Below are 57,671 nucleotides of genomic sequence, written 5' to 3' on the forward strand. Positions count from 1 at the left end.
AGATCAACCGCTTCGGCGGCAACATCAGTCGCACCGCCAGCTTCGTCGGCATGGAACGCTCGGCGCTGCACCGCAAACTGAAGTCGCTCGGCGTCGTCGGCACGTCGCGCGGTGGCAAGGGCTTTGCCGAGTTCGAGGAGTAACTCCCCGGGCTGACCCATCAGGGCTACCGCCCAGCCGATTGACCCACCCGCCCCGATCTGACATTCAGAACCCTCGGGAAGGCAGGGCATTCGATGAAGGTCATCATCTGCGGCGCAGGCCAGGTCGGGTGGCAGATCGCCCGCCATCTCTCGGGCGAAAAGAACGACGTCACGCTGGTCGACATGAACGCGGACCTCGTCCGCCGCGCGACCGACACGCTCGACGTCCAGGGCGTCGTCGGCTGGGCCAGCCATCCGGACGTCCTCGAACGCGCAGGCGCGCGCGATGCCGACATGCTGATCGCCGCAACCCATTCAGACGAGGTGAACATGGTCACCTGCCAGGTGGCCCATTCCGTCTTCAACATCACGAGGAAGATCGCCCGCATCCGGGCGCAGAACTACCTCGCCGCCCTTTACGGTGATCTCACGAACCAGGACCGGCTGGCGATCGACGTCGTGATCAGCCCTGAACGCGAGGTGGCCGAGGCCGCCCTTCAGCGCCTCGCCGCGCCTGCAACCTTCGACACCGAAAGCTTCATGGGGGGCAGGGCGCAGCTACTTGGCATCCAGCTTTCCGAGGATTGCCCGGTCCTGAACACGCCTCTGCGCCAGCTGAACGAGCTTTTCTCGACCCTCCGCGCCATCGTCGTCGGCATCCGCCGCGAGGACCGGCTCTTCGCCCCCGACCCGGGCGACCAGCTTTATGCCGAGGACCAGATCTACGTCTTCACCCATGTCGAGGACGTGAACCGCGCGCTGGAAATCTTCGGCAAGAAGACCAAGAAACAGGAACGCGTGGTGATCGTCGGCGGCGGCAATGTGGGTCTTGCCGTCGCCCGGGCGCTTGAGGCACGGACCGACCGTGTCCGCGCCAAGATCATCGAAAAGGACCGCGCCACCGCCGAAGCCGCCGCCGACGGGCTGGAACGCACCATCGTGCTCAACGGCGACGGAATGGACATCGACATCCTGATGGAAGCCGCGATCGACCGGGCCGACGCGATCCTTGCCGTCACCGATGACGACAAGACCAACCTTCTCGTCTCGGTCCGGGCCAAGCAGGCAGGCTGCCAGATGACCATCGCGCTGGTGAACGATCCGACCCTGGCCCCCCTTATGGCGCCCCTCGACATCGATGCCTACATCAACCCGCGCGCCACCACGGTCTCGTCGATCCTGCGCCATATCCGGCACGGACGGGTGCGGGCGGTCTATTCCATCGGCGATGCCGAGGCCGAGCTGATCGAGGCGCAGGTCCTGTCGACCTCGCCCCTCGCCGGGCGGCTGGTCCGCGACATCGAATTTCCCGAAGGCGTTCTGGTCGGCGCGGTGATGAAGGGCGAGAAGGTCCTCAAACCGACCGGCGACCTCAGGATCGAGACGGGCGATGTTATCGCCCTCTTCGCCATGGCCAGCGATGTCCCGGAAGTGGAGCGCCTCCTGCAGGTCTCCATCGATTTCTTCTGATGCTTGCGCGGCTTGCCGAACTGCCGCTTCTGGTCGTGCTGATCGGCCTTGTGGGCGGCCTTGCGCTTTTTCCCGCACTTTATGCCGTGGGCAGCGACCAGACCGCCCTTGGCCGGGATTTCCTCTGGTCGGCCCTCATCATCCTGATCGGCACCGTGATGCTTGGGGTCGCGACTGCGGCCTACAACCCGCGGAACCTTGCGCGCAGCCATCTTGCGGCGCTGGTCGGCGCCTATGTCGTCCTGCCCCCGGTCATGGCCCTCCCGCTGGTCGAGGCGGTGCCCGACACGACCTTCACCAACGCCTGGTTCGAAATGCTCTCGGCCTTCACCACCACCGGGGCCACGGTCTATGACCCCGACCGCCTGCCGGATGCGGTGCATCTCTGGCGGGCGCTGGTGGGCTGGTTCGGCGGCTTCATCACGCTTCTGGCCGCCTATGCGATCCTGGCCCCCATGAACCTTGGCGGGACCGAGGTCGCCTCGGGCAGGGTACCGGGGCGTGGGGCGCAAGGGGCATCGCAGGTGACAAGGACGGCCGAGCCGACCGAGCGACTGGTCCGCTTTGCCCTGCGGCTTTTCCCGGTATATACCGCCCTGACCCTGATCCTCTGGGTGGCCCTCCTGATCGCGGGCGAGGCCGGGATCAGCGCCTTGATCCTTGCGATGGGCACGCTTTCCACATCCGGCATCACCGGTCAGGCCACAGCCGGCACCAGCGGTTCCGGCGCAATGGGCGAAGTGCTGATCCTTGCCTTCCTGATCTTCGCCATCACCCGCCGCGCGCTTCCCCTGCCGGCCGCCGGGCCCGCGCAGGCCGGGCGCTCGATCTTCGGCGATGTCGAACTGCGCCTCGCCGCCGTCATCATTCTCTCGGTCACGACGATCCTCTTCCTCCGCCACTGGCTTCGCATCGATGCCGGCGTCACCCCTGTCGACGAGGCCGAGGCCCTACCATCGCTTTGGGGCGTGTTCTTCACCGTCACCTCCTTTCTGACCACCACCGGCTACATTTCCGGGGAATGGCAGACCGGCGCCGACTGGTCCGGGATCGGCACGCCGGGCCTGGTGCTGCTTGCTCTTGCAATCATCGGCGGCGGCACGGCGACCACGGCCGGCGGGGTCAAGCTTCTGCGTATCTATGCGCTCCTCCGGCACGGCGAGCGTGAGCTTGAACGGATCATCCACCCCAGCTCCATCGGGCGCGGCGGTGGCGAGGCGCGCCGCCTCCGCCGCGAAGGCGCGCAGCTTGCCTGGGTGTTCTTCATCCTCTTCGCCGCTTCGATCGCCGTCACCACAGCGCTTCTGACGCTGGCCGGTGTCACCTTCGAACCTGCCTTGATCCTTGCCATCGCTGCGCTCACCACGACTGGCCCCCTGGCCGAAGTCGCCCTTGCCGACCCGATCGCCTATGACTCACTGTCGACCGTTGTGAAGGCCATCCTTGGCCTCGCGATGATTGTTGGCAGATTGGAAACGCTGGCCCTCCTTGCGCTGATCCTTCCCGGCCGCAGCCGCAGCTAGTCCCGCCGCTGCAACAGGGCCCGGGCGTCGCTTGCAGACTGTCAACTTTTGCGCTGGAAACTCCTCCCAAGGCGCAGCATACTTTGCACAGGCCGTCTCTGGCGGTGACGATCAGGCTTTCGTCCAGGAAAGCCTCGCGTGACAGTGAAGCGATAGAAAAACAAGGCAAAACAACAATGGCCGCCGACAAGCAAAACCTGCAAGACGCCTTCCTGAACCATGTCCGGAAGGCGAAAGTTCCGGTGACGATCTTTCTTATCAACGGGGTCAAGCTGCAGGGTGTGATCACCTGGTTTGACAATTTCTGTGTCCTTCTGCGCCGCGATGGCCAGTCGCAGCTTGTCTACAAGCACGCGATCTCCACCATCATGCCCGGCGCGCCGATCAGTCTTTACGAAGGGGAAGACTGATCACCCGCGATCCGCAGGGCGATGACGACCTTCTGTCCGACCGGGCAGGGAACCGCTTGCGCGACACCGCCGCGGCGGCAACGCGGACTTATGTGCTCCACCCGGCGCTGAAGTCCGCCTCGGCCCGGCGGCTTCCCGAACACGGGCTGGCCGAGGCCGTGGCGCTGGCCGCCGCCCTTCCGGAACTTGAGGTCCTGGGGTCCGAAGTCGTGCGCCTGTCGCGGACGAGCCCCGCAACGCTCCTCGGTTCGGGCAAGGTCGAAGAGCTGAAGGCGCGCTTCAAGGCTGACGGGATCGAGCTGGTCCTCGTCGACGGCGCGGTCTCTCCGGTGCAGCAGCGCAACCTCGAGAAGGCCTGGGGCGTCAAGCTTCTCGACCGCACCTCGCTCATCCTCGAAATCTTCGCCGACCGCGCCCGCACCCGCGAAGGCGTCCTCCAGGTCGAACTCGCCGCCCTCAGCTACCAGCGCACCCGCCTTGTCCGGGCCTGGACCCACCTTGAACGCCAGCGCGGCGGCTTCGGCTTTGTCGGCGGCCCGGGCGAGACGCAGATCGAAAGCGACCGCCGCGCCATCGACGATCAGGTGGTGCGCCTGAAACGCCAGCTCGACCGGGTGGTCAAGACGCGTGAGCTTCACCGCGCCTCGCGCCGTAAGGTGCCGTTCCCGCTCGTGGCCCTTGTCGGCTATACCAACGCCGGAAAGTCCACGCTCTTCAACCGCATGACCGGGGCCGAGGTGCTTGCCAAGGACATGCTCTTCGCCACGCTCGACCCCACCATGCGCGGGATCGTCCTGCCCTCCGGCCGCAAGATCATCGCCTCCGACACCGTGGGCTTCATCTCGGACCTGCCGACCCAGCTTGTCGCCGCCTTCCGCGCCACGCTGGAAGAGGTGCTCGAGGCTGACCTCATCCTCCACGTCCGCGACATCAGCCACCCCGAGACGGCCGAACAGGCCGCCGACGTGGCCGAGATCCTCGCCTCTCTCGGCGTCAAGGACGACACGCCCCTGATCGAGGTCTGGAACAAGCTGGACCTCGTCACCCCCGACGCCCGAGCCGACCTGGCCCTCAATTCAGCCGGCCGCCCGGACGTCTTCGCCGTCTCGGCCCTGACGGGCGAGGGGATCGCCCCGCTCCTTGCCGCCATCTCCCGCGCCTTTGACGAGGAAAAGACCGAACGCACCCTCACGCTCCCCTTCTCCGAAGGCCGCAAGCGCGCCTGGCTGCACGACCAGGGCGTCGTCACCGCCGAGGAGGCGACGGATCAGGGCCACCGCCTCACCGTCCGCTGGACCGCCCGGCAGGAAAAACGCTACCGCGAGCTTTAGGACGCGCCCTCAGCGGGCCGCCGCAAAGCAAGGTAGACACTGTCGCACCACTCGTCGCGCCACTTCAGCGTGCGCTCCGCCCGCCCGGTCTCGACAAACCCCAGCCGCGCCAGCAAGCCCAGAGAGGCCGCATTGCGCGGATCGACATCGGCCGTCAGTTCGGCAAGGTCCGGATCGGCGGAAAGATGCGCGATCACCGCCGTCATCGCCTCCTTCGCCAGACCCTTGCCCCAGTGGTCGGGATGCAAAAGGAACCCCACCTCCGGCACCCGCCACGCCCCGGCCTTGCCAATCACGCGGCCCTGATGCTCGATCAGAAAGTCCGTCTCCGACGCCCCCTCGATCATGCCTTCCAGCCACTGGCGGCTTTCTTGAAGCGTTTCATGCTCGGGCGTCGCCCAGTAGCGCATCGCCGCCGGTTGGGACAGGATCGCATGCACATCCCCCAGATCCCCGATCCGCGCTGGGCGGAGCAGCAGCCGCTCGGTCCGGATCATTGCCCCTCCGGCGTCAGCACCATCACCCCCGCCGCCGCCGCGCGGGCCAGATCAGGGTCCAGCGACATCGGGATATACTCCCCCCGCCGCCAAAGCTCGCCCAGGTCGTCATAGTGCCGCGACAGGGGATGCCCCGACTGCCCCGTGGCGGTGATGAAGACCGAGCTGTCGGGGTCGGCAAAGTCATAGACCCCCCGGTAGCCCGCCGAGTGCACGTTCTGGAAGGGCTCATCCCCCGTCCCCCGCGTGACACCCCGCATCAGCGTGTCGTCACCCCCACTCGTGGATTGCCGGATGTTCACGAAGTACCGCAGGAACGGCACCTCGCCCAGAACCGGATGGTCATGCACCGCCAGGTGCGCGTCGCCCCAGCGCCAGCTTTCCAGATTGTCCCCGTAACGCTCGGTCAGCCGCAGCAGGGCCTCATCCAGCGCGATCCGCGCGATGTCGGTGCAGGTCTCGGTCGCCGCCGACTGGATCACGTCGCACCAGACCCCCGCGCCCCCCACGTTCCGATAGACCCGCTCCAGGAACACCGGCGAAATATGGGTGAAACTGTCGGCCATTTCGCCCAACTCGTCGCGGATCAGCCGCTCCTGCAAGGCCCTCAGCCAGGCCTCTGCGATCAGCGGCTCGGGCAGATGCTCGTTCATCTCGCCGTTCCATTCGGCCAGAAGGATCAGCGCCCGCTGCCGCAGCCGTTCGGGCGTGCCATCGGGGGCCGCCTCGCCGGTGAACCACAGGTCCGCCCCGATCAAGGGCAGCAAGGCCCGCGCCGTCGGGTTCACCGTATCCAGCTGCGCCTCGATGAAGCTTTCGCGGGTATGCACCTCGCGCGCCTGCATCAGCGTCAGCCAGCGCTGGATGCGCTGCGTGTCGCCCCAGGAGAAGCTCACATGTTCGGGGAAGGGCCGGTCGATCATCTTGTTGTTCGTGTTGCCCAGAAGGCCGCTTGCTGGGTTCACGAAGCGCGGGTTCGTCTCATAGGGCAGGGTGCCCTTGAACCCCGCCGCCGGGTCCGCTCCCAGCACCGGCAGACGGCCCCTCGACGGATGCGCAGGGTCGCGCGCCGGCATCTGGCCCACGACCTGCATCGCGATCCCGTTCAGGTCCGCCAGCATCAGGTTCTGCGCGGGCGCCACGACCAGCCGCCCCGCCTCGATCGCCGAGGCCACATCCCCGGCCTGCATCAGCCGCAGCGCCGCCGTCATCGACGTGTCGGCCCCGTTCAGCGCCGTCCAGCTGACGGCAGCGACATGTCCCGGCGGGGTGATCGAGGCCAGTTGGTAATGCGTGCCGGGCAGGATCGGGCCGTTCCGTGACCAGCGCAGCGTCAGCGTGACGGGGGCTTCATCCTTGACCGTGATGATCGACTGACGGCTTTCGAAGGTCGCCCAGCCTTCCGGCGTGCGGTATTCCTCGGGGTTTTCCGGGTTCAGCTCTTCGATCAGCACGTCCTGATCGTCCAGATAGGCCGTGGTCAGGCCCCAGCCCAGCCGCTCCGACCGGCCGACCAGCACGGCGGGCGTGCCTGGAATGGTGCCGCCGATCACGCCGCCCGATTGCAGCTCCAGCCGCGCCAGATACCAGATCGTCGGCGCCGTCAGGTCAAGGTGGGGGTCGCTTGCCAAGAGGCTCCCGCCCGCCGCCGACCGCGCCGGGGCCGCCGCCCAGGCGTTCGAGGCCCCGCCCATCCCGGGTGCGGCCACCGGCGACATCGGTCCCAGGGCAAAGTCCAGCGGCTCCATCGACGGCAGGACGCCCGGCACCAGCGCGGCAAAGTCCGGCAGCGCCGCCACGCCTTGACCCGGATCGTCGGGCAGGATGTCCGCCAGCCGCTCGGGCGAGAGCAGCAGCGACACCCGCGCCCGCAGGACCTCGTCCTGCAACGATCCCGACAACTGCAGGGCCATCAGCTTCAGGATCGCGATCGAATCCGCCGGGGCCCAGGCGGCGATCTCCGGCTCGAAAAGGAAGAACTCCGGCGCCCCCCGGCCACGTGCGCCCTTGTTGATCTCGCCGATCCAGGCATTCACCCCCGCCGCATAAGCCTCCAGCGCCGCTTTGGTGGCTTCGTCCTGCGCCTCGACCGATTGCAGCGCAAGGCCGTAAAGATCGTAGCGCCGCATCAGCTCGTCCACTTTCACCGTCGGCTGCCCGAATATCTCCGACAACCGCCCCTGCACCGTCCGGCGCAGCATCGTCATCTGCCAGAGCCGGTCCTGCGCATGGGCAAAGCCAAGGGCGAAGAACACGTCCTTGTCCGTCGCCCCGAAGATATGCGGCACGTTGTCGTTGTTCCGCACGATTTCGACCGGGGCGGTGATGCCCTGCACGGTGAAATCCTCGGAATAGTCGACCAGCGACCGCGACAGGATCCAGTAGGCCAGAAGAAGCACGATCAGCCCCAGCACGATCGCGGCGGTCAGAAGCCTGATCAACCAGCGAAAGGCGGTCAGCATGGTTGGTCAGTCATCTTGGGGCGTTGGCTTGACGGGGTCGGCATGTTGGGTTCCTAGTCGATCCGGCCATGAACGGCAATCATCGGAGGGATCAAGATGGCGAAAGTGGCGTTTCTCGGACTTGGGGTGATGGGCTTTCCGATGGCCGGGCACCTTCAGGCCAAGGGCCATGACGTGACCGTCTGGAACCGCACCACCGCCAAGGCCGAGGCCTGGGTCACGCGCCACCAGGGCCGCCGCGCGGGCACCCCCGCCGAGGCCGCGAAGGGGGCCGAGTTCGTTATGGCCTGCGTCGGCAATGACGACGATCTGCGCTCGGTCTGCATTGGTCCGGACGGCGCCTTCGCGGGCATGACGCCGGGCGCGATCTTCGTCGACCACACCACGGTTTCCGCGAACATCACCCGCAAGCTTGCCGCCCAGGGGGCGAAGACCGGCATCGCCTTTGTCGATGCGCCGGTCTCGGGCGGGCAGGCGGGGGCCGAGAACGGCCAGCTGTCCATCATGTGCGGCGGGGACCCCGCCGATTACGCCCGGGCCGAGGGCGTGATGGCAGCTTACGCCCGCATCTGCCGGCTGATCGGTCCCAGCGGGGCAGGGCAGCTTGCCAAGATGATGAACCAGATCTGCATCGCGGGCCTGATGCAGGGCCTGTCCGAGGCGCTCGCCTTCGGCGAAAAGGCCGGGCTTGACGGCGAGAAGGTGGTCGAGGTCATCAGCCAAGGCGCCGCAGGCTCATGGCAGATGGTCAACCGCCACAAGACCATGCTGGAGGGCGAATTCGACTTCGGCTTTGCGGTGGACTGGATGCGCAAGGACCTCGGCATCTGCCTGGATACCGCAGACGAGATCGGTGCGCGCCTTCCCGTGACTGCGCTCGTTGACCAGTTCTACAAGGACGTCCAGCTGATGGGCGGGGGCAGGAATGACACCTCCAGCCTTATCCGCCGCCTCAGGTAGGGTGGGGCTGACCCCACCTTCAACCCTTTCCAAATTGTTAACGTCCACGGCCAAGTGTCTGATAGCGTTCGCAAATCCGAATCTGACCACTGTGGTCAGCCGGACGTGTCAGGGGATGATCCGGGTGTATTTCACCCCGCCCAGCGTCGCCCCCGCGATCAGGCCCTGCTGGCCGAAGATGAGGGCTATGACCGGGTCAAGCTCGGTCGTCTCCTTGCCGATCGAGGCGCCCTGCTCCGGTGTCGCATAGCGGATGTCCGCCGTCGCCGCCCAACCGGGGGACCGGCGGAACTCTTCCAGCGCCGCGGGGGTCATGAAGAACAGGGCATGGGCATATTGCTGCGCCCCGATCTGGAAGCCGACGGTGGCCTTCGTGGCCGAGTAGTAGTCGACGGTCGCTCCCGCGATCCGCAGCGCCCCGCGCCCGTAGGCCCCGCCGAACCCGAAGCCCGCCTCGGTGACGAGCGGCATGTAAAGCACCCCCGCCGCCTGCTGGGCAAGGTCCGCCGTTCCGGGATACCGGCTGAACAGGAACTGCTGCGTCGCATCGACCCGCGCATCGATCTGCGCCGCCCCGTTCGACCCGACGCCGTTGGCACAGCCCGCCAACAGACCCGCACCCAGGCCGATCATGAGCCCGCGCCGCGTGAAACCCTCATCCATCATTGGTCCGCCCTTTTCTGCCTCATGGGGTCTCGTGGCCCCTTGTCTGGTTTTCTAGCGGTTTCCCGCCGACCTGTCATGCCTTTCCCGAAAGACAGGCAACCCGCCGCCTAGCCCTGCAGGGTCTCGTACATCGCATAATCATCCGCCGCCGCCTCCCTTAGAAGGGCCCGCGTCTCCGGTGTCAGTTCGGTCGCCCCGGCAGGCGAGACGTTGAGGCGCGGCAGGATGATCTCGCAGCCCAGCCGGTCTTCCAGGAAGGCGACGAAGGTCTCTATCTCCTCATACCGGAACAGCCGGTCCACCCCGACCCCCTGCCGCGGGCGCAGGAACCGCTCCTGGCTCCCGACATCGGCAAAATCGGGCCGCGGATCGCTGCACCAGGCGCGGACGAAGGCGTCGAAGGTCATGCCGCGCGTCGACTTCGCCGGATCGGTCCCCTCGCGCTGCCGGTAGCGATACCACGACCCCAGCCAGTCCGTCGGCTCGCGCATCAGGGCGACGACGGTGAAGGTGTCCTTCGACGCGGCTTCAAGATAGGGCCCGATGAAACGCCGGTAACGATGCACCGTCGTGTGCTTCAGAAGCGGCGGCCGCTGGATCGATACCGCCGCCAGCGATTCGAGAGCCGCCGCGATCGCAGTCGAGCCGGTCTTCGGCGTCGCCAGAAACGCGAGCCTTTCTTCCCAGAACACCAGCATTTCCGACCCCCGCGTCCCTGAATTCCTGCCTCCCCCCGTCTTCAGGCGGCGGCGTAAACTATCCCTTAACCAAACCCGGCAAAAGCTGCGAGTCGGAAGAATATGGTTGAAATGTTCTCTGTTTGATCCCATAGATGTGAGAACACTTGGGGAACATGGGCAAGGATTGCCGCCTGCGGGTGGCTATGAAATAAGGAGCGTGACATGGCGACGGCAAACCTTCTCGACCTCGGGAGCAAGCGGGAAATGGACAAGTCGAAGGCGCTGGAAAGCGCTCTCCAGCAGATCGAACGGCAGTTCGGCAAGGGTTCGATCATGCGGCTCGGGGCCGACAGCCCGGCGATGGAGATCGAGGCGACCTCCACCGGATCGCTTGGCCTCGACATCGCGCTGGGGATCGGCGGCCTGCCCAAGGGCCGGATCATCGAGATCTACGGGCCGGAATCCTCGGGCAAAACCACGCTGACCCTACATGCGGTGGCCGAGGAACAGAAGAAGGGGGGCGTCTGCGCCTTTGTCGACGCCGAACACGCGCTTGACCCGCAATACGCCAAGAAGCTGGGCGTGAACCTTGACGAGCTTCTGATCAGTCAGCCCGATACCGGCGAGCAGGCGCTGGAGATCGTCGATACGCTGGTCCGCTCGGGGGCCGTCAGCATGGTGGTCGTCGACTCGGTCGCCGCCCTTGTCCCCAAGGCCGAGATCGAGGGTGACATGGGCGACATGCAAATGGGCAGCCAGGCCCGACTGATGTCCCAGGCGATGCGCAAGCTGACCGCCTCGATCGGCCGGTCGAACTGCATGGTGATCTTCATCAACCAGATCCGTATGAAGATCGGCGTCATGTTCGGCAGCCCTGAGACGACCACCGGCGGCAACGCGCTCAAATTCTACGCATCCGTCCGCCTCGACATCCGCCGGATCGGCGCGATCAAGGACCGGGACGAGGTCGTGGGCAACACCACCCGCGTCAAGGTGGTGAAGAACAAGGTAGCCCCGCCCTTCAAGCAGGTGGAATTCGACATCATGTATGGCGAAGGCATCTCCAAGACGGGCGAGCTGGTGGATATCGGCGTCAAGGCCGGCGTGGTCGAGAAGTCGGGTGCCTGGTATTCCTACGGCGACGAACGGATCGGCCAGGGGCGCGAGAACGCAAAGCTCTTCCTCAAGCAGAACCCCTCGGTCGCCATGGCGATCGAGGACAAGATCCGCGCCGCCAACGGGCTGGACTTCACCATGGCCGGCGATGACGGGGACGTGCTGGACGAGTGAACCTGCACCCATCAGCCGATGAGCTTGCAGCCGCGCTGCCCGATGTGCTTAAGGCACCAAAGACGGGCAGCGCGGTTGAATTTCTGTGCCTGCGTCCCGGCTATGGCCAGCGCAACTTCGTCGACAGCATCACGGTCACCCGCGCCCACGGTATCCCCGGCGAACGCTGGGGCACGGCCCCGTGGCTGAAGCTGCCGGATGGGACTGGCCATCCCGGCATCCAGGTCTCTATCCTGCCGCGCCGCGTGCTGGACCTTGTCTGGCGTGACCGGGATGCGCAGCTGCATCCGGGCGATACCTTTGTCGCCGACCTTGACACCAGCGAGGCGAACCTGCCCGAGGGCCAGCTTCTGGCGGTGGGCACGGCGGTCCTGCGGGTGTCGGAGGTTTTCAACGACGGCTGCGCGAAATGGAAGGTCCGCTACGGCGAGGCCGCCTATGACTGGGTCCGCACCCCGGAACACCGCCACCTCCGCCTGCGCGGGGTCCTTTGCAGCGTCGAGACCGACGGCGAGATCCGGCTGGGCGACCGGATCAACGTCCTGCGCGGTTGATGAAGGCCGTCGCTCCAGCGTGTCGATTCGCACCTCTTGGTTAATCGGTCACTGCCTTCCCGTGCGTAGAGACGCAGGGAAGACGCAGGGAAGACGGAAAGAAGACAGTCCCGGCCGACGCCGCAGCAAGTCTTTATGAAGCGTTCTCAAGGAGTTGCTGACGGCCATGGAGTAGGGGTTCGGCAGTCAGGCCGCGCATCCACCCCGCGTTCCTCCGCCCCCATCGGATCACGCCGGACCCGGACCCCTTTCCCATGCCGCAACGCAGTGGACAGCCCCAGCCCATGCCGCTACACCCTTGGCCGAACCCGCGTTTCCGCCTGAAGGACAAGGCCCGACATGGCATCCCTGAACGACATCCGCTCCACCTACCTCGACTTCTTCCGCCGCAACGATCATCGGGTGGTCGAAAGCTCGCCCCTGGTGCCGCGGAATGACCCGACGCTGATGTTCACCAACTCGGGGATGGTGCAGTTCAAGAACCTTTTCACCGGGGTGGAACGGCGCGATTACGTCCGCGCCACCACCGCACAGAAATGCGTCCGTGCAGGCGGCAAGCACAACGACCTCGACAACGTCGGCTATACCGCCCGGCACCATACCTTCTTCGAAATGCTGGGGAATTTCAGCTTCGGCGACTATTTCAAGGACCAGGCCATCGCCTTCGCATGGGAGCTTCTGACCAAGGACTTTGGCCTGGCGAAGGACAAGCTTCTGGTCACCGTCTACCACACCGATGATGAGGCGGCGTCGATCTGGAAGAAGGTCTCGGGCCTGACGGACGACCGCATCATCCGCATCGCCAGTGACGACAACTTCTGGCGGATGGGTCCCACCGGCCCCTGCGGCCCCTGCACCGAGATCTTCTATGACCACGGGCCGCACATCTGGGGCGGCCCTCCGGGTTCCGCGGAAGAGGACGGGGACCGGTTCATCGAGATCTGGAACAACGTCTTCATGCAGAACGAACAGTTCGCTGATGGGCGGCTGGTTCCGCTGGAGATGCAGTCGATCGACACCGGCATGGGGCTGGAGCGGATCGGCGCGCTACTGCAGGGCAAGCACGACAACTACGACACCGACCTCATGCGCAGTCTCATTGAGGCCAGCGCGAACGTCACCTCCCAAGACCCTGACGGTCCTGGGAAAATCCATCACCGGGTTATCGCCGACCACCTGCGGTCGACCTCGTTCCTGATAGCCGACGGCGTCATGCCGTCGAATGAAGGCCGGGGCTATGTTCTCCGTCGGATCATGCGCCGTGCGATGCGGCACGCCCACATGCTGGGCGCACAGGACCCGGTGATGCACCGCCTGGTCCCGGCCCTCGTCCGCCAGATGGGCGGGGCCTATCCCGAGCTTTCCCGCGCCCAGGCGTTGATCGAAGAGACGCTGCGGACCGAAGAGACCAAGTTCAAGCAGACCCTCGACCGCGGCCTGCGCCTTCTGGATGACGAGCTCGCGGGCCTCGCCGAAGGTGCCGCGCTGCCGGGTTCTGCGGCCTTCAAGCTTTACGACACCTACGGTTTTCCGCTGGACCTGACGCAGGACGCGCTGCGCGAAAAGGGGCGTGAGGTCGATGTCCAGGGCTTCGACGCCGCTATGGCCGAGCAGAAGGCCAAGGCCCGCGCGGCCTGGGCCGGTACCGGGGCGGCGGGGGACGCGAAGATCTGGTTCGAGATCGCCGAAGAACAGGGCGTTAGCGAATTCTTGGGCTATGACACCGAAACTGCCGAGGGCGTGGTCACGGCACTTGTCCGCGACGGTGCGCTGGTCGGCCAAGCCGAAGCTGGCCAGACCGTGCAGATCGTGGTCAACCAAACCCCGTTCTACGCGGAAAGCGGCGGGCAGGTGGGCGATTCCGGCCTCATCCGCACCCAGACCGGCACGGCCGAAGTGACCGACGTGAAGAAGGCCGCCGGGGTCTTCATCCACATTGCAAAGGTCACGGAAGGCACTGTGATCAAAGGACAACCTGCGAAGCTGGAGGTTGCGCACGGCCGCCGCTCCGCGATCCGCGCGAACCACTCCGCGACGCACCTCCTGCACGAGGCACTGCGGCGCTGGCTTGGGGATCACGTCGCCCAGCGGGGTTCGTTGAACGCAGCAGACCGTCTCCGGTTCGACTTCAGCCACGGCGAAGCGATCGGGGTGCAGAAGCTGCAGGAGATCGAGTCCGAGGTGAATGCGTTCATTCGCCAGAACTCGCCCGTCGAGACCCGGATCATGACCCCCGACGACGCCCGCGCCATCGGCGCGCAGGCGCTGTTCGGCGAGAAGTATGGCGAAGAAGTCCGCGTCGTCTCGATGGGCCGATGGAAGAACTCTGGGAAGGGCACAGACGGGAACGTCTATTCGTTGGAGCTTTGCGGGGGCACACACGTTGAGCGAACCGGCGACATCGGCGCGATGGTGATCCTCTCGGAAAGCGCCTCCTCTGCCGGGGTCCGCCGGATCGAGGCGCTGACCGGTCAGGCTGCACTCGATCACCTCCGCCAGCAGGACGCGCGGCTGAACGACATCGCGGCGATCATCAAGGCCCCGCCGGCCGAGCTTGCCGACCGCATCCGCGCGCTTTTCGACGAACGGAAAGCGCTGGCGAACGAGGTCGCGCAACTGCGGCGTGAGGTGGCGATGGGTGGCAAGGCCGCCGGGCCGGAAGCCAAGGATATCAACGGGGTGAAGTTCGTTGCTCAGGTTCTTTCCGGCGTCTCGGGCAAGGACCTTCCGGCGCTGATCGACGAGATGAAGGCTCGCCTCGGTTCGGGCGCCGTCCTCCTGATCGCCGACACGGGCGCCAAGCCTGCGGTGGCCGCCGGCGTCACCGCAGACCTGACCGGGAAGCTTTCCGCCGTCACGCTCGTCAAGGCGGCGGCCGAGGCGCTTGGAGGCAAGGGTGGCGGTGGGCGGCCCGATATGGCGCAGGCTGGGGGCGCTGACATCGGCCAGGCCGATGCGGCGATCAAGGCGGCCGAAGCCGCGATCGGGGGCTGAGATGCCCACCGCGCTCTGGATCGCCCATGTCCACGTGACCGACACCGAGGCCTATGGTCGCTATGCCAAGGGCGCGACCGAGGCCATTGCGGCCCACGGTGGCGTCTTCCTCGCCCGCGGCGGGCGCTATGTGCAGCTGGAAGGCAACGACCGGCCGCGCAATGTGGTGGCGCGCTTTCCGAGCCTTGAGAAGGCGGTGGAGTGCTACAACTCGCCCGCCTATCAGGCCGCGCTTGCCCATGCAAAAGGCGCTTCGGTCCGCGATCTGATGGTTGTCGAGGAAATCGAGTAAGGATTTCCGCGATTTGACTGGACTATCTTTCCCGCAAGGGCCGATTCCTGCTATTGTAACGGGAATAAGAAAGCCGGGCAGATGACCGACACCACGAAAAGGGCAGGCTGATGTGCCGCTGGGCCGCCTACACCGGCGCGCCGATCTTCCTTGAGGAGATCGTGAGCCGCCCGGGTCACAGCCTGATCCATCAAAGCCACGGTGCAACGCAAAGCCATACGGCGATCAACGCCGACGGCTTCGGGATCGCTTGGTATGGCGCGAAGGCGGAACCGGGCCTCTTCCGCGACGTCCTGCCCGCCTGGTCCGACCCCAACCTGAAAAGCCTGACGGCCCAGGTCCAGTCGCACCTCTTCCTCGCGCATGTCCGCGCCAGTACCGGCACGGCAACCAGCCGCAACAACTGCCACCCCTTCACGCACGGGCGGTGGAGCTTCATGCACAACGGCCAGGTCGGCGGCTATGATGCCTTCCGCCGCGATGCCGACATGATGATCCCCGAACACCTCTACCCGCACCGCAAAGGTGCCACGGATAGCGAGGCGTTGTTCCTTGTGGCGCTGGCAGAAGGCCTTGATGACGACCCGCGCGGGGCGCTGGAACGGGCTGCGGCACGGTTCATCCGTCTTGCGAGGGCGAAGGGCGATGCCCCGCACCTGCGGATGACGGCGGCCCTCTCCGACGGCCAGCGCCTTTACGCCGTGCGCTACGCGACCGATGATGCCGCGCCATCGCTCTATCACCGCTGGTCGGACAGCAGACAGGGCAGGGCTGTCGTGTCCGAGCCGCTCGAGGCCGAGGAAGGCGGTTGGGAGGAAGTGCCCCCCTACAGCTTCTGCACCTTCGACGCCGAGACCGCGATGGTGGAGGATTTCCTGCCCTGCCGTCTTGCAGCAGCCGCCTGAACTTTTCGCGAGACTCTTGCCACGGTTCTGCCGCGCCACAGCTTTCGGCCCATGCGCGTCCTGACCCTTTGTCTTGCCCTCCTTGCGGCACCCCTGCAGGCCGACCCGATGACCGCCGCCGCAACGCCCGGCGCGGTGCTTCTGATGCGTCACGCCACGGCACCCGGGACCGGCGACCCGCCCGACATGCGCCTTGGTGACTGCGCGACACAGCGCAACCTGTCGGACGAGGGGCGCGCCGAGGCGCGGGCCATCGGCGACCGCTTCCGCGCGGCTGGGATCGCATTCGACCGGATCCTGAGCTCGGAGTGGTGCCGTACGACCGAGACGGCGGAACTGATGGACCTTGGCCCCGTCACGCCCTTCCCGGCGGCGAATTCCTTTTTCTCGGACCGCTCCACAGCCGACCGCCAGACAGCGGAGGTGCTTGCCTACCTCGCCGCGCTGCCCGGGGATGAGCGTGTCCTGATCGTGACCCATCAGGTCAACATCAGCACCCTGACCGGCATCACCCCGCGTTCGGGTGAGATCGTCATCACCCGGCGTTCGGGCGACGGGCTGGAGGTTCTGGATCGCCTGCCGCCTGACTGACGCCCGGGCTCAGGCAAAGGTCCGGCCAAGGGCCGCAGCGATCCGCCGGGCAAGGTCATCCGCCGCTGCGCGGGTGGCAATGCTTTCCGAGACCAGCGGCTTTCCCCCCTTGCGCTCCAGCCGGACGCGCCAGGTCGTCGGGCCGTCGGACCATTCCTGCGCCTCGACCGTCAGCGCGCCAAGGTCGGCTTTACTGACCGGTCCGACGCTGCGGCGGAAAAGGTTCGCCTCTTCCAGCACTGCGCCATCGCCGGCGATTGTCAGGACGGTGGACCGCCCGAACAATGATCCGCCGATCAGCAGAAGGCCAAGGGCTGCCGCCCCGAGGGCGATGATCCAGAAGATCGGGGAAACAAGGGTGAAGGACGCGATCCCGGGCCAGAGGTCCCAGATAGGCCAGACCAGCACAAACAGGCCTAACAGCGCCATGATCAGGCGTTTGGGCCGGGAGTGACGATCGGCGAGTTCTACGCGCGCATCGGACATCCGGGGCAGGATGCCCCGGGAATGTGACGAATTTCCGGCGTCACTCCTTGCGCGAGGCGCGCTTCCGTTCGTTCGGGTCCAGCTCGCGCTTCCGAAGGCGGATGATCTTCGGCGTGACCTCGACGAGTTCGTCGTCGTCGATATAGGCGATGGCCTCTTCCAGGCTCATCCTGATGTGCGGGGTCAGGCGGACCGCCTCATCCGACCCGGAGGCGCGGATGTTGGTCAGCTTCTTGCCCTTCAGCGGGTTCACCTCAAGGTCGTTGTCGCGGCTGTGCTCGCCGATGATCATGCCGACATAGACCTGTTCCTGCGGGCCAATGAACATCCGGCCACGCTCTTCCAGGTTCCAGAGGGCGTAGGCGACCGACACCCCGGCTTCGGTCGAGATCAGCACACCTTGCCGTCGGCCCTGGATCGGGCCCTTGTGCGGGGCGTGGCCATGGAAGATGCGGTTCAGAACGCCCGTGCCGCGGGTATCGGTCAGGAACTGGCCCTGGTAGCCGATGAGGCCACGCGAGGGAACATGGGCGATGATCCGGGTCTTGCCGACGCCGGCGGGCTTCATCTCGACAAGGTCGCCCTTGCGTTCGCCGGTCAGCTTGTCGATGACCGCGCCCGAGTATTCGTCGTCGACGTCGACGATGACCTCTTCGATCGGTTCATGCCGGACACCGTCGATGTCCTGCATGATGACACGGGGGCGCGAGATCGAAAGCTCGAAGCCTTCGCGGCGCATGTTTTCGATCAGGACGCCCATCTGGAGTTCGCCGCGGCCCGAGACTTCGAAAGCCTCGCCGCCGGGGGTGTCGGCGACCTTGATCGCGACGTTGACCTCGGCTTCCTTCATCAGGCGGTCACGGATGACGCGGGACTGGACCTTGTTGCCGTCGCGCCCGGCAAGGGGGCTGTCGTTGATGCCGAAGGTCACGGTGATCGTCGGCGGGTCGATGGGCTGCGAGGGGAGTGCCGTGTCCACCTCCAGCGCGCAGAGGGTGTCGGCCACGGTGGCCTTGGTCATGCCGGCCAGCGTGACGATGTCGCCGGCCACCGCCTCGTCGATCGGGGTCTGGGAGAGGCCGCGGAAGGCGAGGATTTTCGTCACGCGGAACTGTTCCAGCCGTTCGCCGGTGCGGGAGAGCGCCTTCAGGGTCGTCCCGGTGCTGATGCGGCCGGATTCGACGCGGCCCGTCAGGATGCGGCCGAGGTAGGGGTCGGCGGAGAGGGTGGTGGCGAGCATCGAGAAGGGCTCATCCACGCGGGCGAGGACCTTCGGGGCCGGCACGTGGCGGACGATCAGGTCGAAGAGGGCGGAGAGGTCCTTGCGCGGCCCGTCAAGCTCGGCATCCGCCCAGCCGGCGCGGCCGGAGGCGTAGACATGGGGGAAGTCGAGCTGGTCGTCGTCGGCGCCAAGGTTGGCGAAAAGGTCGAAGACCTCGTTCAGCGCGCGGTCGGGTTCGGCGTCGGGCTTGTCGACCTTGTTCAGGACGACGATCGGGCGGAGGCCGAGGGCGAGGGCCTTGGTCAGCACGAACTTCGTCTGCGGCATCGGGCCTTCGGCGGCGTCGACGAGGAGACAGACGCCGTCGACCATGCTCAGGATACGCTCCACCTCGCCGCCGAAATCGGCGTGGCCGGGGGTGTCGACGATGTTGATGCGCGTGCCGTTCCACTCCACGGAGGTGCACTTGGCCAGGATCGTGATGCCCCGCTCGCGTTCGATGTCATTCGAGTCCATCGCCCGTTCGGTGACGGCCTGGTTGTCACGGAAGGCGCCGGACTGCTTCAGAAGCTCGTCCACGAGGGTGGTCTTGCCGTGGTCGACGTGGGCGATGATCGCGATGTTGCGCAGTTCCATGTGGGTCCGGGTCCTGAAAGGGTTGGCGGGGGCCTTACAGGGTTTTCCTGCGGCTGGCCAGAGGGGCTGGGGTGACCACAGTGGTCAAAACTGAGTAATGTATTGGGATCAATGGCTTGGGCGTGGGCGTTTACGATTCTGAAAGGTTTTCAGGTGGCCACGTAGCGGTCGCGGCGGTGGTTGATCGCAATCACGAGGTTCACCACCAGCGCGCCCGCGAAGCTGATCAGGACCAGCCGTGGCTCGATCACGAGGAAGGCGGCGGCAAAGAGCACCGCGTCAAAGCCAAGCTGCACCCAGCCCGCGCGCCAGCCGAGGCGGTCCTGCAGCATCAGGGCGACGATCCCGATCCCGCCGAGGCTTGCCCCGTGGCGGAAGAGGGCGAGAAGGGCAGAGCCGGAGAGAAATCCGAAAAGCACGGCACCCACCAGAGGGTTGAGGGTGGCGAAGCTGACCTGCGTGGGCAGCCAGAGGCTGAGGACTGAAAGAAGGCCCACGGCAACGAAGGTCTTGAGGGTGAACTGCCAGCCCATCCTGAGATAGCCGAGCACATAGAAGGGCAGGTTGATCGCAAAGAACACCGGCCCGAAGGCCCAGCCGGTGGCGTAGGAGATGAGCACGGCCAGCCCCGCCGTCTGCCCGGTGACAAGGCCGAGATGGGTCAGGATCACGATGCCGAAGGCCGCCATGGTGGCGCCATAGGCGAGGCCCTGGGCGTCCTCGATCAGGCTGTGGCGGGCGGGGTCGGTCATGCCGCGCGGCATAGCCCGAGCGCGCGGCAGGGAAAAGGGGGCACGATTTTTCGGCGAAAAATCGGGGGCTTGGGGCAGCGTCTCAGGCAGCGACATAGCGGTCGCGGCGGTGGTTGACGGCGAGGAAGAGCGAAAAGATGGCGGCGCCCAGGAAGCTGTATCCAAGGGTGTCGAAGGGCATGATCAGGGCCGCGAGGCCGAAGATCACCGCGTCGGAGAGAAGCTGCGCGTGGCCGGCGGGAAAGCCGGTGCGGTCCTGAAGCTCGATCCAGAGGACGGAAAGCCCGCCGAAGCTGCCGCCGTGGCGGATGGCGGCCAGCGCCGCGATGCCGAAGAGAAGGCCGAAGAGGACGGCGGCGACGGCGGGCTCGATCCGCCCAAGCTCCACCCAGTTCGGCAGGATGGCCACAAGGGCCGAGAGGGCGGCGGTGGTCACAAGGGTCTTCAGCGCAAAGCGCGCGCCCATCCGTTTCCAGGCGAGGGCAAGGAAGGGCAGGGTGACCGCGAAATAGACCGCCGGGAACGGGAGGCCGGTGGCATGGGCGATCAGCACCGCAAGCCCGGTGGTCTGGCCGGTGACAAAGCCCATGTGGGTCAGGATATGCATCCCGAGAGCCGCCATCGTGACGCCGAAGGCGATGCCCTGCGCATCATCCAGCGCGGAGTGGCGGGGGCCTGCGGTGATCTGGTCGGGACGGTCGGGCATGGGAGACTCTGGGCTTGGCAGATGGGTCATATATGCTGACTTAAATAAAGTCAATAAGCATGACCTATGCACCGCGCTTGTTCCCGTTAGGTTCTTGACGCGCCCTGGTGCCGGGGATAGACAGCACGTCTTTCGCATCAGGCTTTCGGAGGACGACATGACCGGGCATTTGCCAGCGGCTGAGGTATTCATTGCCACCAGTCTTGACGGCTACATCGCGCGGCCCGACGGCGACATCGGCTGGCTGACGGGCCGCCCGGTGCCGGAAGGGGAGGATTTCGGCTATGCGGCGTTCCAGGACGGGATCGGCGCGATGGTGATGGGGCGGGAAAGCATTGAGAAGGTGCTGACCTTCCCGGACTGGCCCTACAAGGTGCCGGTCGTGGTCCTGAGCCGGACGCCGGAGCGGGTGACGGTGCCTTCGGCGCTGGCCGGGAAGGTCCGCGTCAGCGGCAAGGGACCGCGTGCGGTGCTTGAGGAGTTGGCCGCCGAGGGTGTCCTTCGGGTCTACATCGACGGCGGGCAGACCATCCGCAGCTTCCTGGCCGAAGGGCTGGTGCGGCGGGTGATCGTCACGCTGATCCCGGTCCTCCTCGGGCAGGGCCGTCCGCTTTGGGGGCATGGCGCGGGGGATCGGGACCTGACGCTGGTCAGCGCGCGGCACTGGGACAACGGGTTCGTGCAGGTAGAGTATCGGGGGTAAGGAAAAGGGCCGGAGGAGACCTCCGGCCCTTCGAGCAGGGAGGTGGGTTGGCACCCACCCTACGGTGTCAACACGCCGGTTACCCTTTCAGCGCCTTGTTCAGGTATTCGTCGACCTTTTCCAGGTAGCCGATGGTGGTGAGCCACTTCTGGTCCGGCCCGACGAGGAGGGCGAGGTCCTTGGTCATGTGGCCATCTTCGACGGTCTGGACGGTGACCTTCTCCAGCGTGGTGGCAAAGCGCATCAGCGCCTCGTTGTTGTCGAGCGTCGCGCGGTGCTTCAGGCCCCCGGTCCAGGCGTAGATCGAGGCGATGGAGTTCGTCGAGGTCGCCTTGCCCTTCTGGTGCTCGCGGTAGTGGCGGGTCACCGTGCCGTGGGCGGCCTCGGCCTCGACGATCTTGCCATCGGGGGTCATCAGGACCGAGGTCATGAGACCAAGCGAGCCGAAGCCCTGCGCCACGATGTCGGACTGGACGTCACCGTCATAGTTCTTGCAGGCCCAGACATAGCCGCCCGACCATTTCAGCGCCGAGGCCACCATGTCGTCGATCAGCCGGTGTTCGTAGGTAAGGCCGCGCTTCTTGAACTCGTCGGCGAATTCCTCGTCGTAGATCTTCTGGAAGATGTCCTTGAAGCGGCCGTCATAGGCCTTGAGGATGGTGTTCTTGGTGGAGAGATACACCGGGACGTTCCGCACGAGGCCGTAGTTCAGCGAGGCGCGGGCGAAGTCGGTGATCGAGTCATCGAGGTTGTACATGCCCATGTAGACGCCGGCCGAGGGGGCGGAGTAGACGTCCTTCTCGATCACCGTGCCGTCGTCGCCGACGAACTTCATGGTGAGCTTGCCCTTGCCCGGGAACTTGAAGTCGGTCGCGCGGTACTGGTCGCCAAAGGCGTGGCGGCCAACGACGATCGGTTTCGTCCAGTGCGGGACGAGGCGGGGGACGTTCCGGCAGATGATCGGCTCGCGGAAGATCACGCCGCCGAGGATGTTGCGGATCGTGCCGTTCGGCGACTTCCACATCTGCTTCAGGCCGAACTCCTCGACCCGTTGCTCGTCCGGGGTGATCGTCGCGCATTTGACGCCGACGCCATACTCCTTGATCGCGTTCGCCGCGTCTATGGTGATCTGGTCGTCGGTGCGGTCACGCTCTTCGATCCCGAGGTCGTAGTATTTCAGGTCGATGTCGAGGTAGGGCAGGATCAGTTTCTGCTTGATGAAGTCCCAGATGATCCGGGTCATCTCGTCGCCGTCGAGCTCGACGACGGGGTTGGCTACCTTGATCTTCGACATGGGCGACCTCCTGAGGGATTCGATTGGGCGCTGCATAGCGGAAAAGGGACGGCTTGGGAAGGGCGGTATGCGATTGTATACCGAAATATCGTGCGCCCTGAGTGCCCGCCCGTCCATGACTTCGTCACTTCTCGCTGGGGGGCGACGACGAGAAGCCAAAGGCGCAAGAGGAGGTCAGCCGAACCAGGGCCGGGCCTTTTCCCGCACCCAGTCCCACAACCCTGGCGCTCCCCTCGCGATCTTCGGGCCGACGCGGGCCTCAAGCTGGTCGTAGGTGACGTTGTAGGTCGTCCAGGTTCCACCGCCGGACATCAGGTTCGCCATCACCGGCTGCACCCGGTCGAGCGCCTTGGCGAAGCGGGCGTCGGGGGTTTCGGCGGCCTCGAACTCTTCCCAGAGTGAGCGGAGGTTGTCGCGCAGGTCGGTGGGGAGGAGGCCGAAGATGCGGTCGGCGGCCTTGGCTTCGGCGGCAAGGGTCGCTTCGCTGGCATGGGCCGCGCCGTTCTGCGAATGGATGGGCACGTCGCCCACGTCGATCTCCACGAGGTCGTGGATCAGGAGCATGCGGATCACCCGGTTGATGTCCACCCCCGGCCCGGCCTGGTCGGCCAGGACCAGCGCATAGAGGGCGAGGTGCCAGGAATGTTCGCCGGAGTTCTCGGGGCGCGAGCCGTCGACGAGGGTGGTCGCGCGTAGGACGGATTTCAGGCCGTCCGCCTCGTTCAGGAAGGCGAACTGCTGTTCCAGCCGTTCGGTCAATGCCCCATCCCGCCGAAATCTACCGGGGCGACGGGTTCTTCCTCGATCTCGCCACGCTTGGCGGCCAGCGCCTGTTCCAGGAACTCACGCCCCCTGCGTTCGGCCAGGCGGACGCGGATCGAGGTCATGAAGGCCTCCTGGAAGCTGGGTGAGGCGGCCATCAGCACCTTGGCGATCTTTTCGTAGAAGCGGTCGTCGCCAAGTTCGGTCTCGGCGGCGAGCACGTCTTCGGCAAGCTGGTCGGCAAGGTCCTGAAGCTTGGACATGTCAGCGCGTGACCTCGGTCATCCGCCGGCGCACATAGTCCGAGACCGTCTGGATCATCGGTCTCATATGCGCCTCTTCGTCCTTGAAGAAGTGATCGGCCCCTTCGATCTCGGCATGGGTGATGGTGATCCCCTTCTGCTCGTGCAGTTTCGACACCAGGGACTTTGTGTCCTTTGGCGGGGCGACCTTGTCGGCGGTGCCGTTGATGATGAGGCCGGAGGATGGGCAGGGGGCAAGGAAGGAGAAGTCGTAAAGGTTCGCGGGCGGGGCGACCGAGACGAAGCCGGTGATCTCGGGCCGGCGCATCAGAAGCTGCATCCCGATCCAGGCGCCGAACGAGAAACCGGCGACCCAGCAGTGCTTGGCGTTCTGGTTCATCGCCTGCAGGTAGTCGAGCGCGGAGGCCGCATCCGAAAGCTCGCCGATCCCTTGGTCATATTCGCCCTGGCTGCGCCCGACACCACGGAAGTTGAAGCGCAGGACGGTGAAGCCCAGGTTGTAGAAGGCGTAATGGAGGTTGTAGACCACCTTGTTGTTCATCGTCCCGCCATAGGCCGGGTGGGGATGCAGCACGATGGCGATCGGGGCGTCGCGGTCCTTCTGCGGATGATAGCGGCCTTCCAGGCGTCCGTCGGGACCGGCAAAGATAACCTCGGGCATCGGCCTCTTCTCATCAGGGGAGCGCGCGTTTTCTTGACGCTTTCGCTCGGACAAACTAGAACCGTTCTAAAGACACCGGGGCGGTCTTTACTGGGTCGGATTGAGGTAATGCTGCCGGCGCGCGGCGTCAATGCGCTTGCGCTGGCAGGACAGGCGGCGGGGGAACCGGATGAAGCTTTCGACGAAGGGCCGTTATGCGATGGTCGCCCTGGCCGACCTGGCGATGGCGGGCAGCGATGATCTTGTCTCGCTCGCGGCGATCTCGAAGCGGCAGGACATCAGCCTGCCCTATCTGGAGCAGCTTTTCGTGAAGCTGCGCCGGGCCGGGCTGGTCGAGGCGGTGCGCGGTCCCGGCGGGGGCTACAAGCTGGCGAAAAGCCCGGATCAGATCCGGATTTCGGAAGTGATGGAGGCGGTCGAGGAGACGGTCGACGCGATGCACACCGGCGCGGGGGCCAGTGGAGCTGTCTCGGGCAGCCGGGCGCAAAGCCTGACCAACCGGCTGTGGGAAAGTCTGTCGGCCAATGTCTATGTCTTCCTGCACCAGGTGCGGCTCAGCGACGTGGTGAAGAACGACCTGACCCCTTGTCCGGCGGTTCCGCACCTTTTCCGTGTGGTGGACGAGGAATGAGACCGCTCGGCCCCTTGGCCAGCCCCGGGGGTTAACACCCCCGGACCCCCGTGGGATTTTTTCGCAGAAAGGATGAAAGGCGTTGAAAGGCCGTATCTACCTTGACTGGAACGCGACCGCGCCCCTTCGCCCCGAGGCGAAGGCGGCGATGCTTGCGGCCATGGAGGTGGTGGGGAACCCCAGTTCCGTCCATGCCGAAGGGCGTGCGGCAAAGGCGGTGATGGAGCGGGCGCGGGGCCAGATCGCCGCGGCGCTGGGGGCCGAAGGGGCCGATATCGTCTTTACCAGCGGCGCAACCGAGGCGGCGGCGCTCGCTTGCGCGGGCAGGGGTCTGCTCTGTGCGGCGGTGGAGCATGACGCGGTCGCGGCCTGGTGCGATCCTTCGCTGCCGGTAGACCGGGAGGGCCGGGTGACGGTGGCTGACCCGGCGCGGTCGGCGCTGCAGCTGGCGAATTCGGAGACGGGCATCCTGCAGGACCTGCCCGCAGGCCTGGCCGTCAGCGACCTGACGCAAGGGTTCGGCAAAGTGCCCTTCGCCTTCAACTGGCTGGGCGTCGATATGGGGCTGATCTCGGCCCACAAGCTGGGCGGTCCCAAGGGCATCGGCGCGCTGGCCGTCCGGCAAGGCATCGAGGTCCCCGCGCAACTGAAGGGCGGCGGGCAGGAGATGGGACGCCGGGCCGGGACCGAGAATCTGATCGGCATCGCGGGTTTCGGCGCCGCTGCCGAAGCGGCTGCGCGCGATCTGGCCGACGGGCTCTGGGACGAGGTCGCCGAGATTAGAAATATTCTAGAATCGGAGTTGTCGGCCACGGCAATCGGGACTATTTCAGTCGGGAATGGCGTGCCCCGCCTGCCCAATACGCTTTGCCTGATCGCACCGGGCTGGAAAGGCGAGACGCAGGTGATGGCGATGGACCTTGCAGGCTTTGCCATTTCGGCGGGGTCGGCCTGTTCCAGCGGCAAGGTGCGCGCCAGCCGAGTGCTGACCGCGATGGGCCATGATCCCGCGCTGGCGGGGCAGGCGATCCGGGTCTCGATCGGCCCGGGAGTGACGAAGGATGACGTGGGGCGGTTCGCGAAAGCCTGGACCGCCGCCTATGCCAAGGCCCGCACGCGGGCCGCTTGAAGGAGACGGGACGATGAACGCCATGCTGGATACCCAAGCGCCCGATGTTCGCGACGGCGTGGACCGCGAGACGATCGAAACCGTCCAGGCGATGGCTGGCAAGTACAAGCACGGCTGGGAAACCGAGATCGAGACGGAATATGCCCCGAAAGGTCTGAACGAGGATATCGTCCGCCTGATCAGCCAGAAGAACGGTGAGCCGGAATGGATGCTTGACTGGCGTCTGGCGGCCTACCGGCGCTGGGTCCAGATGGAAGAGCCGCGCTGGGCGATGGTGAGCTACCCCGACATCGACTACCAGGACCAGTACTACTACGCCAAGCCGAAGAGCATGGCGGCCAAGCCGAAGTCGCTGGACGAGGTCGACCCGAAGCTGCTGGCGACCTATGCCAAACTTGGGATTCCCCTGAAGGAACAGATGCTTCTGGCCGGTGTTGAAGGTGAATCGGAACCCCGCAAGGTGGCCGTGGATGCGGTCTTTGACTCGGTCTCGGTCGGGACCACCTTCAAGGCGGAGCTGGCGAAGGCGGGGGTCATCTTCTGCTCGATCTCCGAGGCCGTGCGCGAGCATCCGGAGCTCGTGCAGAAATACCTTGGCAGCGTGGTCCCGCAGTCGGACAACTTCTTTGCCACGCTGAACTCGGCCGTCTTCTCGGATGGGTCCTTTGTCTACATCCCCAAGGGCACGCGCTGCCCGATGGAGCTGTCGACCTATTTCCGGATCAATGCAGAGAATACCGGCCAGTTCGAACGCACGCTGATCATCGCCGACGAAGGCTCCTACGTCAGCTACCTGGAAGGCTGCACCGCGCCCAAGCGCGACACGCACCAGCTGCACGCGGCGGTGGTCGAGATCGTGATCCTGAAGGACGCCGAGGTGAAATATTCCACGGTGCAGAACTGGTATCCGGGCGACGAGGAAGGCCGGGGCGGCATCTACAACTTCGTCACGAAGCGCGCCGATTGCCGGGGCGACCGGGCCAAGGTGATGTGGACGCAAGTCGAGACCGGGTCGGCGATCACCTGGAAGTATCCGTCCTGCATCCTGCGCGGCGATGACTCACAGGGTGAGTTCTACTCCATCGCCATCGCCAACAACGCCCAGCAGGCCGATACCGGCACGAAGATGATCCACCTGGGCAAGCGCACGAAGAGCCGGATCGTGTCGAAGGGCATTTCGGCGGGCCGGGCGCAGAACACCTATCGGGGGCTTGTCAGCATGCACCCGAAGGCAAAGGACAGCCGCAACTATACCCAGTGCGACAGTCTTCTGATCGGTGACAAGTGCGGGGCACATACCGTGCCATACATCGAGGTCCGCAACAACTCTTCCCGCGTGGAGCATGAGGCGACGACCTCGAAGGTCGACGATGACCAGCTCTTCTACTGCCGCAGCCGCGGCATGGACGAGGAAGAGGCGGTTGCCCTGGTGGTGAACGGCTTCTGCAAGGAGGTCCTCCAGGCCCTGCCGATGGAGTTCGCGATGGAAGCGCAAAGCCTGGTCGCGATCAGCCTGGAGGGATCGGTGGGGTGACGTCCGCGCTGTCCCTGGCTCTGCCGGAGGTTCGGCCGGTGGCGGCTTCGCATCAATCGACCGGCGCTAAGCGCAAGGTGCTGTTCTCGGCGATGAAGAACGAGGCACCCTTCGTGCTGGAGTGGATCGCCTATCACAAGGTGATCGGCTTCGATGAGATCGTGATCTGCTCGAACCCGTCCAACGACGGGATGGAAGAGATCCTGTCGGCCTTGGGCGATGCGGGCGAGATCCGGCACCTGCGCGCCGAGGTTCCACCCGGCGAGCGGCCGCAGAGCGTTGCATCCGACGTCTTTGCCGCCGAGGTCGGCTATTGTGAGGGTGACTGGTATCTCTGGCTGGATGCGGACGAGTTCCTGAACGTCCATGTCGGTGACCGGACCGTCCATGCCCTGACCGATGCGCTGCAGGACCGGCAGTTCGCGTTGATCAACTGGCGGATCTTCGGGGCTGCCGGTCATGACAGGTTCCCGGGCCGCTTCATCGATGAGGGCTTTGTCCGGGCGGCCGAGGCAGATTTTGCTGCCAACCTGCAGCAAAAGACGCTCTTCCGCTTTGACGAGGCGGTGGTCGGCTTTGGCCGGGTCGGCATCCACCGTCCGCTGCTTAAGTCCGGCTCCGGCCTCACGGCGGCAGCGGTTCTGACCGGATCAGGCCATGCAGCAAACGCTGTTGGCCGGACCAACCGGAACTGGCTGAGCGGTTCGGACTTCCCGACCAACGCTTTCGTGTCGAAGGCAGAGGCCGGCTGGAGCCTGGCCCAGATCAACCACTATTGCGTCCGGACGCCCGAGTTCTTTGTCCTGAAGCGGCTGCGTGGCCGGGGGTTCGAGGCGAACGAGGTGGGGCGGACCAACACACGGCACGTCAACGCGTTCTTCGCCGCCCATGACCGGAACGAGGCGGAAGACCGGTCTATCCTGCACTGGCAGGCGCAGGTCACGCAAGAGATTGCCCGCCTCATGGGTATTCCCGCAGTGGCTGCGGCCAGTCGCCGGTCGGACAGCCTGCTCATGGGCCTGCTTGCAAGGATCGGTGCGACCGGAGCGCCGCCGCGGCAATGGTGGCTGAAACTCCCGGCGCCATCCCCGAAGGTGCCACAGCCCAAGGTCACCGGGGAACTGCCCGCATTTCCGCTCGATATGCGCCCAAGGGAGGCAGACCTTCTGCGCCGGTGCCTCAGCTCTTCCTCGGTGGTGCTTGTTTACGGCAATGGCGGCCTGGGCCTTCTTGCAGCCGAACTGGGCCGCAAGGTCACTTGCGTCGAAAGTGACCGGGAGCGGGCGGGACAGCTGACGGCCTGCCTGAAACCGTTCCCGGATGCACGGGTGGTGCATGTGAACATCGGCCCGACCGCGGCGGAAGGGATGCCGTCGCGCCCGCGCTTTCATGGCCGGTTCCATCTTTATCCCCTGTCGGTCTGGGATACGCCCGACCTCGGCGATCCGGATCTGGTGCTGATCGACGGACGGTTCCGCGTAGCCTGCCTGGTGGCGGTCATGCTGCGCGCGCGGCGCCCGACGACCGTCCTGTTCCACGATTACGCTGATCGGCCTGACTATCACCGGGTAGAGCAACTTGCCCGGAAGGAAGAGACGGTCGCCCGCCTTGCCCGCTTTACCGTGACACCCGCCGCGATCCCGCCCGAGATGCTGACCGAAGTGATCGGCTGGTTCTCGGACGCGCGCTGATCTGAATTTGGATGGATGAGAAAAATGCTGGAAATCAAGAACCTGCACGTGAAACTTGAGGAAGAGGACAAGGTCATCCTGCGCGGGGTCGATCTGAAGATCGGCCCGGGCGAGGTGCATGCCATCATGGGGCCGAACGGGTCTGGGAAATCGACGCTGTCCTATGTCCTCTCGGGCCGCGACGGCTATGAGGTCACCGAAGGTTCAGCCACGCTGGACGGTCAGGAACTCCTGGACATGGAGCCCGAGGCACGGGCGGCGGCTGGGCTGTTCCTCGCGTTCCAGTACCCGGTGGAAATTCCGGGCGTGGGCAACATGACCTTTCTTCGCACGGCGGTGAACGCGCAGCGCAAGGCCCGGGGCGAGCCCGAGGTCAGCGCCGGCGACTTCCTGAAACTGGTGCGCGAGAAGGCGAAGGCCCTGAAGATCGACGCCGAGATGCTGAAGCGCCCGGTCAACGTCGGATTTTCGGGAGGCGAGAAAAAGCGCAACGAAATCCTGCAGATGGCGATGCTGGAGCCCCGGATGTGCATCCTGGACGAGACCGACAGCGGTCTTGACGTCGATGCGATGAAGCTGGTTTCGGATGGGGTGAACGCGCTCCGCGATGCCGGGCGGTCGTTCCTTGTCATCACCCATTACCAGCGGCTTCTGGACCATATCAAGCCGGACGTCGTGCACATCATGGCCGCCGGTCGGATCGTCAAGACCGGCGGGCCCGAACTGGCCTTGGAGGTCGAGACGAACGGCTATGCCGACATCCTGAACGAGGTGGGCTGATGGCTTTGGCGCAAGCGAAGGACGATGCGCTGACCGACCGCCTGCGCGCGGTGGGCGTGCCTGAAGCGGGCGGCGGCTGGCTTGGACAGGCCCGGCGCGAGGCGCTGGGGCGGCTCAAGGCGATGGGTCTGGCCACGAAGCGGGACGAATACTGGCGCTACACCGATCCGACCAGTCTGAACGCCCCTTCGGCCCCGGTGGCAAAGGTCTTCAACCCGCAGGACGAAGCCCCGGTCTTTGATGCGATCGACCGGCTGAAGATCGTCTTCGTCGACGGGGTCTTCGATCCTGCCGCCTCGGACGACCTGACCCTTGCAGGGGTGGAGATCGAGCGACTGGCCCAGGCGGGCGGCGCCGATATCCATTGGGCGCAAGGCCTTTACGGCGTGCTCGAGGCCCGGGGGCAGACGCCCGTCGCGCGGCCCCTTGCGGCGCTGAACACGGCCGCCGCGACCGATGGCATGCTGATCCGGGTGACCGGGCAGGCGGCGCGGCCCGTGGCGCTGGTCTATTTCCATGCCGCCACGACTTCTGACGCCATGCTGCACCACTGCATCAAGCTTGAGGCCAGGGCCGAGCTGACCATCCTGGAAAACGGACCGGCCGCTGCGCGCTTCACCAAGGTGATGGAGGTCGAGGTCGCTGATGGCGCGCGCTTCCACCACATCCGGGTGCAGGGCCGCGACCACGAACGCCGCGCCGCGACGCATATCTTCGCGCGGCTTGGGGCGGGGTCGCTCTTCAAGTCCTTCACGCTGACCGCGAACGGCCGGCTTACCCGCAACGAAGCGGTGCTGGAGCTTGCAGGCCCGGATGCCCGAGCTCACGTCGCAGGGGCTGCCGTCGGTGATGGCGACTTCCACCATGACGACACGGTCTTCGTCACGCATGCCGCGGAAGGTTGCGAAAGCCGCCAGGTCTTCAAGAAGGTTCTGAAGAACGGGGCGGTCGGAGTTTTCCAGGGCAAGATCCTGGTGAAACCGGGCGCGCAGAAGACGGACGGGTACCAGATCAGCCAGTCGCTCCTTCTGGACGACGACAGCCAGTTCCTGGCCAAACCCGAGCTTGAGATCTACGCCGATGACGTGAAATGCAGCCACGGCTCCACCTCCGGCGCCATCGACGAGACGGCACTCTTCTACCTTCAGTCCCGCGGCGTGCCGCGCGCGACGGCGCAGGCGCTTCTGGTACTGGCCTTCCTCGCCGAGGCGATCGACGAGGTCGAGGACGAGGCGATTGCCGACGATATACGCGGCCGGCTGGAAGGCTGGCTGGCGCGCCATGCCGGAAGGGGTGCTGCGTGACGGTGACCGAGGAAATCCTTGCCACCTGGCGTCGGCCCCGCGACATCCTGCGGGCGCGGCTGGATGGGGGCGTGCGCGAGGACCGTGCCCTTGCGATCCTGATGGGGGCCTGCTGCCTGATGTTCGTGGCGCAATGGCCCCTTCTGTCACGCGCCGCGACGCTTGACCCCTCTGTCCCGCTCGACGCACGGATCGGCGGTGCCCTCATGGCCACGATGTTCATCCTGCCGGTCGTCCTTTACGGGGTCGCGCTGGTAAGCCATCTGATCGCGCGGATGCTTGGCGGCAGGGGAACCTACTACGGGGCCCGTCTGGCGCTGTTCTGGTCACTTCTGTGCGTCTCGCCGCTCTTCCTGCTGAACGGTCTGGTCGTCGGCTTCCTCGGGCAAGGGACGCAGGCGACCGTGGTCGGCCTGATCGTGCTGGCCGCGTTTCTGTGGCTTTGGATCACTCTTCTTGTCGAGGCGGAACGCGGATGATGGCGCTTACCGATGAGCTTGTCGCCCTGGCGAAACGGACATTCGAGGACCCGCGTGACGGGGTTCGCGCGCTTCTGCGGATGGGGGTGCCGCTGCCGGCGCGGACGGCGGGCCTACTGCTGGTCGCGGTCTCGTCGGCGGTCGTGTTTCACCTCGGCTTCTTCTTCCTGCCGCCGGGAGACGATGCGGTTGCCGGGTTCATGAGCCAGAGCCCCATCCGCACGGCCGTGGTCCAGTGGGTGATCCTGGCCGTGACCGTGCTTTGCATCTACCAGATCGGCCGGGCCTTCGGCGGCACAGGCTCGCTTACCGACGCGCTTCTGGTCGTGGTCTGGCTGCAGGTCATCATGCTGGGTGTCCAGCTGGTGCAGCTTCTGGCCTTCATCCTGATTCCGCCCGTTGCCGGGCTGGTCAGTCTTGCCGGCTTCATCGTCTTCTTCTGGCTGCTGACCAGCTTCATCGCCGAGCTGCATGGCTTTGCCTCGCGTTGGGCGGTCCTTGCAGGGGTGATCGGGGCGGGCTTTGCCCTGGCCCTTGTGCTTGCGGTGATCCTGACAGTCTTCCTCGGACCGGAGGCCTTGCAAGGTGCTTGACGTCGAACGGATACGCGCCGACTTTCCGATCCTGTCGCGGCAGGTGAACGGCAAGCCCCTGGTCTATCTCGACAACGGGGCCTCGGCGCAGAAGCCGCAGGTGGTGATCGACGCGGTCACGCAGGCCTATTCGCAGGAATATGCCAACGTCCACCGCGGCTTGCACTACCTGTCCAACCTCGCGACCGAGAAATACGAGGCGACGCGCGGGATCATCGCCCGCTTCCTGAACGCACGGTCCGAAGACGAGATCGTCTTCACTACCGGCACGACGGAAGCCATCAACCTCATCTCCTACGCCTGGGCCGCGCCAAGGCTGGGGCCGGGGGACGAGATCGTCCTTTCGGTGATGGAGCATCACGCCAACATCGTTCCCTGGCATTTCCTGCGCGAACGGCAGGGTGTGGTGCTGAAATGGGTGGAGGTCGACGCAAAGGGCGATCTTGACCCGCAGGCTGTAATCGACGCCATCGGCCCGCGCACGAAGCTGGTGGCCGTCACCCATATGTCGAACGTCCTCGGGACGGTCGTCGATGTTGCGGCGATCTGCGCGGGCGCAAGGGCGAAGGGCGTGCCAGTGCTGGTCGACGGCAGCCAGGCTGCGGTGCATATGCCGGTGAACGTGCAGGCCATCGGCTGCGACTTCTATGCCGTCACGGGACATAAGCTATACGGACCAAGCGGTTCCGGGGCGATCTTCATCAAGGCCGAGCGTCAGGCCGAGATGCGCCCCTTCCTCGGCGGCGGCGACATGATCCGCGAAGTGACGCGCGATACCGTCACCTGGAACGACCCGCCGATGAAGTTCGAGGCGGGCACCCCGGGGATCGTGCAGCAAATCGGCCTTGGCGTGGCGCTGGATTACCTGACGGGCCTTGGCATGGACAACGTGGCCGCCCATGAACGCAGCTTGCGCGACTATGCGCGTGACCGCCTGTCGGGCCTGAACTGGCTGAATCTGCAAGGGACTTCAGACACGAAGGGGGCGATCTTCAGCTTCACGCTGGACGGGGCCGCCCATGCCCATGACATCTCGACCATCCTCGATAAGCGCGGCATCGCTGTGCGCGCAGGGACGCATTGCGCCATGCCGCTGATGCAGAAGCTGGGGATTCCGGCCTCGTGCCGGGCTTCGTTCGGGCTTTACAACACGGTTGAAGAGGTCGACGCGCTGGTCTCTGCGCTCGAGTTCTGTCACGAGCTTTTCGGCTAGCTGCAGGGCAGGGCAGCGACGGGGCAGGAGGCACACGGCATTCTCCTGCCCCGGGGATGGCCTTTGCCGTTGAAACCCCCGCCACCTTCCGCTAAAGACCCCGCAGGCACCCGTAGCTCAGCTGGATAGAGTGCTGCCCTCCGAAGGCAGAGGTCACAGGTTCGAATCCTGTCGGGTGCGCCAGAAAATCAATGACTTAGCCGAAGATAACCACATCCATTTTCTGTTGGGATGCAGGATGGATGCGCGTTGGACGTCGAATCCACATCAGGCTCGCCTGTTCAGGGCCTGAATTGTCGCTTGCTGGTGGTTCGGGCAGTGGTGCCCGTACACTTCCTCGAGGGTCTTTGCAGAGGTCGAGAAATACCCAGCCGCATCCCAGACTGGGGCGCCTTTCTGCAGCGCCCAGGTGATGGCGGTGTGTTTGAGGGTGTGAGGGGTGACGTCGGAGAGATCGAGATCGATCCCTTTGGCTCTGGCCATGGTCTGGGCAAGCGCCAGAGCGCCTTGCCAGCCATGCTTGATGTCTCCGACCCGTCGGCCCTGGTAGTCTTCCACGACGTATTTGCGGCCGTTCCTGACCTGCCTGCGAAGGTGAGCCAGGTAGCGGGGAGGAAGCCTTGCGGTGCCCTGCTTCTTGATCGACATGACCTTGCCCATGGGCTTGCGGTAGAGGAGCCCCTGGACGGTGTCGACGTGGCCGCCGTAGATCGTCGGGGTGTCGAGGTGCAGCTCCAGGATCGTGGTCTTCCTGGAGCCGGTGTAGAGGCCGCAGAGGATGAAGTCGGCGAGGTGCTGGCCGTCGATCCTGAGATTGCGGGCAGCCCGGAGGAGCCAGGCGGCTTCCTGACGGGTGAGCCAGCGTTCCTTGGGGGCGGGTCTGGCAGGCAGGGCAACCTGGGCAGCTGAGGTCAGAGTGCCCTCCTTGAAGCAGTAGTTGATCGCTGCCTGCAGGACGTTGAGCTCACGTCGGATCGTGCCGGGGGAAGCCGGCTGACCGAACTTGGTCTTGCGGGACTTGGCATAGGCCCGGCAGGTGGAACCAGTGACCTCGGAGACCTTGCGGCCGGACCAGAACTTAGCCAGTGCCTCGATGGCAAAGCCGATCCGCTCGGGTGCGGCAACGTGGGCGGCATGCTCTTCCGCGTAGCAGATCAGACAACCATCGATGGTCATCTCCTGAGCCGATACCGGCCCGGTGGGCCGATACTTTTCGCTTATGTAGCGCGCGAGTTGTTCTTCAGCCGACTGACGGTCGATTGTCCCACACGAGATACGGGAAGCTCCGTCTCGGATGCACCAATAGGATTCCCGCTTATGCGCGGTTCGGTCGACCCAGACGAGACGGGCACCTTTGGCTCTGGTTGACATTTTGGGACATGCTCCCCTCGTTCTTCCAAATCAATGAAAAACATCCATCAGAATTCCATGATGGACGAGTGTGCCGAATGCGGCTTGGTGGCCAGCTATGCAAGATGCATTGCTTGGCGGTCCTGAGCCCAACCTGATGTCGTCAGCTCATGCCTCAGTTTAGACTGCCAGCCGATGTTCCTACAAGGCCTCTGATTTTACTGTAAGCAAAAGCCCGAACTGGCTTCCGGCGCGACATCGTCCCCAAGGGTTGCCCCTTCCTCTTCCCCGGCGATGTACCCGATCAGCCGGTCGGCGACCCCAAGCGTTTCTGGCCGAAGATGTAGAAGGTGGCCGAGATTCCTGACGTCCGCATCCACGACCTGCGCCATACATTCGCGTTTCTGCTGGTCTCCGGCAGCGACACACTAGAAATGATCTGTCGCCTCCTCGGCCACCCTTGGATCAGCACAACCCAACGCTACGCCCATCTGATCGACGCGCCCTTGCGGGCCGGGGTCATCGCGGTAGGCGAGATTCTGAAGCCGCGGTTGAGGGGCGTGGGGTAGTGACGAAGGGCCGCGAGCGTCGATGGCTTGGCAGTCGCTAGGGGCGGAAAGTGGACAGTCGACACGGCAATCCCTTCCGACCGACTAGGACAGAAAGCGGTCGTTCGCTCGGGCATCAGTAAGTGAGAACGTAACGGACCATCTGTCGACACGCCTGGAACCGCGAAACTTGTTCCTGACTTCCTTCAGTGAAAGATGTTGAAGTTGTGGAAGACCTCTGGGTGACCTGATGCCGTCATTTAGGAACGAACCCCAGTACCGCGCGTTTCGTCTCCGATCCCCGCCCATCGTCAATTTGCCAAGTTCGGTGGAGTCCGAGTTTACGTAGCGTGCATCCGTTCCTTCTGTGATCCTGATCTCGTCAGACGGGCACATTCGGTTCGCAGCAAGCAGGACAGTCGGTTTACCATGGGTGCGCCAACAAACGACTCAGAGATCGCAATGGCCGACAGTGCGATACCCTCGCTCCCCTTTGTCGAGTTCTTCACGAGGTCTCACCCGTCCGCTGCCGAACGGATGGCCGAGGGGCGTGCACGGCGCGTTGCCTGCCCCCGCAGTTCTCTCGCCTTTCATTCACATCGCGCGGAACGCCCGGATCCGGTCGATCTGATCGAACGCCAGAATGCATCCCGGATTCCGGCGCTTGTCCCGGTTCGAATGGGGCGGATGCTTGCCTCGCCCTTTGCCTTCCTCAGGGGCAGCGCCGAGATCATGGCGGCAGACCTTGCCGGGTCCACCCGCAGCGGCATCGATGTCATGGCATGCGGTGACATGCACGTATCAAACTTCGGGCTCTTCGCCTCGGCAGAGCGCGACCTGATCTTCGCGATCAACGACTTCGACGAGGTGCATCCAGGCCCATGGGAATGGGACCTCAAACGTCTCGCGACCAGCGCCGCAGTCGCAGCAGATCACATTGGCGGGACCACAGCCCACGCAGAGGAAGCTGCCTGGAGTGTTGCTGACGCATACGTAAAACGAATGAGACGCTTCAGCCAGATGGGTCACCTTGAGCTTTGGTACGACCGGATCGACGAGCGACGCATCCTGAAGAACTTGCCTGAAGAGTTTCACCCCGACGCAAAGAAAATCATGGAAAGCGCCCATCGCCGCGGGCATATCCAGTCGCTGGAGCGACTGACGGAAGTGATCGACGGGTCTCCAAGGCTGATCGAACAACGCCCGATCATCGTGCATGAAACCCATCTGGCGGACGGAACTCCAGTGCCGGTCGCATTGGACCGAATGCTTTCGTCATACCTCGCTTCGCTTGGTCCGGATCGCCGCGATCTCTTGCAACGCTACCGAATTGTCGATGTCGTCCGCAAGGTTGTCGGCGTCGGGAGCGTGGGCACCGACTGCTGGGTCTTGCTGCTGCAAGGGGACGATGAACACGACCCCCTGTTCCTTCAGGTGAAGGAGGCCAGGCCTTCGGTCCTGTCTCGCTATTTCCCACGGAGCATCCCGTTTGCAAACGAAGGGGAGCGGGTTGTTTTCGGCCAGCGGATGATCCAGGGCTCGCCGGACATCTTCCTCGGATGGGGCCCGGACGGCAAAAGCAAGATCGGGCACTTCTACGTCAGACAACTTGCCGACATGAAGGGTGGCCCCGGGTTTTCCACCGGCAATTTGAAACGGATCGCTGGGCTATACGCCTATGCTCGTCTTTGCGGCTGGGCGCTGGCCCTTGCGCATGCAAAGTCCGGCGAAGCTGCCGCCATCACCGGCTATTGTGGGCAAAGCGAGGCTGTTCCCGATGCCGTCGCCCGCTTCGCCTGTGCCTATCGCGACCAGAACCAGAAGGACTATGATGCCCTTTCGGCAGCGGTAAGGCAGGGGCGCGTACCCGCGGTTCACGGAGTGTAGCCGCCGCACAGTTGGTACGCCGCGTCAGGCCGGACTGCCACGCTAGAACGGCAGAACGTAGTTTAGGATCGACGTCTGGCGCAGGATGATCTTGCGGATCGGCCGGCTGATGGCCCCGCGGTCGGTGTAGATGGCTGCTGTGCCCATTGCACCCATTGGGAGCGTGCGGGCAAACTCCGCGTCGTCAAGGTCCACCACAGCAATGAAGGGTGCAGCTGTGATCTTTGCGGGCGTGGCGGCCAGGCCGGTCGGCGCAACCTGTCCGGTCGAGATCGCCTGGACGAGAGTCCGGACCTTGCCCGTGTGGATCTCGCCTGGGGCGAATTTGAAGGCGATCTCGACGGTCTGCCCCGGCACGATGTAGCGGGCGTTCGCCTGGGTAATCTCGACTGCGACGCCGGTTGTCGACGTGTCGATGAACGCCATTACCGGAGCGCCGCCAGCCCTGGACCCGACACGCAGGGCCACGTTCGTGACAAAACCGTCAGCGGGTGCCCGGACTGTGCTGTTCTCGAGGTTCCAGCGCGCCTGATCAAGCTGCACGCGAAGCCCTTCTACGACAGACCGTTCCTCGAGCACAGTCAAGCGCGAGCGGACATCCCGTTCCAGCAATGCCTCGTCAGCAGCGAGTTGTTCTTCCCGCACCGACAGTTGCCCTTCCAGCGCGGCGACGGCTGCCTCAAACGGCTTTGGGTCGATCTGGAAAAGGACATCTCCGGCCTTGAGGGGGGTGTTCGGCACTGCGGGAATGTCGATCACCTCGCCGGTCACGTCGGGTGTGATTTGCACGGTATTCCGTAGAACGATGGCCGGGCCTTGCGGGCTGGTCCACCCCATCGGTATCAGAAGCGCGACCTGAAGGGCTGCCCAGAGGGCCGGAATGGACATGATCCAGAACCGGTTCCACCGGATCACGCCAAGCTTTTCCAGAAGGGCGAGGAAGGCGCCATAGATGGCGAGGATGGCTACGATCATGGCTTTGTCCTCCGCTCGGCGGGGACAGGCGTATCGACATAGGCCCAGATCAGCGCCAGCGGCCAGAAGGCGAAGCCGAGGAAGAAAGAAAGCCAGCCCGCGATGTTTACGGCCTCCGCCCACGGGTGCTGGCGACTGCGCGCGATCTTGCCTGGAAGCCCCGCCAGCTTGAACGCGATGATCACGAGAGCCGCAACCAGGATTATAAAGACCACCCAAGCAATGATGTCATAGACGCTCATGCGGCACTCCTTATGTCTGCCCAGTTGACTGGCAGTGGTCCTTCAACCCGCCCAAACTGAAGCTCGCAGATAAGCTACGCGACTCAGCGCCGGATGTGCAAGCATCCCACGTGCAGACCAGAACCGGGTGCCATGTGTCCGTCTTCCTCGGCGAAGATCTCTATGTCATTTAGAAACCACCATATCTGGCTGTCATTTCACAGTCGAACCAACGACTTCCCAAACGCTTGGGCCTTCGCAGTTGGGATCAGGTTCGTAGCCACTTGAGACAACCGCAGTCTTTTCACCATTGAAAATTGCGGTAGCACGAAGACTTTTCAGGCACTAGCATCGATGCTGGAAAGCTTGATCAGGGCATCCCCTTGTCATGGCTCTGCAGCAACAGACGGAGCTGACCGACGTGTTCAGTCAGATTGACGGGTCCGCGAAAGTGGGCAAGTCGCAATGGGAAACACTGGCCTTTGCGGGTGTCGTCGGAGCGTTTCTCAGCTCACCGCGGAGCCAAGGCCAAGATCGTAACGGGAGTGATCGATGATGCGGCTTACCAAGACCCTGACGCTACTGACTCTTTCCACCATTCTGTCGTTTGGTCATTCCGCGTTCGCGCAAACGTCGCTTGACCGTACGGTCCTGCCCATTCCGCAGCCGGAGATCGCGCCGATCACGGAACCGGATTGGCGCAAGGCTGAGATGCCACCCATCTTTCAGGTGAGGGCGCCCGAAGGCGCGCCCAACGTGCTTTTGGTCCTCATCGACGACATGGGCTTTGGCATGCCCGGTGCTTTCGGTGGACCATTGCAGATGGACACGCTGGACGAGCTTGCGCAGGAAGGGCTGCGCTACAACCGGTTCCACACGTCGGCGGTTTGCAGCGCCACGCGCGCGGCCCTGCTCAGCGGGCACAACTCCCATGCGGTCAACTCCGGTGAGATTGCCGACATGGCGACCGGGTTCCCCGGGATGACATTCCTGCGTCCCGACACGATCACGCCCCTTGCCGAAATCCTGCGCCAGAATGGCTACAGCACCGCGGCGTTCGGCAAGAGCCACGAGACGCCGGGCTGGGAAGCTACGACAACCGGGCCATTCGACCATTGGCCCACCGGGTCGGGGTTCGAGAAGTTCTACGGCTTCATCGGTGGCGAGGCCAACCAGTGGGCGCCGATGATCTATGACGGAACGACCCGCGTCGAGCTGCAGCGCGACGACGACTATCACTTTACCGAGGACATGACCGATCAGGCAATCAACTGGGTCAGCACCCACCATTCGCTGACACCGGACGACCCGTTCTTCATCTATTTCGCACCCGGTGGCACCCATGCGCCCCATCACGTTCCACAGGACTGGATCGCGCGTTTCAAGGGCCAGTTTGACATGGGCTGGGATGTGCTGCGCGAACAGACCTTTGCGCGACAGAAGGAGATGGGGGTCATTCCGCAGGATGCGCAGCTCAGCCCGCGCCCGGACGAGATTCCGGCCTGGGACAGCTTCACACCCGAAGAACAGGCGCTCTTTTCGCGGCAGATGGAGGTTTTCGCCGCATATGCAGCCTATACCGACGATCAGGTGGGCCGATTGGTCGACAGGCTTGAGGACATCGGAGAGCTGGACAACACGGTGGTGATCTACATCGCCGGCGACAACGGGGCCAGTGCCGAGGGTGGGCCGGCCGGCACCTTCAACGAGCTGGCCGCGCTGAATGGCATCATCGGCACCACCGAGCAGATGATGGAATACATGGACAAGTGGGGTGGTCCCGAGACTTATCCGCACTTCGCGATGGGCTGGGCTTGGGCGGGCAACACACCCTATCCTTGGGTGAAACAGATCGCCGGACACCTGGGCGGCTCCCGCACTGGCATGGCCGTGCGCTGGCCCGAACTGATCACCGACGCCGGGGCCGTTCGCAGCCAGTTCCAGCATGTGATCGACGTTGCCCCGACAATCCTGGACCTCGCTGGCCTGCCGCAGCCAACGACGGTGAACGGCGTAGCGCAGCGGCCGATGGACGGCACGTCGATGGTGCCAAGCTTTACCGATGCAGACGCGCCCGAGAACCGAACGACGCAGTACTTCGATGTCTTTGGCAACCGCGGCATCTATCACGACGGCTGGCTGGCCTCGACCGTGCACAACATCCCCTGGCTGTTCCGGCAGCAGCTTCCAGCCTTCGAGGATAATGTCTGGGAACTCTACAACCTCGAGACCGACTTTGCACAGGCCGTCGACGTCGCCGCCGAGAACCCCGCGAAGCTGCAAGAACTGCTTGCGGTCTTCGATGCCGAAGCGATCCGCAACAAGGTCTATCCGCTGGACGACCGCAAGGCCGAACGGGCCGTCCCCGCCGTTGCCGGGCGGCCAGACATCCTGCGCGGGCGCACCGAGATGACGTTCTACGACGGCATGGTCAGCTTGCCCGAGCTTTCGATCATCTCGATCAAGGGGGTCAACTACACCGTGACGGCCGAGATCGAGGTGCCCGATTCCGAAGCCGAGGGGGTGATCTTCTCGCAGGGCGGCCGCTTCGGAGGCTGGACCATCTACATGGACGGGGGACGGCCGACCTATGAGTACAACTACCACGGCCTGGAACGCACGCGGATGCAAGGAAAGGAGGCGCTTGCCGCCGGCAAGCATACGCTGACCCTGGCCTTCACCTCTGATGACCTGAAGACCTTGGGTGCAGGCGGGACGGCGGTCCTCAGTCTTGACGGGACCGAAATCGCCCAGACAAGGATTCCGGCAACGGTCGCTGGGGTGTTCGACTTCTACGACGGAGCCAACGTCGGCACCGATACCGATACCCCGGTGTCCGAGGCCTATACCGAAGGCGACAACGACTTTACCGGAACCGTAGATAGCGTGACGATCCGGACAGAATGATGCCCAGTGTGCAGCAATGCCAGCGTCGGAGACTTTGGTAAGCTGACGCAGACCTGCGAGTTTCCCGGAACCTTGAACACAAGGGGCCAAGCATTATTGCTGGAGACAAACGTGCCCAATAGTTCGATCGACATTGGTCTGGACGGCATGGTGCCGATCCCCGGCGGCACCTTCGTCATGGGGTCGGACCGCCACTATCCCGAAGAAGGCCCGGCGCACCGCGTACAAGTGGACGGTTTCTGGATCGACAGAACCCCTGTGACCAACCGGCAGTTCGAGGCCTTCGTCGACGCGACAGGGCACAAGACGCTGGCCGAGACACCGCCAAGGGCCGAGGACTATCCGGGTGCGCTGCCCCACATGCTGCGGGCCGGATCACTGACGTTCCGTCCACCCACACGGCCCGTGCCGACAGCCAACCACCTGGTCTGGTGGGATTATACCTTCGGTGCCTACTGGCGCGCACCCTATGGTCCCAATTCGTCGTTGCAGGGAATATGGGACCATCCCGTCGTTCACATCAGTTATGCCGATGCCCTTGCCTATGCCCGGTGGGCGGGAAAGGACCTTCCGACCGAAGCGGAATGGGAGTTTGCGGCACGCGGCGGGCTTGACGGTGCTGAATATGCCTGGGGCAGCGAACTGACACCGGGCGGGCGGCACATGGCCAACACCTGGCAGGGCCGTTTTCCGATGGAGAATACGCGCGAGGACGGGTTTCTGCGCACCTCGCCGGTCAAGTCCTATCCGCCGAACGGATACGGTCTTTACGACATGATCGGGAACACTTGGGAATGGACGCAGGACTGGTTCGTCCCCCGCCACCCCGCCGACGCAGCAAAGGCCTGCTGCATTCCCAGTAATCCTCGCGGACCGGCACGAGACGACAGCATCGATCCAGCCGACGCGGCGCGCATTCCGCGCAAGGTCCTTAAGGGCGGCTCTCATCTTTGCGCCCCGAATTACTGCATGCGCTACCGACCGGCGGCTAGGCATCCCGAGCCGGTCGATACCTCGACAAGCCATGTGGGGTTCCGATGTGTGCGCCGCACCTCAACTACTGAAGAGCTTGGTTCGCCGTAATGTAAGCGAAGCACGAGGTTTCGCCGCACGATGCTGCAAGCTGGCCAGCCGCAGGAAGTGCCGTCGTCGTCAGCCCGAGTTTCTCCCACATCGACCCAACGATTGGTCTTCCCCCTGACGGTACATTACATGACGCAAAGGGTATGGTGCGTTGCTGCACCTGCCGGCAGTTAGATCTCGCGATGCTTGGTGGCGATCGTCCGCTATGGGCTCTTGCGGCCATAGTTCGCCGCCACTGATCGAAGGTCCGCAAAGGGCCGTTCGCGCGGCATCATTCCTCACACTAGGCCAATCCCCGGGCGAAGATGACCGGGAACCTGTTCTTCTAGGCGCCAGACCACTGTGATGGGCCTCTCACCCTCCCAGCTGACAAAAGTCGGTTGACCGCAATAGAGGAAAGGTGCTGCCTTCCCTTCGCGCAGTTTGCCGGAGCGGACAAAGAGATGCACCTTTGTGCCGGGCTCTCGGCCCGACAGCATCCGGCCGATCTGGCTCTCGCGTTGGGTCTGGGTCTGGCTTTGCCACTGCATGCGGTCGGGCGACAGGAACCGGTCCTCGTAGTGGTTCCCGGTGGCCAGCCCTCCCTTCTTCAGCGTTGTCAGCAGGATCAGGTCCCGGTTCAGCCGCACGATCCCGCTGTTCCAGTTGCCGGGGTTGAAGGTCGCGCCGAACAAGGGCGGGATCGCCTCGCGCAAGTATTCGCGCCAGAGAATTGGTCCTGCGCCGGTGAAGGGCGCGGCAGGATCGTCGATGTCTTTGTCGGGCAGGGTGGCCGCGCGCCAGTCCAGCAGTTCGACGATCATGGCTGCGGCTGCGCCTTCTGGATCTGGGCGGGTTAGCGTCAGTCGATTGCCGTCGCGGCGAAGATGAGGGTTCAGCGCCCAGTAGGCGAGCCCTTCTTCGGGTGCCGACTTGCCTGTCGTGAGGGTGCCCAGCGCCGAGATTGCCGCACCGTTCAGGGCCCGGTCGCTTTCGAGCTGCCGAAGCAGCGCCGACTCGCGCGCCTGCGCGGCGGTGTCGACCGGATCGCCCATATCGCGGACAAAGTCGAACCAGCCGCCGTGGCCGTTGCGTCCGGGGTCAAAGCCCATCCCCGCAATCTCGGCTGCCGTCGGGCGCCTCTCATGGCGAAGGCGAAAGTCGCGGTACTGCGCCTCGAAGTCTTCCATGCCGGACTTCGGCCGTAGAAGGTCACGCAAGATTTCGACCACGCGCAAATCATAGGTCACGCTGCAGCCCGGCGGCAGAACTAGTGTGCCCGCGAGCACCTGATCCAGCCGCTGGCTGAGCGACCGGTCCCCCGGTCCAGCCGCCAAGAGCGCAGCTTGGTCAGAAAGATGCGGTGGTTGCCGATATAGTCGATGACTCGCAACAGCTTGCCCTCGACCCGCCGCAAACCGCGCCCGAGTTGCTGCAACCACAGGATCGCACTTTCGGTCGGGCGCAGCATCATTACGGTGCCGATGTTCGGCACGTCGACCCCTTCGTTGAACATGTCGACGGCAAAGAGGATGTCGATCTCACCTCGCCCCAGCTGCCCCAAGGACGTGGCCCGAGGGGCGGAGCCGGGGCCGGAGTGGACTGCAACGGCCCGCAGGCCCCGGGCAGCGAAGTAAGCCGCCATGAATTCAGCGTGGCGCACGGAACAGCAGAACCCGATTGCCGGGCCTTCGCGGTGCCGGTGGAACTGGTCCAGCGCATTCTGGGCGCGGGTTTCGGTCGCAAGCGCGGCCTCAAGCGCTTCGGGGTCGAACTGGGCGGATCGCCAGGGGATCTCGGCATAGTCCACCTCGTCTGGCACGCCGAGGTAGCGGAAAGGGGACAAAAGGCCCGCCTCGATGCCTTCGAAGAGGTCACAATGGTAGACCAGATTGTCACCACACAAGGCCAGGAGGTCTGCGCCATCCGACCGATCCGGGGTTGCGGTCAGGCCCAACAGAAAGCGCGGGGTGAAGTGCTCCAGAAGGCCGCGGTAACTCGCGGCCGAGGCGTGATGAAACTCGTCCACCACGATGTAGTCAAAGGCATCGGGCGCAAAGCGGCGCAAGTGGCCCGCCCGGCCCAGCGTCTGGATCGAGGCGAAAAGGATCTCGGCGCCATCGTCCTTCGCGGTGCCGTCATAGCGGCCGAAACGCGCTTCTGGGCGGATGCGCCGAAAGGACGACATTGCCTGCGACAGGATTTCCTCGCGGTGCGCCACGAAGAGAACGCGGGCGAAGGGACGACTGTCGAAGGCCGCGAGCCAGGTCTTGCCGAGCCCTGTGGCCAGAACCACGAGGCCCGCACGTTTGCCCGCCGCCCGGGTGGCCGCCAGTGCCTCCAGGGCCTTGGCCTGGACCCTGTGGGGCAGGGGAGGCGGCTGGTGCGGTTCATCCGACACGATGCGCTGGGCCATGTCGGTCAGCGGCGTGGAGCGGCGACGTGCGGCGTAGGCTTCGATCCAGTCGGGCGTCAATGCGCGGGTCTGCGGGTGTGCCAGCAGGGCTTCGAATGCTGGCGCCACGGCATCGGCCGCGCCCTCGGAATGCAGGTTCCATTCGATTCCAGTGGTGAGCGCTGTCCGTGACAGGTTGGAACTGCCGACGATGGCCGCTCCTTGTCGGTCGGCCGCACGAAACAGCCAAGCCTTGGGATGAAACGACCCGGAGCCTGTTTCGAACACCCGAAGGTCGGCCCCGTCCAGATCGACCAGCCGGTAGAGCGCTGCAGGTTCGGTGACATCCATGTAATCGCCGACAACGATCCGAAGACAGCCGCCGCGCCCGAGCAGATCGCGAAACCAAGGCTCGATCAGCTGTACGCCGGAGTCCATTGCAAAAGCCACGGCCAGATCGACGTTGTCTGCTCGGTCAATGCCGCGGGCGATCAATGGGAGGAGTGGGTCGCCTGCACCCGTCGCAAGGCGGGCCACTTCGGCCGACGCGGGTTTCAGGCGAAAATGGCCATAGTCGGTGCATGCCTGAAACCCCTGCGCACCGGCGGCTAAGGCCTCGCCTAGCTTCGCCAGTAGTCCGAACTGCTCCGACGCCGTCAAGTCTGCCCAGTTGCCCACATGGCGCGGCGCTGCCAAGGGGCCCGGCATCTGACAAACTGGGCAATCGGGAAATGAATCAGACACCACGTGGACCTCAACTATCGAAATACGCTAGAGATTTCTGCTTGGCTGTCCAGGCGCTATCGGGTGGCGGGACCTGCTAAATCGGTCAGATGAAGAGGGTCGGGCGCTTTGCCGGTCGGTTGTCTGAAGCGCAGGTGGGCTGTGCCTTGGCTGAACGTGACGGCCAAAAGATCGGTCACAAGTCACACAAAAGGGCGAATCAGAACTTGGAAGCCGGCGTTCCGGTTCAACATTAGCTCAACGGGGCAACCTACCTGGTTCACCGTATAGGCTACAGCCGCATCCGCCGGTTGTGGATGACAGCGGCCAGGTAAGTCATTGATATGTTGGGATCCGGTGTTCTTCCTTTGATCCATCATAGAAACCTAAAGGCCGCAGCTTCAAATTGCGTCCCTCCGGAAAACGAGTTCAGGCAAGACCGTCTCCCACTCTTCGTGTTTGATGTAGGTCCGGTAGCGCTCTTCGTTGTCGGGTTTACGCCAGCGGATGATTGCGCCGACTCTACCTGACACCAGTATGGTTCCCGCGGGAGGCGCCCAGTTTCCAGCCATCCGACCAAGTGGTCGGCGGTCGCGGTCGAGGATCAGCCACTTCCCGTCACGCTTTTCAAGTGTCACCGGGTCATCGACTTTCGCCGCGGCGATTGCTGCATGGGTTGGGTTGGAAGTCGCCAACCGACCGGCATAAGATAAGTCGACAGAGGTCTGATCAGGCACCTGATACTGGTCAGGCTCTTGGAGATCAGACCGATGTGGCATCTCGACCTTGCGCAATACCTCACTCTCGCTGTCTGCCCGCACAAACGCGTGTTCTCCGCTAGTCACCACTGCCAAGCTGCGCCGTGCACGGGTCATCGCGACGTAGAAGAGGCGGCGCGGGGCTTCGCCGTCCTCGCCTTGCGAGAGCGCCTTCCAGCCACCGTTCAGGATCACCACATGATCGAACTCGAGGCCCTTGGAACGGTGAGCGGTCAGCAAAAGCAGCCCCCTCTGCCCTGAACGGACATCCCGCGCCCATTCGGCAAGCCACTCTATGGTATCGGGAACAGGTATGGTCTTCTTTCCCAGATCGCGCGCAAGTTCCGCGATGCCTTCCGCCAAGAGATCGACCCAGCGGTTTGACGGTTGCTCGTTGAGCACGTCGAGAAGGCCCTGAATCGTGAACATCTCTGCCTGGCGTCTGCGCAAACCTGCCACGAAACGCTGCGTCTCGCGCAGGCGCCAGATGCTCGGGAGCTTTTCGTTAGCCATTTCTACCGGCAGCCCGAGTTTTTCGGCGTAGGCACGCACGGGTCCGAGGCGCCGCCAGTCGCGGGAAATGATCGCCGTGCGGGCCCAGCTGAAGTCAGGGTCAAGCCGAGAGATTCGGACAAGCTCATCAACCGCTGCCTGCGCTTGCGCAACGTCGTCGTGCACCACGTCAAGGAACTGCACACGGCCTTTGCCAACAGGATCATGGCCCGCCATCATGCCACCGCCCGGCTCAAGGCTGCGCATCTTGTCGACCGTGATCGGGTGTCCCGCCTTCATGCGTCCGCGCGCGGGTTCGATGACCTGATTGGCCGCATCGATGATGTAGCGGGTCGAGCGGTAGTTCTCGACCAGGAACCTGGGTTTGGCGCGGTAATCTTCCTCGAACTGGCGAATGAACGAGACCTTGGAGCCCTTGAAGGCGTAGATGTTCTGGTCGTCGTCGCCTACGGCAAAGAGGCTCAGCCGCTGATCCGGATCCTCGAGAGAGCGCCCCGCTATGGCTGCGATGAGCGCATATTCGACTTCGCCGATGTCCTGATATTCGTCCACCAGAATCCAACGATAGCCCTGAATGAGCGTCTCTCGTTGTGCCTCGGCGTCGGATCGGCTCAGGCCCTGGCCGTTGATCTGGCGCACTGCTTCCGCAACGACCGCGTCAAAGTCCTGCTGTTCGGTTGTCTGTCCAGCAAAACTTGCCCCCACAAGTCGCATCGCAAACGCGTGGCAGGTAGACACGGTGACCCGCGCAGCATCGTCGCCAACCAAGTTGCGCAGACGGGCGCGGATTTCGGCGGCTGCGTGCCGGTTGTAGGTCAGCACGAGGATTCCCTGCGGGTCTTCGCGTTTCACCCGGAGCAGGTAGGCGATGCGATGGACGAGCACGCGTGTCTTGCCCGACCCTGGCCCCGCCAACACCAGCACGTTGGTCGCCTCGCGATCGTCCGCAACAATCTCCTGCTGGACTGGATTCCTCAGGTCATCAACGATCTGCTTCCAGGCCTTTCCGGTGGTCTGGCGGCGGATCTCGACGTTGCGACCCGGCATCCAGCGCTGCAGGAAACTGTCCTGATCGAGTTCGAAGTAGTCTTTCGCCAGACGCACCGCATCCTCGATCCGCTCCAGGCCCTTTTCGGCATAGGCGGCCATGACATGGGTCTGCACGGTCTGTTCGCGATAGTGCTCTTCGAGGGGCAGGAAATCCTTTCTCACAAAGCTTGCGCGTCCCGGTTTCAGGTAAATGGTCATTGCCGAGCGAAAAACGGTCAGCCCCTTGCCAAGCGTCAGCACCTGCTGCTCGTGGAGCCACAACAACGCGCGCTCCATAAGCTTGGTCATCTCCTTCACGCCGGATGCCTTGACCAGGGCATCCCCGTTCAATGCCCCCAAGAGGTCGCCGATGGTCGTCTCGACCTGAACGTCCTTGCCGCGGGCACCTGCCGGCGCTTTGCCAATCAGGAATTCAAGTAGCTTCTCGGCTGCCATCCAGCGCACACCGGCAGTCTGCTCAACGACCCGCCAGGAGCGCTGCAATGAAACCTCCATTGTCCTGCTTGACATCTTGCGCAGGCGGATGTTGCCAAGCCCTCCGTCACTGTCGCGCCCGTCTCGCTCGATACTGCGCAGAAGCCTGTCAATGACATGCGGGCTCGCGTCTTCGTGACCTTCCCCGCGCAAGAGCTGGCATGCCGCGGCCAGATCAAGCGGCACACTGTCACCAATGTCAGCCTCAGGAGCCAGTTCGCGCATTCGCGCAATAAGCGCCCGCTCCAGTCGCACCGACCGAGCCAGCCTCTGACGCGATGAGTTATTGCCCCCGATATGAACAGCGACCGTGATGGCGATGTCGTTGCGCGCGATGCCGAGGGTTTCTAGATCCGCCATCGCCTTGCTCAGTGCCTTGTGCGACAGCCCGCTGATGCCAGTCAGCTCATCCGTCGAGATGCCCTGATCGGCGGGAGTATTCATCACATGTTCGACGATGGTCAGAAGCTGCTCCCGACGCGCTTCGGTGATTTCCGCCCCTTTCAATCGGGCCTTGGCCTCTTCCAGCGTGCGCACCAGAAGTGAGGACGGAAACACCTGCACCCGGTTTTCCTCGCGCGAGACCAATGCTGCCTCTTCAAGCCAGGAGACTGCTGTCTTGACGCGTGTGTCATCCGTGGCGCTGTCGCGCACAAACTCTCGATCTTTCTCTTCGCGCACGATTTCGCCGGGCGTTGCCACGACCTTACCGCTGTTGCGGGTGTGCTCGTCGATGCGGCGCAGCGCTTTCAGTATGGCCCCAATCTCATGGCGTTCGAGGCGCGAGCGCGCGGTGAGGCTGAACTGCCGCTCGACATCGTCGGTGTGATAGAGAAGCACACACTCTGCAGGTGCCCGATCGCGGCCGGCACGACCCGCCTCCTGCAGATAGTTCTCGAGTGATCCTGGGATGTCGGCGTGGACCACAAGTCGGATGTCAGGCTTGTCGATGCCCATGCCGAAGGCGTTGGTGGCTGCAATCACACGCAGGTCGCCCACACGGAAGCGCTCTTGCACAGTCCGCTTCTCTTCAGCTGTCAGACCCGCGTGGAAGTGCTCGGCGGCCAGCCCTTGGCTCTTCAAGAAGGCTGCGACGCGTTCCGTTTCTTTGCGGGTCGCACAGTAGACCACGGCCCCCGATTTGTTGTCTGCAGGCAGGCGCTCCGAAATGGTAGTCAGGATGTCCCCGAGCTTGCTTTCCTTGCCGGTCGCCAGAACCGAGAACTTGAGGTTGGTGCGGGTAGCACCACCGTCGAACAACTCCAGTTCGACACCAAGGCGCTCCCGGAAATGCTCTGAAATGTCGCAAACCACTTCGGGCTTGGCCGTGGCCGTCAAGCACAGGACGGGTGCTGCGGTTGTGTCGCCTGAGAATTCACGAATAAAGCGAGATATGTAGCGGTAGTCAGGCCGAAAGTCGTGCCCCCATTTCGAGACGCAATGCGCCTCATCCAGTACCCAAAGCCCCACTTCGCGCTGCGCCAGCACCGAACGGATCGAGACGCTGCGCAACTGCTCAGGAGAAATCAGCAAGATTGCTGCCTGTCCCATCCGAACGCGGTCAAGTGCATCTTGTCGTTCAGGCATCGAGAGCATGCCGTTGATCGTCACGGAAGACGAAATCCCCGCACGCTCCATTCCCTGCACCTGGTCGGCCATAAGCGCCACCAATGGAGAAATGACCACCGTCAGCGCCCCGGTTTTCTCATAGAGGCTAAGGGCAGGCACCTGATAGCAAACCGACTTTCCGGTACCAGTTGGCAGGATACCAAGCACGTTCGCATGCTGCATGGCTTCCGCCACGATGACTTCTTGCAGGGGTCTTCCGTCGGTGTGCGCCGGCTGGGAACGGTAGCCAGCAAAACCAAACCACTTCTTGAGTGCGCTAATGGGGTTGTTCATCTTGGCGCACCAGTCACATGCGCCTGCGCCGCAGTTTGTGTCCCTCAACTCTCGCACGATAAGGGCCGCCTGCGGAAAACTGGCTCGCACCCATGGCGGCATGACGGACTCTCCGCCGGAGACCGAAATCCAAGCCAGCGCATAGGCCATCGGCCAGCCCAGTCTAGGATCCGACAGCTTCTCTAAGCCCGTACCTATCTGCGCGTCACAAGCCCTGCCTTGAAGTAGCGCCTTGATCGCCGAAAGCGCTACGGTGCGATCCGGTGCAGAGGCTTTACGGATTTCCTTGAAAACGGCATCGAACCCTCCTGAGCGGTCCGTTCGCGTTGCAAGGAAATGATAGGCCAGCAAGGTTTCCGGCGAGTGTACCTCGATCTCGGTCAGCGCCTTGATCTGGTTCTCAAGCACCTCGAACACCAACCGTGCATCACGCTCGGGGTTGTTCACATGCCCCGCCTGCAAGCGCCCGTCATGATAGTGCTTCACCAGGTAATGGTAGGGGTTGCGCGGAAACGCCAGCGGATTGAGCCAGAGCGTATCGATCGGCGCGCTCATCTTTGCGGCCAGCCGCGGGCGCTTCGCCAGAAGGTGCTCTATATCGTGGCGGAGGATGTTGTGGCCGAGCACGTGCGGCGTCTTCTCAAGTGCTTTCTCGAGTTGGTCGAGCGACTGCTTGATGTTGCCTTTTGGCGCTACAACCGCAGGCCCATCACCGAACCGCACCGCAGCCATGTCGAAGATCTCGATGGTCTTTGGGTTGACCTCCAGATCAACCGACAGACAACGCTCGAGCAGGGGCCTTTTGTCTTCAGCCTTCGGTCTGAGGAAGTTCAGAAAAGCCATAAAGCCCAGTGGGGTCGGGTGCCTTCAGCGACTTTAAATCGGCAAATCTCTTGCCGCAACAGAACAAGTCTTGCTTTGAATGCTGACAGACGCGGCTGGTTTCTCGCCAAGGGATACCGCGCTTGGGCAAGGCGTAGCGGTCTCTGATCCGTGTCCCTGGTGATGAAAGCATACCGTCCGAACGTCCCCAGCTTGGCTGGCACCTTGTCCATCAGCCCCTGGATATATTCCGCCCATTTACCTTCTGCCAACGCTGCGTCCACTTCTGTCAGCCCCTCGGAGATCGTTGCGAACTCCCCGGCTTCGACAAGTGGCCAGATCGACATCCGGCGATTGGCATCTTCGAGCGATTTCAGCTCGGTCTCCAGCCGGCGCACTGCGTCCGGGTTGGTTCTCTGGGCGGTGATTTCCGCCTTGATGTCGATCGCCCTCTTCAAGTTCTTCTGATACTTCGTGATCTCCAGAAGCTTCGTCTGGTAGCCCTGATACATGTCCCGGAAGCTCACTCCGTGCATGGCCAGCTGCATCACGTTCGAAGCCAGGTTGGCCATCGGAATGATGATCGACCGCACCACGATGGTCGATTTCACCACTGACACACCAGCCTGGATCGCCTTCTCGGCCGTAGCCAGATAGGTGAAAGCATCCTTGCCCATCACCGCAGTCGCCACCTTCACGAAGGCTTCCTGGTGCTTGTCATCCAGCCGCGAGATCCCGGTCCAGGGATCGGTGATCGACGCTGCCCGGTAACCCACCGCGTTGTTGATCATGTCCTTCCGGATCGGGAAGCCATCAGCCCCGAACACAGACTGGATGTAAGCCCTGAGATCGTTGGGCACCATCTCCCAGCTGTCGATATGGACCTTGTCCTGGCTCTGCGACAGATCAACGAACTCGTCTGCCCGCTTGCCCTTGTCCCGGTCCCAGATGGTCTTCAGGTTGTCGACGAGCTTGCGGTTGAACTCCTGGCCCAGCTCCTCTTCAGCCTGGCGACCAGCCCAGGCACCGAGCATCTCGCCCATATGGGTGTTCCGCTCCAGCGCAGCCAGCGCGTGAGGGGCCATGTGACGCTCATAGGCCACCACATTGCCCTTGGCATCATAGACCGGCAGGAGAGCCTCCACAGGCCCCCTGGTGGCGTTCCGCAAGCGTTGCTGGATGATCCCCAGGTAACGCCCAGAGATCACCCCTGCAGTCGTGCCAGAGATCGTGCGACCGGTGCGAGGATCCACACCCGAAGCCGACTGCTGGACCGTCTGCATGGCACCTTGGGTATATGTGCCGTTGCCCGCCACGGTCGAGAAGTAATACCCTTTTTTACCCGTTTCTACACCGGCGCCCTTATAATCTCCCATCCGGGTGTAACCCCGGGCGATGAGAGCATTGTGCTCGCTGTCGTCCCGCACAACAAGGTCGATCCCATCCCGACGTTCCGAGGGGATGTAGCCCTTGTAGTGGTTGAACTTCGCCGCATCGGTCTGGATCTTCGCCTTCTCGTCCTTGGCGACGGACCAGAGATACCCGGCAAGGAAGTCGATACCTAAAGAACCCCTAAAGAATGAGGGCGAAAATGGAGGGGTATTTCGACCTCGTACTAAGTTGGGAAAGTTGTTCGCCGGCCTTGGAGAAAAGAACATCCGGGAGCATGAAATCTGCCTTGCCGCTACTTTCTACTCCTAAAGGATAAACTGCCCGGAAGGTTCCGCTTACGACCTAAAGAACCCCTCAACATCAAACACCATTCTTTGTGCAAGAAAAAATGCAAGAAAAGGAGAAGATACCGCCAAGAAATAGTAGACTCAAGAGTTCACTTTGTTCAGCTCTGATCGGCGCCAGTAACCTTTCGTATTCGATCAGTTAAATTGGCTCGGCCCAGAAAATTTGCATTGACCATCCGAAAATTAGGTGTATAACGGGGCTCGCCCCACCGGGGCCTTATAGCTCCCGCGCGAAAAATTTCGGTCTCAATTGCACGCTGAACGGTGCAATACACAAAGGAGCAATTTCCCAGCTGTTCCTGAGCTAGTGCTTTCTTCCAGATAATGGGTCGTTACAATTCAGAATTCTATCGGCATCAATATGCACCGACGCAGAGCATCAGACTGGTCGCTTGGACGCCGCGAAAAGACGAGGTCGATACAATCGTCGAATGTACCTACGATGGGGATGACTTCGCATTCATAAAGACTGAATCTAAGGGCTCGATCTCATTGGTTCGGTACAAAGAGAAAACATAGTAGCCGGAACCCTTGCCCCTGAGGATTCGGGTCGAACTTGCTTGGGCCAAAGAAATTTCCTAGACCGCGCTCCCCTCGAATGGCCAGATGACCCTCAGGCGTTGCAGCACAACTGACAAAGAGGGTGGAAAGCGGACTGTCGGTGGTCAGGCAGGGAAATTGCGGCAATTGCAGGGAAGCGAGTTGGCGTGCGCCAAGTCGGACAGCTGGAGGTGTAGTCGGTGAAGGGCCGTGGGCAAGCTGGCAAACCGTACCGTCGGCGGGTAAGTCGGACACGCCCTACAACTTCCCTTGAAGCTCTTTCTTTCGCTGGCTCAGTCGAAAGTCTCTGCGACCACAAACTTTCGGAAGGCATATTGCATCACGACCGTTGCGAGTCCCGCGATCAGGGTCAGCGTCACCCAACTGGCCAGGCCCGGCAGGAACAGCGTGGACCTGAGGGTCGTGAATGTGAATATCCCGACGCCAAAAGCCAGCGTCACCGCGGCGAGGATCACGATCGTCTTCATGATGAACTCGATCAAGGACCGGCCGAGAAACTCGAAGTCTGCCCGCCCCATCGGTATGGGCTTGGCCGGGAAAAGCAGGAAGATCGTGTTCTCGACCGCGTAAAGGAGCAGGGTGAACGGAAGAGCAAAGGCTGCCAGAGCCAGAGCAACAGGCGCACCTAGACGGTCGTAGAAGACGAGGAAGCTGACGATCATCGTCAATGCTACGACATAAGACAGTAGCACCTGAACCACGAGCTGCCCCAGGCAGATTCGCAACGGAGCGATCGGCAGCGTCTTGTAGGTTTCCATCCGGCTGAGGTCGCCACGAAAATCGCAGATCAGCGTGCGCGGAAGCATAAAGCAGAAAAAGAAGAAGATCATCACCAGTCCGCCTTCGCCCGCGACGGATATTCCGGCCATCTTGGCAATGGGTCCGGCGCAGGCCGCACCGAAGATGAATATGGCGATGACCTTCGACGAGTTGCGCATGGCCTTGATGGCTTGACGCCAGGCGATGGGCCCGAGGCCGCCGAGCGCTGGCGCAGTGCGGATCGAAGGAACCTTGCTCCGCTCGGTCGCCCAGAACGATCCGCCTTGCTTCATCCGCTCCCAGCGGTTGCTGAGACGGGTGTGTTCCCCCAACGAAAACTCGGAGGTGTGACGGTCGAGCTTGATGACAGCATAGAGGAGCAGGATGTTGATCAGGATCGCGAGGACGGTCCAGAAAGCCAGATCTGGAAAATGCGCCCGTGTGAGAAAGAGTTCGGTGAAAACGATGAATGGCATCAGGATAATGGTGCCGATCAACGAATGGCGAAGGTCCGACAGAAGGCCGGCCATGCTGTAGTCCGGGGCGATCCAGGCGTGAATCATTGCAGCGAGAGCGAGCGCCAAGACCAGCGCAAGGACGGGCCATTTCAACCGCGCAAGCCGGTTCCCCTGGAACGCCTGCCAGGCCATCCCCAAGGCTGCGCTGTTCAACTGGACAAACAGAAGCGTCAGAAACGCGGCGGTAAAGGCAGCGAGCGCCGAGCCGGTCTGCGATTGGGCAAAGGGTATGATGAGTGCAGCGCTCAGCGCAGCACCTGCAGCATAGGAGATGAATTTGTAAAGAAGCAGGTCACGACGGCTGAACGGTCCGACAAAGAGAAGGTTGATCTCGGTCGACGAAAAATGAAACGACGGCCCCGTTGTGAGCAGCACTGTCAGTAGCGTCATCCCGAACATTCCAAGCGGCATGAATGTCTCGATCTGCGCGCGGATGACCGGTGAATCGAGATTTGCGCCTGCAAAGAGCGATTCAGCCGGGACCGTGTTTCCCGACGCGATCAACAGCCAGACGATCCCGCCAAGAGCAACGAGCAACAGCACGCCACGCAGGCTGATAAGCTGCATCAGCCGCAGGCGAAGCGCGCCGCGCATGCGCATGACAAGAAGACGAAGAAGCGCTGGGTCCATGGTCTAGACGTCCGTCGCCTTGTCTTGCGTGATCGTGAAATAGGCGGCCTCAAGGGCCGAACTGCTATCGGATCCGCCAAACTCGGCGAGGATGTCGCTCATCGTTCCGAACCGGCGGCACTCGCCGAGGTTCAGCACCATGACATGGGTGCAGAGCGTCTCAAAGAGGCCCAGAAGGTGCGAGCTGATGATGATTGCCGCGCCGTTACGGGCGCGCTCGCGGATCGCCTCCTGAATGCCGCGGATACCCTGGGGGTCGAGCCCGGTCAGGGGTTCGTCGAAAAGGATCGCCTTCGGGTCGTGCAGGAAGGCGCAGGCAATCGCCACCTTTTGACGCATGCCGCGTGAGAGGTTGTGAACGAGCGTGTCGCGCTTGTGCGAAAGCTCGAATGACTGAAGAAGCGCCTCTGCAACGTCGTCGAATTTCGCGACTTTGTAAGCGGCGGCCGTGAAAGCCAGGTGTTCCCAGACCGTCAGCGTGTCGAAGAGCCGAGGGTCGTCCGGAATGTAACCGAGGCTTTTCTTGGCTTCGATCGGCTCCTTGACGATGTCATGGTCCGCGATTGTCAGGTGCCCGGACGTCGGCGGAACAATCCCGCACAGGGCACGCAACGTCGTCGTCTTGCCCGCCCCGTTGGGCCCGAGTAGCCCAAGGATCTGTCCGGGAGCCACGGAAAAGCTGAGGTCCTTTACGGCTGTGAAGCCTTTGTATTGCTTGCTGAAGTTCGTGACTGTGATCATCAAGGATTGCTCGACTTATGGTGCACTGCCACATTAGTGCGGCTAATCAGAAATGGAAATCGTCGAAGCCCGCGAGGCACGGTTTCTGATTCACCAGAAGTGGAGCTGATGCATTAGGAACTCGACATCGGTGGGTCGTCGTCACCGGATCGCGGCGCGCGCTTCGTCCGCACTGCGCACCTACGAATTCAGTGTGCTTCGCAAGCGTGCTGAACGTCGGCTTCGACGGACCGCGCGCTCTCATCCTGAGCCAAGGGCCGAAGGTCGGCAAAGGGCGGCAAGCAGACGTTCGCTGCGATCCGTATTGACGGCAGCTTCGAACACAGCGTTCGGCCGGGCCATGGCCCCGGTTCTTGGCCAAACGAGTGTCCAAGCTCTTCCAACCGAATGTGATTGAGCAACGGCAGGGACAATTAGATAACTTTGTCCCTGCGCTTAAAGCTTCCTTTAACCAGCTGGCGTGTACCAGATCGGTGATGTATAGGCCCGCTCGGCGATGGTCATGCGGACGTCATCAGCCGGGGTCTGACCGAAGTACTTTGCGTCAAAGGCGGTCCAGCGCGGCGTAGGGATTTCGATGACGCGGGCATAGTAGAACGCCTTCAGCGAAGGGTCGAACTCCGGGTCGGTCCAGACGGTGATCAGTTCCGGATCGCCAATGGTGTTGGTAAAGCTTGCGTCAGCCACATTCACAGTAGTCCCGACCGACGGAAGCTTGCCGTCCGCACCCGGCTGGCGGGACTCGGCATCGCCCCAGGCCACGTCGTAGACGCGTTCCTGCGCATTGCCATCGGCGTCGATCCAGCCCTTCACGATCTGGACCCGGTCAAGATTGGCCCCAATCGGGTCTTTCAGTGCGGCGACGAGGAAGCTTGGAGCCTTGCCCTCAGGCGCGTTCACGAGGTCGCCGCCCATCGGCACGCCTTTGGCATAGCCAACCTGAGCAGGGCGCCGAGTGTCTGCATCTTCGGCTACGAAGTCCCAACCGCCGAAGAACCGCACATTGATGCGGCTGCCGGTGGTGGCATAGGTTTCCTTGCGCTCCATCGCGTCAAAGATCGAGGCGCGCGTATTCTCGGTCGCCCAGACGACAGCAAGACCGGCGGCGCCGACTTCCCATTCTTTGACTGTGGCAATTGGTGTTTTGACGAAATCCTTGGCAATCCTCTCCGGCCCGGGCTCCATCGACACGGTCTTGCCGAAAAAGTTGTCCTCCTCGAAGGACGAAAAGCCAAGATGGCTGTCGGTCGATCCGACCATGCCAAACTTGTAGGGGTTCACGCCAAACTGCGTTTCCAGCTTCATCCCGTTTAGCAGGGCAGAGCGGGCATACTCGAACTCGAGCATGTCCGGCGTTTTTGCCGTTGTCATGACCAGATTGCCCTTGTCCCAGATCTCGAAATCGGCGAACTCGTCGTTCGGCGAGAGGTTCGGATGCGCCTCGCCCGTCCCCTTGGTCTGGGTCACCTCGTAGATCTTTTCCCACTTCGCGCGTTCGGCGACATATTCAGCATCTATCGGCTTGCCAA

The 57,671-nt window shown here is 63.5% G+C and carries 47 protein-coding genes, 1 tRNA gene and 1 pseudogene (2 of these 49 running past the window's edge); 27 read left to right on the forward strand and 22 right to left on the reverse strand.

Going from position 1 to position 57,671, the window contains the following annotated elements; all coding sequences use genetic code 11:
* The 5 genes from ntrX to hflX all read left to right on the forward strand — a co-directional run.
* On the forward strand, nucleotides 1-143 hold the 3' portion of the coding sequence (gene ntrX / locus AC2D9V_RS17265; RefSeq protein ID WP_484715331.1) for a nitrogen assimilation response regulator NtrX. The gene continues 1,249 nt to the left of window position 1, outside the view; the window shows 143 of its 1,392 coding nt (coding positions 1,250-1,392); the start codon falls outside the window, past its left edge; the stop codon is at nucleotides 141-143.
* 93 nt (nucleotides 144-236) lie between these two features.
* A complete protein-coding gene (trkA, locus tag AC2D9V_RS17270) occupies nucleotides 237-1,613 on the forward strand; it encodes a Trk system potassium transporter TrkA (RefSeq protein ID WP_484715332.1) in 1,377 nt (458 codons plus the stop codon).
* On the forward strand, nucleotides 1,613-3,136 hold the full coding sequence (locus AC2D9V_RS17275) for a potassium transporter TrkG (RefSeq protein WP_484715333.1): 1,524 nt from the start codon (nucleotides 1,613-1,615) through the stop codon (nucleotides 3,134-3,136). Before trkA ends, AC2D9V_RS17275 begins: the two co-directional genes overlap by 1 nt.
* A 176-nt stretch (nucleotides 3,137-3,312) precedes the next feature.
* Entirely contained in the window at nucleotides 3,313-3,546 is a 234-nt protein-coding gene (gene hfq, locus AC2D9V_RS17280; RefSeq protein WP_008028786.1) for an RNA chaperone Hfq, read from the forward strand.
* Between the two features lie 56 nt (nucleotides 3,547-3,602).
* Complete coding sequence (gene hflX / locus AC2D9V_RS17285; RefSeq protein ID WP_484715334.1) at nucleotides 3,603-4,877, forward strand: GTPase HflX; 1,275 nt, start codon at nucleotides 3,603-3,605, stop codon at nucleotides 4,875-4,877.
* Here the strand turns inward: hflX and AC2D9V_RS17290 are convergent.
* Nucleotides 4,874-5,374 (reverse strand): GNAT family N-acetyltransferase, encoded by a 501-nt coding sequence (locus AC2D9V_RS17290; RefSeq protein ID WP_484715335.1) that lies wholly within the window; start codon nucleotides 5,372-5,374, stop codon nucleotides 4,874-4,876. The genes hflX and AC2D9V_RS17290 overlap by 4 nt on opposite strands.
* Nucleotides 5,371-7,836, reverse strand: coding sequence for a penicillin acylase family protein (locus AC2D9V_RS17295; protein WP_484715336.1), 2,466 nt, complete (start codon nucleotides 7,834-7,836; stop codon nucleotides 5,371-5,373). Before AC2D9V_RS17295 ends, AC2D9V_RS17290 begins: the two co-directional genes overlap by 4 nt.
* 81 nt (nucleotides 7,837-7,917) lie before the next feature.
* On the opposite strand from AC2D9V_RS17295, the gene AC2D9V_RS17300 reads away from it, so the two are divergent.
* Nucleotides 7,918-8,796, forward strand: a complete 879-nt coding sequence (locus AC2D9V_RS17300) for an NAD(P)-dependent oxidoreductase (protein WP_484715384.1) — start codon at nucleotides 7,918-7,920, stop codon at nucleotides 8,794-8,796.
* A gap of 108 nt (nucleotides 8,797-8,904) precedes the next feature.
* Here the strand turns inward: AC2D9V_RS17300 and AC2D9V_RS17305 are convergent, their stop codons facing one another.
* Together AC2D9V_RS17305 and AC2D9V_RS17310 are read right to left on the reverse strand one after the other, a co-directional pair.
* Entirely contained in the window at nucleotides 8,905-9,459 is a 555-nt protein-coding gene (locus AC2D9V_RS17305; protein WP_484715337.1) for a lipid-binding SYLF domain-containing protein, read from the reverse strand.
* 110 nt (nucleotides 9,460-9,569) lie between these two features.
* Nucleotides 9,570-10,160: a hypothetical protein gene (locus tag AC2D9V_RS17310; RefSeq protein WP_484715338.1), complete on the reverse strand. Its 591-nt coding sequence runs from the start codon at nucleotides 10,158-10,160 to the stop codon at nucleotides 9,570-9,572.
* Between the two features lie 204 nt (nucleotides 10,161-10,364).
* Here AC2D9V_RS17310 and recA point away from each other — a divergent pair, with 204 nt between their 5' ends.
* The 6 genes from recA (at nucleotide 10,365) to AC2D9V_RS17340 (ending at nucleotide 16,768) form a co-directional block, all read left to right on the forward strand.
* Nucleotides 10,365-11,432 (forward strand): recombinase RecA, encoded by a 1,068-nt coding sequence (recA, locus tag AC2D9V_RS17315; RefSeq protein ID WP_484715339.1) that lies wholly within the window; start codon nucleotides 10,365-10,367, stop codon nucleotides 11,430-11,432.
* Nucleotides 11,433-11,434: 2 nt separating this feature from the next.
* Complete coding sequence (locus AC2D9V_RS17320) at nucleotides 11,435-11,986, forward strand: MOSC domain-containing protein (RefSeq protein WP_484715385.1); 552 nt, start codon at nucleotides 11,435-11,437, stop codon at nucleotides 11,984-11,986.
* Nucleotides 11,987-12,325: 339 nt separating this feature from the next.
* A complete protein-coding gene (gene alaS / locus AC2D9V_RS17325; RefSeq protein WP_484715340.1) occupies nucleotides 12,326-14,980 on the forward strand; it encodes an alanine--tRNA ligase in 2,655 nt (884 codons plus the stop codon).
* Between the two features lies 1 nt (nucleotide 14,981).
* Complete coding sequence (locus tag AC2D9V_RS17330) at nucleotides 14,982-15,272, forward strand: DUF1330 domain-containing protein (RefSeq protein WP_484715341.1); 291 nt, start codon at nucleotides 14,982-14,984, stop codon at nucleotides 15,270-15,272.
* A 110-nt stretch (nucleotides 15,273-15,382) separates the two neighbouring features.
* Nucleotides 15,383-16,177, forward strand: coding sequence for a class II glutamine amidotransferase (locus AC2D9V_RS17335; protein ID WP_484715342.1), 795 nt, complete (start codon nucleotides 15,383-15,385; stop codon nucleotides 16,175-16,177).
* Nucleotides 16,178-16,228: 51 nt separating this feature from the next.
* On the forward strand, nucleotides 16,229-16,768 hold the full coding sequence (locus tag AC2D9V_RS17340; RefSeq protein WP_484715343.1) for a histidine phosphatase family protein: 540 nt from the start codon (nucleotides 16,229-16,231) through the stop codon (nucleotides 16,766-16,768).
* 9 nt (nucleotides 16,769-16,777) lie between these two features.
* Here AC2D9V_RS17340 and AC2D9V_RS17345 read toward each other — a convergent pair whose 3' ends face one another.
* The 4 genes from AC2D9V_RS17345 to AC2D9V_RS17360 all read right to left on the reverse strand — a co-directional run bounded on the left by AC2D9V_RS17345 (nucleotide 16,778) and on the right by AC2D9V_RS17360 (nucleotide 20,570).
* Nucleotides 16,778-17,254 (reverse strand): hypothetical protein, encoded by a 477-nt coding sequence (locus AC2D9V_RS17345; protein ID WP_484715344.1) that lies wholly within the window; start codon nucleotides 17,252-17,254, stop codon nucleotides 16,778-16,780.
* 40 nt (nucleotides 17,255-17,294) lie between these two features.
* Entirely contained in the window at nucleotides 17,295-19,112 is a 1,818-nt protein-coding gene (gene typA, locus AC2D9V_RS17350; RefSeq protein WP_484715345.1) for a translational GTPase TypA, read from the reverse strand.
* Nucleotides 19,113-19,261: 149 nt separating this feature from the next.
* Nucleotides 19,262-19,864, reverse strand: a complete 603-nt coding sequence (locus AC2D9V_RS17355; protein ID WP_484715346.1) for a YitT family protein — start codon at nucleotides 19,862-19,864, stop codon at nucleotides 19,262-19,264.
* Nucleotides 19,865-19,946: 82 nt separating this feature from the next.
* A complete protein-coding gene (locus tag AC2D9V_RS17360; protein WP_484715347.1) occupies nucleotides 19,947-20,570 on the reverse strand; it encodes a YitT family protein in 624 nt (207 codons plus the stop codon).
* Nucleotides 20,571-20,727: 157 nt separating this feature from the next.
* On the opposite strand from AC2D9V_RS17360, the gene AC2D9V_RS17365 reads away from it, so the two are divergent.
* Nucleotides 20,728-21,273 (forward strand): dihydrofolate reductase family protein, encoded by a 546-nt coding sequence (locus AC2D9V_RS17365; protein WP_484715348.1) that lies wholly within the window; start codon nucleotides 20,728-20,730, stop codon nucleotides 21,271-21,273.
* Between the two features lie 79 nt (nucleotides 21,274-21,352).
* On the opposite strand, the gene AC2D9V_RS17370 is transcribed toward AC2D9V_RS17365, so the two are convergent.
* From AC2D9V_RS17370 to AC2D9V_RS17385, 4 genes are all read right to left on the reverse strand, one after another.
* Nucleotides 21,353-22,567, reverse strand: a complete 1,215-nt coding sequence (locus AC2D9V_RS17370) for an NADP-dependent isocitrate dehydrogenase (protein ID WP_484715349.1) — start codon at nucleotides 22,565-22,567, stop codon at nucleotides 21,353-21,355.
* A gap of 174 nt (nucleotides 22,568-22,741) precedes the next feature.
* Entirely contained in the window at nucleotides 22,742-23,326 is a 585-nt protein-coding gene (locus AC2D9V_RS17375; RefSeq protein ID WP_484715350.1) for an HD domain-containing protein, read from the reverse strand.
* A complete protein-coding gene (locus AC2D9V_RS17380) occupies nucleotides 23,323-23,592 on the reverse strand; it encodes a hypothetical protein (RefSeq protein WP_484715351.1) in 270 nt (89 codons plus the stop codon). The genes AC2D9V_RS17375 and AC2D9V_RS17380 overlap by 4 nt, the downstream gene beginning before the upstream one ends.
* Nucleotide 23,593: 1 nt before the next feature.
* Entirely contained in the window at nucleotides 23,594-24,253 is a 660-nt protein-coding gene (locus AC2D9V_RS17385) for an alpha/beta hydrolase (protein WP_484715352.1), read from the reverse strand.
* 169 nt (nucleotides 24,254-24,422) lie between these two features.
* On the opposite strand from AC2D9V_RS17385, the gene iscR reads away from it, so the two are divergent.
* The 10 genes from iscR (at nucleotide 24,423) to AC2D9V_RS17435 (ending at nucleotide 33,790) form a co-directional block, all read left to right on the forward strand.
* On the forward strand, nucleotides 24,423-24,884 hold the full coding sequence (gene iscR, locus AC2D9V_RS17390; protein WP_484715353.1) for a Fe-S cluster assembly transcriptional regulator IscR: 462 nt from the start codon (nucleotides 24,423-24,425) through the stop codon (nucleotides 24,882-24,884).
* An 82-nt stretch (nucleotides 24,885-24,966) separates the two neighbouring features.
* On the forward strand, nucleotides 24,967-26,013 hold the full coding sequence (locus AC2D9V_RS17395) for a cysteine desulfurase family protein (RefSeq protein WP_484715354.1): 1,047 nt from the start codon (nucleotides 24,967-24,969) through the stop codon (nucleotides 26,011-26,013).
* A 13-nt stretch (nucleotides 26,014-26,026) separates the two neighbouring features.
* Entirely contained in the window at nucleotides 26,027-27,547 is a 1,521-nt protein-coding gene (gene sufB, locus AC2D9V_RS17400; protein WP_484715355.1) for a Fe-S cluster assembly protein SufB, read from the forward strand.
* Nucleotides 27,544-29,238, forward strand: coding sequence for a glycosyltransferase family 2 protein (locus AC2D9V_RS17405; RefSeq protein ID WP_484715356.1), 1,695 nt, complete (start codon nucleotides 27,544-27,546; stop codon nucleotides 29,236-29,238). Before sufB ends, AC2D9V_RS17405 begins: the two co-directional genes overlap by 4 nt.
* Nucleotides 29,239-29,262: 24 nt before the next feature.
* Nucleotides 29,263-30,018: a Fe-S cluster assembly ATPase SufC gene (gene sufC / locus AC2D9V_RS17410; RefSeq protein WP_484715357.1), complete on the forward strand. Its 756-nt coding sequence runs from the start codon at nucleotides 29,263-29,265 to the stop codon at nucleotides 30,016-30,018.
* Nucleotides 30,018-31,322 (forward strand): Fe-S cluster assembly protein SufD, encoded by a 1,305-nt coding sequence (gene sufD, locus AC2D9V_RS17415; protein WP_484715358.1) that lies wholly within the window; start codon nucleotides 30,018-30,020, stop codon nucleotides 31,320-31,322. The genes sufC and sufD overlap by 1 nt, the downstream gene beginning before the upstream one ends.
* Nucleotides 31,319-31,801, forward strand: coding sequence for a YIP1 family protein (locus tag AC2D9V_RS17420; protein WP_484715359.1), 483 nt, complete (start codon nucleotides 31,319-31,321; stop codon nucleotides 31,799-31,801). The genes sufD and AC2D9V_RS17420 overlap by 4 nt, the downstream gene beginning before the upstream one ends.
* Complete coding sequence (locus AC2D9V_RS17425) at nucleotides 31,801-32,394, forward strand: Yip1 family protein (protein ID WP_484715360.1); 594 nt, start codon at nucleotides 31,801-31,803, stop codon at nucleotides 32,392-32,394. Before AC2D9V_RS17420 ends, AC2D9V_RS17425 begins: the two co-directional genes overlap by 1 nt.
* A complete protein-coding gene (locus AC2D9V_RS17430) occupies nucleotides 32,387-33,607 on the forward strand; it encodes a cysteine desulfurase (protein WP_484715361.1) in 1,221 nt (406 codons plus the stop codon). The genes AC2D9V_RS17425 and AC2D9V_RS17430 overlap by 8 nt, the downstream gene beginning before the upstream one ends.
* Before the next feature lie 106 nt (nucleotides 33,608-33,713).
* Nucleotides 33,714-33,790, forward strand: a tRNA-Arg gene (locus AC2D9V_RS17435).
* Nucleotides 33,791-33,874: 84 nt separating this feature from the next.
* Here the strand turns inward: AC2D9V_RS17435 and AC2D9V_RS17440 are convergent.
* Complete coding sequence (locus tag AC2D9V_RS17440) at nucleotides 33,875-34,783, reverse strand: tyrosine-type recombinase/integrase (RefSeq protein WP_484715362.1); 909 nt, start codon at nucleotides 34,781-34,783, stop codon at nucleotides 33,875-33,877.
* Nucleotides 34,784-35,205: 422 nt separating this feature from the next.
* Here AC2D9V_RS17440 and AC2D9V_RS17445 point away from each other — a divergent pair.
* A pseudogene (locus AC2D9V_RS17445) lies at nucleotides 35,206-35,526 on the forward strand (tyrosine-type recombinase/integrase); the annotation flags it as partial.
* Between the two features lie 441 nt (nucleotides 35,527-35,967).
* The gene (locus tag AC2D9V_RS17450) at nucleotides 35,968-37,392 is read left to right on the forward strand and encodes a DUF2252 domain-containing protein (RefSeq protein ID WP_484715363.1); all 1,425 of its coding nucleotides are present in this window, start codon (nucleotides 35,968-35,970) and stop codon (nucleotides 37,390-37,392) included.
* A gap of 42 nt (nucleotides 37,393-37,434) precedes the next feature.
* Here the strand turns inward: AC2D9V_RS17450 and AC2D9V_RS17455 are convergent, their stop codons facing one another.
* Nucleotides 37,435-38,367, reverse strand: a complete 933-nt coding sequence (locus tag AC2D9V_RS17455; RefSeq protein WP_484715364.1) for an HlyD family secretion protein — start codon at nucleotides 38,365-38,367, stop codon at nucleotides 37,435-37,437.
* A complete protein-coding gene (locus tag AC2D9V_RS17460; protein WP_484715365.1) occupies nucleotides 38,364-38,609 on the reverse strand; it encodes a DUF3302 domain-containing protein in 246 nt (81 codons plus the stop codon). The genes AC2D9V_RS17455 and AC2D9V_RS17460 overlap by 4 nt, the downstream gene beginning before the upstream one ends.
* Before the next feature lie 531 nt (nucleotides 38,610-39,140).
* On the opposite strand from AC2D9V_RS17460, the gene AC2D9V_RS17465 reads away from it, so the two are divergent.
* Together AC2D9V_RS17465 and AC2D9V_RS17470 are read left to right on the forward strand one after the other, a co-directional pair.
* Nucleotides 39,141-41,495 (forward strand): sulfatase-like hydrolase/transferase, encoded by a 2,355-nt coding sequence (locus tag AC2D9V_RS17465; RefSeq protein WP_484715366.1) that lies wholly within the window; start codon nucleotides 39,141-39,143, stop codon nucleotides 41,493-41,495.
* Nucleotides 41,496-41,606: 111 nt separating this feature from the next.
* Complete coding sequence (locus AC2D9V_RS17470) at nucleotides 41,607-42,578, forward strand: formylglycine-generating enzyme family protein (RefSeq protein WP_484715367.1); 972 nt, start codon at nucleotides 41,607-41,609, stop codon at nucleotides 42,576-42,578.
* A 278-nt stretch (nucleotides 42,579-42,856) separates the two neighbouring features.
* On the opposite strand, the gene AC2D9V_RS17475 is transcribed toward AC2D9V_RS17470, so the two are convergent.
* The 7 genes from AC2D9V_RS17475 to AC2D9V_RS17505 all read right to left on the reverse strand — a co-directional run.
* On the reverse strand, nucleotides 42,857-43,807 hold the full coding sequence (locus AC2D9V_RS17475) for a DUF3427 domain-containing protein (protein WP_484715368.1): 951 nt from the start codon (nucleotides 43,805-43,807) through the stop codon (nucleotides 42,857-42,859).
* Between the two features lie 20 nt (nucleotides 43,808-43,827).
* Nucleotides 43,828-45,612 carry a DEAD/DEAH box helicase family protein gene (locus tag AC2D9V_RS17480; RefSeq protein WP_484715369.1) on the reverse strand — a complete coding sequence of 595 codons (1,785 nt, stop codon included), beginning with the start codon at nucleotides 45,610-45,612 and terminating at the stop codon, nucleotides 43,828-43,830.
* 464 nt (nucleotides 45,613-46,076) lie between these two features.
* A complete protein-coding gene (locus AC2D9V_RS17485; RefSeq protein ID WP_484715386.1) occupies nucleotides 46,077-51,104 on the reverse strand; it encodes a RecQ family ATP-dependent DNA helicase in 5,028 nt (1,675 codons plus the stop codon).
* Between the two features lie 98 nt (nucleotides 51,105-51,202).
* Nucleotides 51,203-52,852, reverse strand: a complete 1,650-nt coding sequence (locus AC2D9V_RS17490; RefSeq protein ID WP_484715370.1) for a hypothetical protein — start codon at nucleotides 52,850-52,852, stop codon at nucleotides 51,203-51,205.
* Between the two features lie 914 nt (nucleotides 52,853-53,766).
* On the reverse strand, nucleotides 53,767-55,365 hold the full coding sequence (locus tag AC2D9V_RS17495) for a hypothetical protein (protein WP_484715371.1): 1,599 nt from the start codon (nucleotides 55,363-55,365) through the stop codon (nucleotides 53,767-53,769).
* A 39-nt stretch (nucleotides 55,366-55,404) separates the two neighbouring features.
* A complete protein-coding gene (locus AC2D9V_RS17500; RefSeq protein ID WP_484715372.1) occupies nucleotides 55,405-56,142 on the reverse strand; it encodes an ABC transporter ATP-binding protein in 738 nt (245 codons plus the stop codon).
* Nucleotides 56,143-56,589: 447 nt separating this feature from the next.
* Nucleotides 56,590-57,671: the 3' portion of a DUF3604 domain-containing protein gene (locus AC2D9V_RS17505; RefSeq protein ID WP_484715373.1), read on the reverse strand. Its footprint extends 868 nt past the window's final position; only the last 1,082 of its 1,950 coding nucleotides appear in the window; the start codon falls outside the window, past its right edge; the stop codon is at nucleotides 56,590-56,592.

This window comes from Tabrizicola sp. T46 (assembly GCF_057219895.1).

Coding starts and splice junctions, on each gene's coding strand:
- trkA (WP_484715332.1), top strand. CDS start 237: ATGAAGGTCATCATCTGCGGCGCAGGCCAGGTCGGGTGGCAGATCGCC.
- AC2D9V_RS17275 (WP_484715333.1), top strand. CDS start 1,613: ATGCTTGCGCGGCTTGCCGAACTGCCGCTTCTGGTCGTGCTGATCGGC.
- hfq (WP_008028786.1), top strand. CDS start 3,313: ATGGCCGCCGACAAGCAAAACCTGCAAGACGCCTTCCTGAACCATGTC.
- AC2D9V_RS17290 (WP_484715335.1), bottom strand. CDS start 5,374: ATGATCCGGACCGAGCGGCTGCTGCTCCGCCCAGCGCGGATCGGGGAT.
- AC2D9V_RS17295 (WP_484715336.1), bottom strand. CDS start 7,836: ATGCTGACCGCCTTTCGCTGGTTGATCAGGCTTCTGACCGCCGCGATC.
- AC2D9V_RS17305 (WP_484715337.1), bottom strand. CDS start 9,459: ATGGATGAGGGTTTCACGCGGCGCGGGCTCATGATCGGCCTGGGTGCG.
- AC2D9V_RS17310 (WP_484715338.1), bottom strand. CDS start 10,160: ATGCTGGTGTTCTGGGAAGAAAGGCTCGCGTTTCTGGCGACGCCGAAG.
- recA (WP_484715339.1), top strand. CDS start 10,365: ATGGCGACGGCAAACCTTCTCGACCTCGGGAGCAAGCGGGAAATGGAC.
- alaS (WP_484715340.1), top strand. CDS start 12,326: ATGGCATCCCTGAACGACATCCGCTCCACCTACCTCGACTTCTTCCGC.
- AC2D9V_RS17330 (WP_484715341.1), top strand. CDS start 14,982: ATGCCCACCGCGCTCTGGATCGCCCATGTCCACGTGACCGACACCGAG.
- AC2D9V_RS17335 (WP_484715342.1), top strand. CDS start 15,383: ATGTGCCGCTGGGCCGCCTACACCGGCGCGCCGATCTTCCTTGAGGAG.
- AC2D9V_RS17340 (WP_484715343.1), top strand. CDS start 16,229: ATGCGCGTCCTGACCCTTTGTCTTGCCCTCCTTGCGGCACCCCTGCAG.
- AC2D9V_RS17345 (WP_484715344.1), bottom strand. CDS start 17,254: ATGTCCGATGCGCGCGTAGAACTCGCCGATCGTCACTCCCGGCCCAAA.
- typA (WP_484715345.1), bottom strand. CDS start 19,112: ATGGAACTGCGCAACATCGCGATCATCGCCCACGTCGACCACGGCAAG.
- AC2D9V_RS17355 (WP_484715346.1), bottom strand. CDS start 19,864: ATGACCGACCCCGCCCGCCACAGCCTGATCGAGGACGCCCAGGGCCTC.
- AC2D9V_RS17360 (WP_484715347.1), bottom strand. CDS start 20,570: ATGCCCGACCGTCCCGACCAGATCACCGCAGGCCCCCGCCACTCCGCG.
- AC2D9V_RS17365 (WP_484715348.1), top strand. CDS start 20,728: ATGACCGGGCATTTGCCAGCGGCTGAGGTATTCATTGCCACCAGTCTT.
- AC2D9V_RS17370 (WP_484715349.1), bottom strand. CDS start 22,567: ATGTCGAAGATCAAGGTAGCCAACCCCGTCGTCGAGCTCGACGGCGAC.
- AC2D9V_RS17380 (WP_484715351.1), bottom strand. CDS start 23,592: ATGTCCAAGCTTCAGGACCTTGCCGACCAGCTTGCCGAAGACGTGCTC.
- AC2D9V_RS17385 (WP_484715352.1), bottom strand. CDS start 24,253: ATGCCCGAGGTTATCTTTGCCGGTCCCGACGGACGCCTGGAAGGCCGC.
- iscR (WP_484715353.1), top strand. CDS start 24,423: ATGAAGCTTTCGACGAAGGGCCGTTATGCGATGGTCGCCCTGGCCGAC.
- sufB (WP_484715355.1), top strand. CDS start 26,027: ATGAACGCCATGCTGGATACCCAAGCGCCCGATGTTCGCGACGGCGTG.
- sufC (WP_484715357.1), top strand. CDS start 29,263: ATGCTGGAAATCAAGAACCTGCACGTGAAACTTGAGGAAGAGGACAAG.
- sufD (WP_484715358.1), top strand. CDS start 30,018: ATGGCTTTGGCGCAAGCGAAGGACGATGCGCTGACCGACCGCCTGCGC.
- AC2D9V_RS17425 (WP_484715360.1), top strand. CDS start 31,801: ATGGCGCTTACCGATGAGCTTGTCGCCCTGGCGAAACGGACATTCGAG.
- AC2D9V_RS17440 (WP_484715362.1), bottom strand. CDS start 34,783: ATGACCATCGATGGTTGTCTGATCTGCTACGCGGAAGAGCATGCCGCC.
- AC2D9V_RS17450 (WP_484715363.1), top strand. CDS start 35,968: ATGGCCGACAGTGCGATACCCTCGCTCCCCTTTGTCGAGTTCTTCACG.
- AC2D9V_RS17455 (WP_484715364.1), bottom strand. CDS start 38,367: ATGATCGTAGCCATCCTCGCCATCTATGGCGCCTTCCTCGCCCTTCTG.
- AC2D9V_RS17460 (WP_484715365.1), bottom strand. CDS start 38,609: ATGAGCGTCTATGACATCATTGCTTGGGTGGTCTTTATAATCCTGGTT.
- AC2D9V_RS17465 (WP_484715366.1), top strand. CDS start 39,141: ATGATGCGGCTTACCAAGACCCTGACGCTACTGACTCTTTCCACCATT.
- AC2D9V_RS17485 (WP_484715386.1), bottom strand. CDS start 51,104: ATGGCTGCGGTGCGGTTCGGTGATGGGCCTGCGGTTGTAGCGCCAAAA.
- AC2D9V_RS17490 (WP_484715370.1), bottom strand. CDS start 52,852: ATGTTCTTTTCTCCAAGGCCGGCGAACAACTTTCCCAACTTAGTACGA.
- AC2D9V_RS17495 (WP_484715371.1), bottom strand. CDS start 55,365: ATGCGCGGCGCGCTTCGCCTGCGGCTGATGCAGCTTATCAGCCTGCGT.
- AC2D9V_RS17500 (WP_484715372.1), bottom strand. CDS start 56,142: ATGATCACAGTCACGAACTTCAGCAAGCAATACAAAGGCTTCACAGCC.